The organism is Roseateles sp. GW821-FHT09G09, from assembly GCF_059415965.1.
Window position 1 is genome coordinate 906,089 of the sequence record NZ_JBWKOG010000001.1, and the last position, 56,456, is coordinate 962,544.

General features: G+C 68.7%; 48 protein-coding genes and 1 tRNA gene (2 of these 49 running past the window's edge). 19 read left to right on the plus strand and 30 right to left on the minus strand.

Features of this window, described 5'->3' with window-relative positions; translation table 11 throughout:
• Nucleotides 1-975: the 5' portion of an aminoglycoside phosphotransferase family protein gene (locus tag AC07O8_RS03945; RefSeq protein ID WP_495046788.1), read on the minus strand. Its footprint begins 183 nt before the window's first position; 975 of the gene's 1,158 nt are visible here — the first part of the coding sequence; the start codon lies at nt 973-975; its stop codon lies off the left edge, out of view.
• Between the two features lie 169 nt (nt 976-1,144).
• On the opposite strand from AC07O8_RS03945, the gene AC07O8_RS03950 reads away from it, so the two are divergent.
• The 3 genes from AC07O8_RS03950 to rsmA are packed head-to-tail and all read left to right on the plus strand — an operon-like array spanning nt 1,145 to nt 5,762.
• Nucleotides 1,145-3,559 (plus strand): LPS-assembly protein LptD, encoded by a 2,415-nt coding sequence (locus tag AC07O8_RS03950; protein WP_495046789.1) that lies wholly within the window; start codon nt 1,145-1,147, stop codon nt 3,557-3,559.
• 10 nt (nt 3,560-3,569) lie between these two features.
• A complete protein-coding gene (locus AC07O8_RS03955; protein ID WP_495046790.1) occupies nt 3,570-4,970 on the plus strand; it encodes a peptidylprolyl isomerase in 1,401 nt (466 codons plus the stop codon).
• Between the two features lie 18 nt (nt 4,971-4,988).
• Nucleotides 4,989-5,762 (plus strand): 16S rRNA (adenine(1518)-N(6)/adenine(1519)-N(6))-dimethyltransferase RsmA, encoded by a 774-nt coding sequence (gene rsmA / locus AC07O8_RS03960; protein WP_495046791.1) that lies wholly within the window; start codon nt 4,989-4,991, stop codon nt 5,760-5,762.
• A gap of 104 nt (nt 5,763-5,866) precedes the next feature.
• Here the strand turns inward: rsmA and AC07O8_RS03965 are convergent, their stop codons facing one another.
• From AC07O8_RS03965 to AC07O8_RS03975, 3 genes are all read right to left on the minus strand, one after another.
• A complete protein-coding gene (locus AC07O8_RS03965; protein WP_377159398.1) occupies nt 5,867-5,989 on the minus strand; it encodes a hypothetical protein in 123 nt (40 codons plus the stop codon).
• A 41-nt stretch (nt 5,990-6,030) separates the two neighbouring features.
• On the minus strand, nt 6,031-6,492 hold the full coding sequence (locus AC07O8_RS03970) for a barstar family protein (RefSeq protein ID WP_495046792.1): 462 nt from the start codon (nt 6,490-6,492) through the stop codon (nt 6,031-6,033).
• Nucleotides 6,493-6,824: 332 nt separating this feature from the next.
• Complete coding sequence (locus tag AC07O8_RS03975; RefSeq protein WP_495046793.1) at nt 6,825-9,122, minus strand: NADP-dependent malic enzyme; 2,298 nt, start codon at nt 9,120-9,122, stop codon at nt 6,825-6,827.
• Between the two features lie 366 nt (nt 9,123-9,488).
• Between AC07O8_RS03975 and AC07O8_RS03980 the strand changes: the two genes are divergently transcribed.
• The 5 genes from AC07O8_RS03980 to AC07O8_RS04000 all read left to right on the plus strand — a co-directional run bounded on the left by AC07O8_RS03980 (nt 9,489) and on the right by AC07O8_RS04000 (nt 14,452).
• A complete protein-coding gene (locus tag AC07O8_RS03980; protein WP_495046794.1) occupies nt 9,489-11,591 on the plus strand; it encodes a two-component system sensor histidine kinase NtrB in 2,103 nt (700 codons plus the stop codon).
• A complete protein-coding gene (locus AC07O8_RS03985; protein WP_495046795.1) occupies nt 11,588-12,244 on the plus strand; it encodes a response regulator transcription factor in 657 nt (218 codons plus the stop codon). The genes AC07O8_RS03980 and AC07O8_RS03985 overlap by 4 nt, the downstream gene beginning before the upstream one ends.
• 139 nt (nt 12,245-12,383) lie before the next feature.
• Nucleotides 12,384-13,358 carry a thiamine-phosphate kinase gene (gene thiL / locus AC07O8_RS03990; protein WP_495046971.1) on the plus strand — a complete coding sequence of 325 codons (975 nt, stop codon included), beginning with the start codon at nt 12,384-12,386 and terminating at the stop codon, nt 13,356-13,358.
• Nucleotides 13,355-13,876: a phosphatidylglycerophosphatase A family protein gene (locus AC07O8_RS03995; protein ID WP_495046796.1), complete on the plus strand. Its 522-nt coding sequence runs from the start codon at nt 13,355-13,357 to the stop codon at nt 13,874-13,876. The genes thiL and AC07O8_RS03995 overlap by 4 nt, the downstream gene beginning before the upstream one ends.
• 75 nt (nt 13,877-13,951) lie before the next feature.
• Nucleotides 13,952-14,452, plus strand: a complete 501-nt coding sequence (locus tag AC07O8_RS04000) for a CinA family protein (RefSeq protein ID WP_067281115.1) — start codon at nt 13,952-13,954, stop codon at nt 14,450-14,452.
• 132 nt (nt 14,453-14,584) lie between these two features.
• Here AC07O8_RS04000 and AC07O8_RS04005 read toward each other — a convergent pair whose 3' ends face one another.
• From AC07O8_RS04005 to AC07O8_RS04045, 9 genes are all read right to left on the minus strand, one after another.
• Nucleotides 14,585-16,999, minus strand: a complete 2,415-nt coding sequence (locus AC07O8_RS04005; RefSeq protein ID WP_495046797.1) for a putative bifunctional diguanylate cyclase/phosphodiesterase — start codon at nt 16,997-16,999, stop codon at nt 14,585-14,587.
• Nucleotides 17,000-17,006: 7 nt separating this feature from the next.
• Nucleotides 17,007-17,621 (minus strand): methylamine utilization protein, encoded by a 615-nt coding sequence (locus tag AC07O8_RS04010; RefSeq protein WP_495046798.1) that lies wholly within the window; start codon nt 17,619-17,621, stop codon nt 17,007-17,009.
• Nucleotides 17,622-17,647: 26 nt separating this feature from the next.
• Nucleotides 17,648-18,715, minus strand: a complete 1,068-nt coding sequence (gene holA, locus AC07O8_RS04015; protein ID WP_495046799.1) for a DNA polymerase III subunit delta — start codon at nt 18,713-18,715, stop codon at nt 17,648-17,650.
• A gap of 18 nt (nt 18,716-18,733) precedes the next feature.
• Nucleotides 18,734-19,252: an LPS-assembly lipoprotein LptE gene (locus AC07O8_RS04020; RefSeq protein WP_495046800.1), complete on the minus strand. Its 519-nt coding sequence runs from the start codon at nt 19,250-19,252 to the stop codon at nt 18,734-18,736.
• Between the two features lie 2 nt (nt 19,253-19,254).
• Nucleotides 19,255-21,888 (minus strand): leucine--tRNA ligase, encoded by a 2,634-nt coding sequence (leuS, locus tag AC07O8_RS04025; protein ID WP_495046801.1) that lies wholly within the window; start codon nt 21,886-21,888, stop codon nt 19,255-19,257.
• Between the two features lie 89 nt (nt 21,889-21,977).
• Entirely contained in the window at nt 21,978-22,436 is a 459-nt protein-coding gene (locus AC07O8_RS04030; protein WP_495046802.1) for an ExbD/TolR family protein, read from the minus strand.
• 40 nt (nt 22,437-22,476) lie between these two features.
• Nucleotides 22,477-23,121: a MotA/TolQ/ExbB proton channel family protein gene (locus tag AC07O8_RS04035; RefSeq protein ID WP_495046803.1), complete on the minus strand. Its 645-nt coding sequence runs from the start codon at nt 23,119-23,121 to the stop codon at nt 22,477-22,479.
• Nucleotides 23,122-23,161: 40 nt separating this feature from the next.
• Complete coding sequence (gene dapB / locus AC07O8_RS04040; protein WP_495046804.1) at nt 23,162-23,968, minus strand: 4-hydroxy-tetrahydrodipicolinate reductase; 807 nt, start codon at nt 23,966-23,968, stop codon at nt 23,162-23,164.
• Nucleotides 23,965-24,558, minus strand: a complete 594-nt coding sequence (locus AC07O8_RS04045; RefSeq protein WP_495046805.1) for an outer membrane protein assembly factor BamE — start codon at nt 24,556-24,558, stop codon at nt 23,965-23,967. The genes dapB and AC07O8_RS04045 overlap by 4 nt, the downstream gene beginning before the upstream one ends.
• An 83-nt stretch (nt 24,559-24,641) precedes the next feature.
• Here AC07O8_RS04045 and fur point away from each other — a divergent pair, with 83 nt between their 5' ends.
• The gene (gene fur / locus AC07O8_RS04050) at nt 24,642-25,073 is read left to right on the plus strand and encodes a ferric iron uptake transcriptional regulator (RefSeq protein ID WP_297523900.1); all 432 of its coding nucleotides are present in this window, start codon (nt 24,642-24,644) and stop codon (nt 25,071-25,073) included.
• A 13-nt stretch (nt 25,074-25,086) separates the two neighbouring features.
• Here fur and hprK read toward each other — a convergent pair whose 3' ends face one another.
• The 3 genes from hprK to hpf form a co-directional block, all read right to left on the minus strand.
• Nucleotides 25,087-26,049 (minus strand): HPr(Ser) kinase/phosphatase, encoded by a 963-nt coding sequence (gene hprK, locus AC07O8_RS04055; RefSeq protein WP_297523899.1) that lies wholly within the window; start codon nt 26,047-26,049, stop codon nt 25,087-25,089.
• Between the two features lie 52 nt (nt 26,050-26,101).
• Nucleotides 26,102-26,572, minus strand: a complete 471-nt coding sequence (ptsN, locus tag AC07O8_RS04060; RefSeq protein ID WP_067281138.1) for a PTS IIA-like nitrogen regulatory protein PtsN — start codon at nt 26,570-26,572, stop codon at nt 26,102-26,104.
• A gap of 286 nt (nt 26,573-26,858) precedes the next feature.
• Entirely contained in the window at nt 26,859-27,200 is a 342-nt protein-coding gene (gene hpf / locus AC07O8_RS04065) for a ribosome hibernation-promoting factor, HPF/YfiA family (protein WP_067281141.1), read from the minus strand.
• A gap of 749 nt (nt 27,201-27,949) precedes the next feature.
• Here hpf and corA point away from each other — a divergent pair.
• The gene (gene corA, locus AC07O8_RS04070) at nt 27,950-28,939 is read left to right on the plus strand and encodes a magnesium/cobalt transporter CorA (RefSeq protein ID WP_297523897.1); all 990 of its coding nucleotides are present in this window, start codon (nt 27,950-27,952) and stop codon (nt 28,937-28,939) included.
• 537 nt (nt 28,940-29,476) lie between these two features.
• Here corA and AC07O8_RS04075 read toward each other — a convergent pair.
• The gene (locus AC07O8_RS04075; protein ID WP_495046806.1) at nt 29,477-30,094 is read right to left on the minus strand and encodes a glutathione peroxidase; all 618 of its coding nucleotides are present in this window, start codon (nt 30,092-30,094) and stop codon (nt 29,477-29,479) included.
• A 180-nt stretch (nt 30,095-30,274) separates the two neighbouring features.
• Between AC07O8_RS04075 and AC07O8_RS04080 the strand changes: the two genes are divergently transcribed.
• From AC07O8_RS04080 to AC07O8_RS04100, 5 genes are all read left to right on the plus strand, one after another.
• Nucleotides 30,275-31,156 (plus strand): ferritin family protein, encoded by an 882-nt coding sequence (locus AC07O8_RS04080; RefSeq protein ID WP_495046807.1) that lies wholly within the window; start codon nt 30,275-30,277, stop codon nt 31,154-31,156.
• 170 nt (nt 31,157-31,326) lie between these two features.
• On the plus strand, nt 31,327-31,746 hold the full coding sequence (locus AC07O8_RS04085) for a VOC family protein (protein ID WP_297523894.1): 420 nt from the start codon (nt 31,327-31,329) through the stop codon (nt 31,744-31,746).
• Nucleotides 31,746-32,630, plus strand: coding sequence for a DUF3034 family protein (locus tag AC07O8_RS04090; protein WP_495046808.1), 885 nt, complete (start codon nt 31,746-31,748; stop codon nt 32,628-32,630). Before AC07O8_RS04085 ends, AC07O8_RS04090 begins: the two co-directional genes overlap by 1 nt.
• Before the next feature lie 85 nt (nt 32,631-32,715).
• A complete protein-coding gene (locus AC07O8_RS04095) occupies nt 32,716-33,156 on the plus strand; it encodes a group I truncated hemoglobin (protein ID WP_495046809.1) in 441 nt (146 codons plus the stop codon).
• 225 nt (nt 33,157-33,381) lie between these two features.
• The gene (locus tag AC07O8_RS04100) at nt 33,382-33,996 is read left to right on the plus strand and encodes a hypothetical protein (RefSeq protein WP_495046810.1); all 615 of its coding nucleotides are present in this window, start codon (nt 33,382-33,384) and stop codon (nt 33,994-33,996) included.
• A gap of 33 nt (nt 33,997-34,029) precedes the next feature.
• On the opposite strand, the gene AC07O8_RS04105 is transcribed toward AC07O8_RS04100, so the two are convergent.
• The 5 genes from AC07O8_RS04105 to rsmB form a co-directional block, all read right to left on the minus strand.
• Nucleotides 34,030-34,105 (minus strand) — tRNA-Phe (locus tag AC07O8_RS04105).
• A gap of 82 nt (nt 34,106-34,187) precedes the next feature.
• Entirely contained in the window at nt 34,188-34,916 is a 729-nt protein-coding gene (locus AC07O8_RS04110) for a response regulator (protein WP_495046811.1), read from the minus strand.
• 6 nt (nt 34,917-34,922) lie between these two features.
• On the minus strand, nt 34,923-37,175 hold the full coding sequence (locus AC07O8_RS04115) for a sensor histidine kinase (protein WP_495046812.1): 2,253 nt from the start codon (nt 37,173-37,175) through the stop codon (nt 34,923-34,925).
• A 151-nt stretch (nt 37,176-37,326) separates the two neighbouring features.
• On the minus strand, nt 37,327-37,941 hold the full coding sequence (locus AC07O8_RS04120; protein ID WP_297523889.1) for a DUF4390 domain-containing protein: 615 nt from the start codon (nt 37,939-37,941) through the stop codon (nt 37,327-37,329).
• Between the two features lie 31 nt (nt 37,942-37,972).
• A complete protein-coding gene (rsmB, locus tag AC07O8_RS04125) occupies nt 37,973-39,367 on the minus strand; it encodes a 16S rRNA (cytosine(967)-C(5))-methyltransferase RsmB (RefSeq protein ID WP_495046813.1) in 1,395 nt (464 codons plus the stop codon).
• 58 nt (nt 39,368-39,425) lie between these two features.
• Here rsmB and folE point away from each other — a divergent pair, with 58 nt between their 5' ends.
• Entirely contained in the window at nt 39,426-40,145 is a 720-nt protein-coding gene (folE, locus tag AC07O8_RS04130) for a GTP cyclohydrolase I (RefSeq protein WP_495046814.1), read from the plus strand.
• A 21-nt stretch (nt 40,146-40,166) separates the two neighbouring features.
• On the opposite strand, the gene AC07O8_RS04135 is transcribed toward folE, so the two are convergent.
• The 3 genes from AC07O8_RS04135 to AC07O8_RS04145 form a co-directional block, all read right to left on the minus strand.
• On the minus strand, nt 40,167-40,727 hold the full coding sequence (locus tag AC07O8_RS04135) for a LemA family protein (protein ID WP_495046815.1): 561 nt from the start codon (nt 40,725-40,727) through the stop codon (nt 40,167-40,169).
• Between the two features lie 23 nt (nt 40,728-40,750).
• Nucleotides 40,751-41,515: a 7-cyano-7-deazaguanine synthase QueC gene (queC, locus tag AC07O8_RS04140; RefSeq protein WP_495046972.1), complete on the minus strand. Its 765-nt coding sequence runs from the start codon at nt 41,513-41,515 to the stop codon at nt 40,751-40,753.
• Between the two features lie 262 nt (nt 41,516-41,777).
• Nucleotides 41,778-43,052: a glutamate-5-semialdehyde dehydrogenase gene (locus AC07O8_RS04145; RefSeq protein ID WP_495046816.1), complete on the minus strand. Its 1,275-nt coding sequence runs from the start codon at nt 43,050-43,052 to the stop codon at nt 41,778-41,780.
• Nucleotides 43,053-43,306: 254 nt separating this feature from the next.
• On the opposite strand from AC07O8_RS04145, the gene AC07O8_RS04150 reads away from it, so the two are divergent.
• Together AC07O8_RS04150 and AC07O8_RS04155 are read left to right on the plus strand one after the other, a co-directional pair.
• A complete protein-coding gene (locus tag AC07O8_RS04150) occupies nt 43,307-43,717 on the plus strand; it encodes a BlaI/MecI/CopY family transcriptional regulator (RefSeq protein ID WP_495046817.1) in 411 nt (136 codons plus the stop codon).
• Nucleotides 43,710-46,088: a M56 family metallopeptidase gene (locus AC07O8_RS04155; RefSeq protein ID WP_495046818.1), complete on the plus strand. Its 2,379-nt coding sequence runs from the start codon at nt 43,710-43,712 to the stop codon at nt 46,086-46,088. The genes AC07O8_RS04150 and AC07O8_RS04155 overlap by 8 nt, the downstream gene beginning before the upstream one ends.
• Before the next feature lie 146 nt (nt 46,089-46,234).
• Here the strand turns inward: AC07O8_RS04155 and AC07O8_RS04160 are convergent, their stop codons facing one another.
• The 5 genes from AC07O8_RS04160 to AC07O8_RS04180 form a co-directional block, all read right to left on the minus strand.
• Complete coding sequence (locus AC07O8_RS04160) at nt 46,235-49,123, minus strand: M16 family metallopeptidase (protein ID WP_495046819.1); 2,889 nt, start codon at nt 49,121-49,123, stop codon at nt 46,235-46,237.
• Nucleotides 49,124-49,307: 184 nt separating this feature from the next.
• A complete protein-coding gene (locus tag AC07O8_RS04165) occupies nt 49,308-50,159 on the minus strand; it encodes a GNAT family N-acetyltransferase (RefSeq protein WP_495046820.1) in 852 nt (283 codons plus the stop codon).
• Between the two features lie 109 nt (nt 50,160-50,268).
• Complete coding sequence (locus tag AC07O8_RS04170; RefSeq protein ID WP_495046821.1) at nt 50,269-51,240, minus strand: AEC family transporter; 972 nt, start codon at nt 51,238-51,240, stop codon at nt 50,269-50,271.
• A 177-nt stretch (nt 51,241-51,417) separates the two neighbouring features.
• Nucleotides 51,418-53,247: an ATP-binding protein gene (locus AC07O8_RS04175; protein WP_495046822.1), complete on the minus strand. Its 1,830-nt coding sequence runs from the start codon at nt 53,245-53,247 to the stop codon at nt 51,418-51,420.
• Between the two features lie 165 nt (nt 53,248-53,412).
• Nucleotides 53,413-56,097, minus strand: coding sequence for a DNA topoisomerase III (locus AC07O8_RS04180; RefSeq protein WP_495046823.1), 2,685 nt, complete (start codon nt 56,095-56,097; stop codon nt 53,413-53,415).
• A 140-nt stretch (nt 56,098-56,237) separates the two neighbouring features.
• Here AC07O8_RS04180 and AC07O8_RS04185 point away from each other — a divergent pair, with 140 nt between their 5' ends.
• On the plus strand, nt 56,238-56,456 hold the 5' portion of the coding sequence (locus tag AC07O8_RS04185) for an SET domain-containing protein (RefSeq protein WP_495046824.1). It continues 327 nt past the right edge of the window; only the first 219 of its 546 coding nucleotides appear in the window; its start codon is at nt 56,238-56,240; its stop codon lies off the right edge, out of view.

Consider the following 56,456-nt stretch of genomic DNA (forward strand, 5'->3'; position numbering starts at 1 on the left):
TTTCAGCTGCCGCTGCAGCACGGTCCATTCGAGCCGGCGCCAGAACAGGCCGAAGTCCAGCGCCATCTCGTGCGGGTCTTCGCCGTTCGGGTCTAGGCCGAACAGGCCGGCGCGCCGGGCGCCTTCCCAGTAGCGCACCGCCCAGTCGAGCTCCTCGGCCTCTTCCCAGGAAATGAACGCGTCGCGCATCAGCGAGGCGATGTCGTAGGTGACGGGGCCCAGCACCGCGTCCTGGAAGTCGAGGATGCCGGGCGTGGCGAAGGCCGTAGCATCGGCGCCGCCGGTCCCGGCCGGGCAGACCATCAGGTTGCGCGGCATGTAGTCGCGGTGCATCGGCACGCGCGGCTGCGCCAGGACGTTGGCCGACAGCAGCGCCACCGTCCGGTCCCAGTAGCCGCGCTGCTTGTCGTTCCAGGTCTTGCCGTGGTGGGCCTGGACGCACCAGTCGACGAAGATCTGCAGCTCGCGTCGAACGAAGGCCTCGTCGAACAGCGGCAGCGCGCCCTCGACGCGGGCGGCCTCGCTGGTCTGCCAGCGCAGCAGCGCGGTCGTGGCATCGCGCATCAGCGCGCGGGGCACCGCCGTGTCGCCCGCGCGCTGCGCGGCGAGCAACGCGTCCAGGTAGGAGGCGGTGCCGAGGTCTTCCATCAACGCGAAGCCGAGCCCGGCATCGTGCGCGAGCAGCTTCGGCACATGCAGGCCGCGTTCCGCCATCAGCGCGCCGACCTGGACGAAGCTCGCCACCTGGTTGGGCGAGGCCGGATCGTCCATCACGATCAGCATGCCGCCGTGGACGGTGGCGATGCGCAGGTAGCGGCGGAAGCCCGCATCGCTGCTGGCCGCGGCGAGCGTCTCCTCGCGCAGGCCGTGCGTCGTCACCAGCGGCGCCAGCCAGCGATGGAATCGGGCGGCGCGGTCGGCGTCGGGCCAGAGCGGTGACGCTGCGGGCGGGGCGTGCGGGGAGGAAGGGGTCATCGGCGGGGATGCGGAAGGGCCGCTGCGCGAGCGGCCCCGGGGTCGGTGACAAGGCGCTCCGGCGGTCCTGCCGGCTCGCGAGCCTCGTGGATAATGATTCTACAAACCCCGGGCAGCGCGGCGCGATCGACGCGCGGCCGCCTGACCTCTGCAAGACGCTGCCCGCCTGATGCGCCCACCGGTTTCCCGTCCCCGCCCGATCTCGCTGGCGGCCGCCTTGGCGGTCGCCCTGCCTGGCTTCTCTGCCTTCTCCGCGCAAGCGCAGGAGTCCGCCGGCCAGCCGCTGACCCTCAAGTCGGTCAAGCAGTTGCACCAGACCAAGCGCAAGGACGCCCGTCCCGCGCTGGCGCTGAGCGCCGACCGCATCACCAGCGAGATGGACCAGACCTCCACCGCCGAGGGCGACGTCCAGCTGCGTTACGGCGGCATGCTGCTGAAGTCGAAGACCCTGCGCTACGACTACCCGCAGGACCTGGCCACGGCCGAAGGCGACGTCGAGCTGAGCCAGAACGGCGCCGTGCTGCGCGGCCCCAGGCTGGAGCTCTTCGTCGACAAGTTCGAAGGCCAGCTCCAGAGCCCGACCTACTTCTTCGCCGCGACCGGCGGCAGCGGCAGTGCCAAGGCGATCCACTTCCTCGGCGACCAGCGCATGCGCGCCGACGAGGCGACGTACTCGACCTGCCCGGTGTCGGAGAAGGGCGAGCAGGACGCCGCCGATGCCGCCAACGGTCGCAAGGGCAAGCGCGACTGGGAACTGGTCACCAGCAGCCTGAACCTGGACTTCGACGCCGGCGAGGGGGTCGCGAAGGACGCCGTGGTCCGTTTCCTCGGCGTGCCCATCCTGGCCGCGCCGTCGCTGAGCTTCCCGCTCGGCGACCAGCCCAAGTCCGGCCTGCTGCCGCCCAACGTCAACATCGACAACCGCAGCGGCGTCGAGTACAGCCAGCCCTTCTACTGGAGCATCGCGCCCAACCGCGACGCGACGATCACGCCCTTCGTGATGACGCGCCGCGGTCCCGGGGTCGACACGCAGTTCCGCTACCTGGAGCCGGGCCACCGCGGCCAGATCGACTACGCGCTGCTGCCGCACGACCGGGTCACCGGCATCTCGCGCTGGGACCTGCGGCTGAACGCCGACGGCGACGTGACGCCGAACTGGACCTACAACGTCCATACCGAGCGCGTCTCCGACGACGACTACTGGAAGGACCTGCGCAGCCGCATGCTGACGCAGACGCCGCGCCTGCTGTCGACGGACCTGCGCACGCAGCGCGAGTTCAGCTTCAACTGGGGCGAGATGCAGACCTACGCGCGGATCCAGAAATGGCAGCCGCTGCAGGTCGCGCAGATCGAGGACAAGTTCGCCTCGCCGTACCAGCGTTCGCCGCAGATCGGCGTGCGGCTGCAGACCGGCGCCGATGAATCGGTGCTGGCCGGCTACCTCCCGACCGGTCGCCGCGCGCGCCTGGAAGGCGGCCTCGAGGTGGAGTACAACCGCTTCGACCTGCCCGGCGGCGCGCTGGACTCCCAGACGCAGACCGGTGAGCGGATCCACCTGCTCGGCCACCTGAGCCTGCCGTTCAGCGGCGCGGCCTGGTGGCTGATCCCGAAGATGTCGATCAACGCGGCGAGCTACAACCTCGACCAGCCGATCGACGCGGCCGGCCGGCGTTCGATCGGACGCACCATCCCGACCTTCAGCGTCGACCATGGCTGGATCCTGGAACGCAACACCTCGCTGTTCGGCCAGGCGATGCGCCAGACGCTCGAGCCGCGCCTGCTGTACGTCAACACGCCGTACCGCGACCAGAGCGCGATCCCCAACTTCGACGCGGCGCCGCGGGACTACAACTTCGATTCGGTCTTCGCCGAGAACCAGTTCTCCGGCGTGGACCGCGTCAACGACGCCAACATGCTGGCCTTCGGCGCGACCACGCGCTGGATCGAGGACGAGCGCGGCGAAGAGCAGTTGCGCCTGGGCATGGTCCAGCGCTACCTGTTCCGCAACCAGCAGATCACCCCCGACGGCTCGCCGCAGACGCACCGCCTGTCCGACGTGGTGCTGCTGGCTTCGGCGCACTTGAACCAGGCCTGGTGGACCGACAGCACGCTGCAGCTGAATTCCGCCGACGGCAAGGTCGAGCGGACCGTGCTGCGGCTGCGTTATTCGCCAGGACCGTTCCGGACCGTCAGCGCGTCCTACCGCCTCGCCCGCGGGCAGAGCGAGCAGGTCGAGCTGGCATGGCAATGGCCGCTGTTCGGGCCAGACCGCAAGTCGGTCGCCGGCGGACCCGGTTGCGCCGGTGCCTGGTACGGCGCGGGCCGCCTGCAATACAGCATGCGCGACAAGCGCTTCACCGATTCCGTGATCGGCGCGGAGTACGACTCCGGCTGCTGGATCCTGCGCGTCGGCGCGGAACGCCAGGCCACCGGCCGCGCGGAAACCAACACCCGACTGATCCTCCAGCTGGAGCTGGTCGGCCTCTCGCCGCTGGGCTCCAATGCGCTGAAAGTGTTGAGAGACAATATCCCGGGTTACCGTTCGCTGAGCTCCGAGCGCTCGGCTTTTGGCACATATGACTGAACTGCGTTCGATGCGATATCTCCAGCCGGTGGCGGCCACCCTCCTGTCCCTGAGCGCCGCCCTGGCCGGCTCGGCCTCTTCGGCGCAGACGACGCCCGCTCCGGCCCGTGCAGCCTCCGCCCCCGCGCCTGCAGCGGCGGCATCGGCGCCGGCCAATCGTCCGGTCGTCGAGCAGCGGCAGCTCAAGCCGGGCGACTACATCGCGGTGATCGTCAACACCGACATCGTGGCGGCGTCGGAAGTGATCCAGCGCACCGAGCGCGCGCGCGACGAAGCCCGTCAGCGCGGCCAGACCGTCACCAACGAGCTGCTGCACAAGCAGGCCTTGGACAGCCTGGTCGACGAGCGCGTGATCGTGACCTACGCCCGAGAGAACGGCCCGCGCGTGGACGAGCCGGAGCTGGATCGCGTCGTCGCCAACGTCGCGACGCAGAACAAGCTGACGATGCCCGAGCTGCGCCAGCGTCTGGCCGCCGAGGGCATCGACTTCAAGCGTTTCCGCGAGAACCTGCGCGACCAGATGCTGAGCGAGCGCGTCCGCGAGCGCGAGGTGCAGGGCCGCATCCGCATCACCGACGGCGACATCGACAAGTACCTGGAGGAGCGCCAGGCGGCGCTGCAAGGGCGCGCGCAGCTGAACATCGCGCAGATCCTGGTGCCGGTGCCCGAAGGCTCGAGCGTCGCGGTGGTCGCCGAGCGCAAGGCGCGCGCCGACGCCGCGCTCGCCCGCATCAAGGCCGGCGAGGATTTCGCCAAGGTCGCCCGCGAAGTGTCGGAAGACGCGAACAAGGGCCGCGGCGGCGAGATCGGCCTGCGCGCCGCCGACAAGCTGCCCGATGTCTTCGTCGACGCGGTCAAGGGCCTGAAGGACGGTGAAGTGCGGCCCGAACCGCTGCGCTCCGAAGCCGGCTTCCACGTGCTGAAACTGATCGAGCGCCAGACCGGCAAGGCATCGATCAACGTGGTCGTGCAGACCCACGCACGCCACATCCTGCTGCGTCCGTCCGAGCAACTGAGCCCCGAGCAGGCGACCCGCCGGCTGGTGGAGTTCAAGCGCGCGATCGAGTCCAAGCGCGCAACGTTCGAGCAGCTGGCCCGCGCCAACTCGGAAGACGGCAGCGCGCAGGAAGGCGGCGACCTGGGCTGGGTCTCGCCGGGCGGCTTCGTGCCCGAGTTCGAGCAGGCCATGGACACGCTGCCGATCAATGGCATCTCGGATCCGGTGCCGTCGCGTTTCGGCATCCACCTGATCCAGGTGATGGAACGCCGCGACGTGGTCCTCGACACCAAGCAACTGCGCGAGCAGGCCCGCAATGCGCTGCGCGAGCGCAAGTACGACGACGCCTACAACGACTGGATGAAGGAAATACGCGCCCGCGCCTTCATCGAGACGCGCGAGTGGCTGGACTGACCGGCCGGGACTGAGTTCATGGGACATGTCGCGCGCAAGCGCTTCGGCCAGCACTTCCTGACCGACCGGGCCATCATCGACGGCATCGTCGACGCGATCGCCCCGGGCGAGGATCAGGCCATGGTCGAGATCGGCCCGGGCCTGGGCGCGTTGACGTTGCCGCTGCTGCAGCGGCTGCCGGCGTCCAGCCGGCCGCTGACCGTCATCGAGCTGGACCGCGACCTCGCCGCCCGCATGCGCAAGCGCGGCGATGTGACGGTCATCGAGGCCGACGTGCTGAAGGTCGACTTCGCCGCCCTGGCCACCGAACGCGGCCGCAAGCTGAAGGTCGTCGGCAATCTGCCGTACAACATCTCGTCGCCGATCCTCTTCCACCTGCTGGGCGTCGTGGACCACGTGGTCGACCAGACCTTCATGCTGCAGAAGGAGGTCGTCGACCGCATGGCCGCCAAGCCCGGCGGCAAGGACTTCGGTCGGCTGAGCGTCATGCTGCAGTGGCGGTACGACGTCGAGGCGCTGTTCGACGTGCCGCCGGAAGCCTTCGATCCGCCGCCGCGGGTCGATTCGGCGATCGTGCGCATGGTGCCGCTGTCGGCGCCGGCGAAGCTCGACGAGGCGCTGCTGAGCGAGCTGGTCGCGTCGGCCTTCTCGCAGCGTCGCAAGCTGCTGCGGCATTCGCTCGGAAAGTGGCTCGAGGCCCGCGGTTTCCAGGGTGAGTTCGACCTGCAGCGCCGCGCCGAGGAAGTGCCGGTGGACGAGTTCGTCGCGCTGGCGCTCGCGGTCCAGGGCTGAGCCAAACAAAAAGGCCTTCCGTCGCCGGAAGGCCTTCTGCATCGGACCCGAGGGTCCCGCGTGCTTCAACCGCGTGTGCTATCGCCGATCGCGTTGGCTACCGGTCATGCGGCGCTGAGCCACATGGACGTGTCGAACGCGCTGCACATCATCGGCATGTTCATGCCGAAGTTCGGATTCGGATTCGCCTTGGTGCTCTTGAGCACCGGCTTCGCTTCTGGGGCCACCTCAGTCGCCCGCTCCCATGACCCTTGTTCTTGGGAGCGGGCTACTGAAAAGAATAGAAGCACCGGAATGAGACCTTCCGCTCGGCCCAGAAATCGGCCGCCTCGCGGAAGACGTCGAGCAACTGCTCGCGCGCCTCACGATCGAACTTCGCATGGTCCGGCAACTGGTCCAGCACCACGACGAAACCTGGTTGCGTGCCCGACTTGTGGACCAGATTGGTCATGCAGTCGTACAGCGCTTCCATGTTCTTGCCGAAGTGCGCCGGAAACAGGAAATTGCTGGCAATCAATTCCAGCACGTCCTGTTTGGTCTCCGCTGGAGACAGGTCGGCGTACAGGAAGTGTTGGCCGGCGTCCTGCGCGGCCTGCATCAAGTCCTCGACCCGGTAGGCTCTGATCGCCTGCACGATGTTGGGACGGACTGTCTGCAAAAGCATTGTCGCGTTCCTCCTAGATGGGGTTCCGAGTTCATGTCCAACCCGTGCCGTGGCCCCCGACTGCAAGCTGCTGGGAGTCTGCGATCGTCGGTGGCGTGGGCGGGGTCAGAGAGGGTTAACCCTGAACTCTGAAACCGAGATGGTACAGAAACGGGCCCGAATGCTCAAGCCGGGGGCTACCAGAATGCCCTAAAAAGCGGCAACGTTAGCGTGTGCACACATTCGCGATGTGCCTAGCAGCGCGTAGCAGTCATCCAGGAGAAATCGACTGGTGAGCCGCTACAAACTTTTTCTATAGGCCGGGCCGCAGGTCGGGTTTAAAGGCCCTGGGGCAGCCCTTTGGCGGGGCGCCGAAGGGCTTGGGACCGACCATTGTTTGGTCCCGATCCGCCCCGCGCTCAGCGTGCGGCGTTCGCATCCGCGACGGTAAGGGCCGTCATGTTCACGATGCGGCGCACGGTGGCCGACGGGGTCAGCACATGCACCGGCTTGGCCGCGCCGAGCAGCACCGGACCGATCGCGATGCCGCCGCCGGCTGCCGTCTTCAGCAGGTTGTAGCTGATGTTGGCGGCGTCGATGTTGGGCATGACCAGCAGGTTGGCTTCGCCGGTCAGCGTGCTGTTGGAGACCAGCTGTTCGCGGTAGTGCGGGTCGAGCGCGGCGTCGCCGTGCATCTCGCCGTCGACTTCCAGCCAGGGCGCCTGCTCCTTGATCAAGGCCAGCGCGTCGCGCATCTTGACGGCGGAGGGGCAGTTGCTCGACCCGAAATTGCTGTGCGACAGCAGCGCCGCCTTCGGGCGCAGGCCGAAGCGCATCATTTCCTCGGCCGCCATCTGCGTGATCTCGGCGAGCTGCTCGGCGGTCGGGTCGTAGTTGACATGCGTGTCGACCAGCATGACCTGGCGGCCCGGCAGGATGAGGCCGTTCATGCAGGCGAAGGTCTTCACGCCGGGGCGCTTGCCGATGACCTGGTCGATGTACTGCAGGTGCATCGCGGTGTTGCTCCAGGTGCCGCAGAGCATCCCGTCGACTTCCCCCTTGTGCAGCATCATGGCGCCGATCAGCGTCAGGCGGCGGCGCATCTCGATCTTGGCGAGCTGCTGGGTCACGCCCTTGCGCTCGGTCATCGCGAGGTAGGTCTGCCAGTAGTCGCGGTAGCGGTGGTCGAACTCGGTGTTCACCACGTCGTAGTCGCGACCCTCCTGCAGGCGCAGGCCGAAGCGCTCGCAGCGCTGCGCGATGACTTCGGGACGGCCGATCAGCGTCGGGCGGGCGATGCCCTCGTCGATGACGATCTGCACCGCGCGCAGCACCCGTTCCTCTTCGCCTTCCGCGTAGGCCACGCGCTTGTGCTTGGCCTTCTTCGCGATCTGGAAGATCGGCTTCATCGTCGTGCCGGACGCGTAGACGAAGCTCTGCAGCTTCTCCAGGTAGGCCGGCATGTCGGCGATCGGACGCAGCGCGACGCCCGAGGCCTCCGCCGCCAGCGCGACCGCCGGGGCGATCTTCATCATCAGGCGCGGGTCGAAGGGCTTCGGGATCAGGTACTCGGGCCCGAAGCTCAGGTTCGCGCCGGCGTAGGCCGCGGCGACGACCTCGCTCTGCTCCGCCTGCGCGAGCTCGGCGATCGCGAGGACGGCGGCGATCTCCATCTCGTCGTTGATCGTCGTCGCGCCGCAGTCCAGGGCACCGCGGAAGATGTACGGGAAGCACAGGACGTTGTTGACCTGGTTGGGATAGTCCGTCCGGCCGGTGGCCATCAGCGCGTCGCCGCGGATCGCGTGGACGTCCTCCGGCTGGATCTCCGGGTTCGGATTGGCCAGCGCGAAGATGATCGGCCGCGCCGCCATCGAGGCGACCATGTCCTGCTTGAGCACGCCGCCCGCCGACAGGCCCAGGAAGATGTCCGCGCCGGCGATCACGTCGCGCAGGCTGCGCTGCTCGGTGGGCTGGGCGTAGACGGCCTTGTCCGGGTCCATCAGTTCGGTGCGGCCTTCGTAGACCACGCCGGCCAGGTCGGTCACCCAGATGTTCTCGCGCGGCAGGCCCAGCTTGACCAGCAGGTTCAGGCAGGCGAGGGCGGCGGCGCCGGCGCCCGAGGTCACCAGCTTCACCGACTTGATGTCCTTGCCGGCGACCTTCAGGCCGTTGAGCAGGCCGGCCGCGACCACGATGGCGGTGCCGTGCTGGTCGTCGTGGAAGACGGGGATCTTCATCCGCTTGCGCAGCTCGCGCTCGACGTAGAAGCAGTCCGGCGCCTTGATGTCCTCGAGGTTGATGCCGCCGAAGGTGGGTTCCAGCGCGGCGATCACGTCGACCAGCTTGTCGAGGTCGTGCTTCTCGTCGATCTCGAGGTCGAAGACGTCGATGCCGGCGAATTTCTTGAACAGGACGCCCTTGCCCTCCATCACCGGCTTGGAAGCCAGCGGGCCGATGTCGCCCAGGCCCAGCACGGCGGTGCCGTTGGAGATCACCGCGACCAGGTTGCCGCGCGAGGTGTAGCGGAACGCGTTGGCGGGGTCGGCGACGATCTCCTCGCACGCGGCCGCCACGCCCGGCGAGTACGCCAGGGCCAGGTCACGCTGGTTGATCAGCTGCTTGGTGGCCGCGATGGCGATCTTCCCGGGGGTCGGGAACTCGTGGTATTCGAGAGCGGCCTGGCGCAACTGCGCACGTTTTTCTTCGGACGTGGACATGGGGGACTCTTCTGGTTGAAACCGGTCCGCCGTCGTGGGCCGGGTCGGCGATTGTAGGAGTCCGCCCCGACGGCGGCAGTGCGGACTATGCGTATGCTGCATGTCGGCAGGGCCGCAGGCACATACGCGAAACTGCGCATCGCCACGGGCTTTGCGCGCGCCATACTGCCTGCCCCGCACGCGCGCGACCCGCTCGCCACGGCGAGTGCGGGCGATCCTTTCAAGCGCCTTTCACGGCGCGTTCACACGCGCATCGACACGCCGCATTCACAGCTCCATTCACACGCTGCATCCACACGCCGCATCCACGTTCCACGTTCAAAGTTCCGACCTTCCGTCGACCTCCGCTTGCCTGCTCCGACCCTCATGCGACCCGCCGCCCCCTTCCCCCCGATGGCACCGGGCGCCCGCCCCCGGCGCTGGCGGCGTGCGCTGTTGTGGGGAACGCTGGTCGCGCTGCTGCTGATCGCGCAGTCGCTGCTGTTGTCGCTGACCCTGAGCCATGAAGCGGCCCGCGCGCAGGAAGCGTCGGACCTGGCCGCCGCCGAGGTGACCGCGCGCGCCAAGCAGCTGATCGGCCGCGACCTGCAGGGGCTGCAGGGCCTGATGTGGGCGGAGGACGACGACTGGCGCGGCAACGCCGCGGCACAGCTGCGCCAGACGCGCGTGCTGCTGCGCATCGAGCTGCGCGATTCGGAACGCCAGGTGCGCCGTGCCGTCGACACGCCGTATGCGCCGCCGCTGTTCTCGATCCTGGCGCGCGAGCAGCTCCAGATCGAGACCGAACTCGCCTGCATCGCCGCGCTGCGGCAAGGCACGCCGCTGTTCTCACGCTCGTACTTCGTGCCCGGTCCCGGCGGCGACGGCATGGAAGTCGCCGATCTCTGCCTGCCACGGGTGCGTGCCGGCGAGCCGCGCTCCTACGTCGTCGCGACGATGGGGCTGCGGCCGCTGCTGGAGGAATCGGTCTCGCAGGACCAGGCCCGTCGCTTCGAGATGTCCTTCGTCGAGGGGGACGGCACGCGCCTGGCGCGCACCGGGCTGACGCGCGGCACCGGCTTCTACCTGTCGGAGCGCCTGCTCGACCTGCCGGGCCTCAGCCTGCAGCTGCGGGTGGACAACGCCACCGGGCGGCCACAGCTGATCCCCAACCTGGCGACGGCGCTGGTGCTCGGCCTCTCGATGGCGCTGTTCGCGCTGGTCATCATCCTGGCGCGCGACACCCGCAAGCGCGCGCAGGCGGAGCACGCGCTGGCGGAGTCGCTGGCGTTCCGGCAGGCGATGGAGAACTCGCTGATCACCGGGCTGCGCGCGCGCGACCTGGACGGCAACATCAGCTATGTGAATCCGGCGTTCTGCGCGATGGTCGGCTACCCGGCGGAGGAGGTGGTCGGCACCGGCCGTCCGCCGCATGCGCCGCCGTACTGGCCGCCCGAGTTCACCGACGAATACTGGCGCCGCCACCACGACCGCGAGGCGCGCTGGGAGGCCGGGCTGCCGCCGCGCGAAGGCTTCGAGACCGTCTTCGCGCGCAGCACCGGCGAGCGCTTCCCGGTGATGATCTACGAGGCGCCGCTGCTGAACGCCGAGGGCCAGCAGACCGGCTGGATGAGCGCGGTGCTGGACCTGAGCGCGCAGCGCAAGGTCGAGGAGCTGTCGCGCCAGCAGTCGGACCGGCTGCAGGCGACGGCGCGGCTGGCGACGGTGGGCGAGATGGCTTCCTTGCTGAGCCACGAACTGAACCAGCCGTTGGCGGCGATCGCGAGCTACGCGACGGCGTCGATCAACCTGATGGTGCGCGAGGCCGACGATCCGCAGACGCCGGCCATGGTGCGCCAGGCCGTGACGCGCATCGCCGAGCAGGCGGAGCGCGCCGGCCGCGTGATCAAGAGCGTGCACGACTTCGTCCGGCGTCGCGAGGCGGCGCGGGAGTGGGTGAATGTCGAGCAGCTGCTGGAGGCGGTGCTGCCGCTGATCCGGTTGCAGGCGCGCAAGAGCGGCGCGCGCATCGAGATGGACCTGGCGAAAGGTCTTCCGCGCGTGCGCTGCGACCGGACGATGGTCGAGCAGGTGCTGCTGAACCTGACCCGCAATGCCATCCAGGCGATGGACGGCCCGACGCCGCTGGCCGACCGGGCGCTGATCATCCAGGTGAAGCGGCTGCAGCCGCGCTGGCTGAGCTTTGCGGTGATCGACCGCGGACCGGGCATTCCGCAGGAAGTCGCGCGCCAGCTGTTCACGCCCTTCTTCACGACCCGCACCGAGGGCATGGGCCTGGGCCTGAGCCTGTGCCGCACGGTCGTGGAGCAGCACGGCGGCGCGATGGATTTCGAAAGTCGCGTGGCGCCCGCGTCGCCGACCGGGACCGAGTTCCGATTCAGCCTGCCGTGCGAGGATGCGCCTGGGTCGGCCTCGATGCCCGGGACCGACCGTTTCCCCGTCATTGGATCTGGAGAGTCGTCCGCATGAAGCCGCAGTCCCTGCCGATGGTCTACCTCGTTGACGACGAGGAAGTGGTGCGCGACGCGCTCGCCTGGCTGCTGCGCTCGCGGCGCCTCCTGTCCGAGGGCTTCGGCAGCGCCGAGGCGTTCGAGTCGATGCTGGACGGTCTGCCGCGCAGCGGGCGCGACTGGCCGTCGGCGCCGAGCTGCCTGCTGCTGGACGTGCGCATGCCCGGGATGAGCGGCCTGGCGCTGTTCGAGCGGCTCATCGAGCGCGGCCTGCTGGAGACCTTGCCGGTGATCTTCCTGACCGGTCACGGCGACGTGCCGACGGCGGTGGCGGCGGTGAAGCAGGGCGCCTACGACTTCGTCGAGAAGCCGTTCTCGGACAACGCGCTGGTGGACCGCGTCGAGCATGCGTTGGCGCAGAGCGCCAAGGCGATCTCGGCGCGCGACGCGAAGTCGGCGCTGGGCCATCGCGTCGGCGATCTGACCGAGCGCGAGCGCGAGGTGATGCAGCTCGTCGTCCAGGGCCTGCCCAACAAGCTGATCGCCGACCAGCTCAACATCAGCGTGCGCACGGTGGAAGTCCACCGGGCGCGGGTCTTCGAGAAGATGGACGTGAAGTCCGCGGTCGAGCTGTCCAACCTGCTGCGCGGCGACAATGCCGCCCATGGGTGATTCTTCTGACGCATCCGGCGTGTCCGCCGGTGCATCTACCGGCGCATCTACCGGCGCATCTACCGGTGCATCTGCCGGCGCATCTACCGGTGCCTCTGCCGGTCCATCCGGCGCGGGCGATCGACGGGACGCACGTCCGCTGGGCGAGTTCGACCTGATCGACCGCTTCTTCGGCCGCGCGGGGCGCGCAGGCCGGACCGAGGGCGGCGCGGTCACGCTGGGCATCGGCGACGACTGCGCGGTGCTGACACCATCGGCCGGCCACCAGTGGCTGGTGACGGCGGACATGCTGGTCGAGGGCCGGCACTTCCTGTCGACGGTGTCGCCGCGGCGGCTCGGCCACAAGGCGCTGGCGGTGAACCTCAGCGACCTCGCCGCCTGCGGCGCGACCCCCAAGGCCTTCTTCCTGTCGCTGGCGCTGCCGCGCGTCGACGAGGCCTTCCTGGCGGGGTTCGCGCAAGGGCTGTTCGAGCTCGCGGACGCGCATCACATCGTGCTCGCCGGCGGCGACACGACGGCGGGTCCGCTCAACATCAACATCACGGCGATGGGCGAAGTGCCCGCTGGCCAGGCGCTGCTGCGCTCGGGCGCGAAGCCGGGCGACGAGGTCTGGGTCAGCGGCACGCTCGGTGATGCGCGGTTGGCGCTGGAGGTGTTCCGCGGCACGCTGTCGCTGAGCGCGTCGCAGTTCGACGAGGCCCGCCTGCGGATGGAAATGCCGGAGCCGCGCGTCGCGCTCGGACGCGCGCTGCGCGGCATCGCGACGAGCGCCGTGGACGTGTCGGACGGCCTGGCCGGCGACATCGGTCATGTGCTGAAGCGTTCCCAAGTCGGCGCGACCTTGCGGCTGGCGGATCTGCCGCGCTCGGGCGTGCTCGGCGCGATGCCGGAGGACGTCCAGCAGCTGTGCCTGCTGACCGGTGGCGACGACTACGAACTCGTTTTCACGGCGCCTGCCGACGCACGAGAGCGTGTGCTCGAGGCCGGGCGCGCCTCCGGCACGCCGGTGTACCGCGTCGGACGCATCGATGAAGAACCCGGCCTGCGCGTCGTCGACGGCGTGGGGCGTCCGCTGCAGCATCGACTGCAGAGCTTCGACCACTTCAAATCATGAGCGCGGTGCGTCCGACTTTCGGTTTCATGGCCAGGCACCCCGCGCACTGGATCGCGATGGGTTTCGGCAGCGGGCTGGCGCCGAAGGCGCCGGGCACCGTGGGCACGCTGTGGGGCTGGGCCGCGTTCGCGATCCTGAACCTGTGGCTGACGCCGGTGATGTGGGGCGTGGTGATCGCCGCGAGCATCCCGATCGGCTGGTGGGCTTCGACGGTCACGGCGCGGAACCTGCGGACCTGCGACCCGGGGTCGGTCGTGTGGGACGAGATCGTCGCGATCTGGCTCGTGCTATGGCTGATCATGCCGGCGGGGTTCTGGTGGCAACTGGCGGCGTTCGGCGTGTTCCGCTTCTTCGATGCGGCCAAACCGGGGCCGGTGCGCTGGGCCGATGCGCTCTTCAAGATCGAGCCCGGCCAGCCGGTGACGGTGTGGCAAGGCTTCGGCATCCTGTTCGACGATCTGGTCGCGGCTGCATGTACGCTCGTGGTGCTGGCCGGCGCGAAGGCCTTGCTGCACTGAAGCGCCCAAGCACCGACGACCGGTCGTATTCACCCACGGATCCGATCATCCAGATCCATCGACGAGGAGATCCCCATGCTGTTTCCCGACGAATCCGAATTGATCGAACGCATCGCCCTGGCACTGATCCAGCGCAAGGAACGCATGGGCACCGCGGAGTCCTGCACCGGCGGGCTGATCGCAGCGGCGTGCACGAGCCTGGCGGGTTCGAGCCAGTGGTTCGAGCGCGGCGTGGTGAGCTACACCAACCAGGCGAAGACGGAGCTGCTCGGCGTGCCGGCGGCCTTGATCACCCTGCACGGCGCGGTGAGCGGCGAGGTGGCCGAGCAGATGGCACGCGGCCTGGTGGCGCATGCGCCGATCGACTGGGCGATCGCCGTGACCGGCGTGGCGGGGCCGGGCGGCGGCACCGAGAACAAGCCGGTCGGGACGGTGTGGCTGGCGCTGATGCACGGCCGGCAGCGCGTGCGGGTGTGGAAGGAGCACTTCACCGGCGACCGGCATGCCGTGCGCGCGCAGACCGTGCGCGCCGGGCTTGAAGCCTTGTGTGATGCGCTTGAAGACCGAGACTCTTGAGTCGTCAGGATCAGGAACGCGATGGGTCTTTTGCGTCCGCCAGTGCCTGGCACTTGGCGATCATGAGGGAATGACTCGCACGAGTGAGTGGGTCAACCTCGACCGTCGTTCAAGCCAGGCAAGACCTGTCCCTCATAGTCCGGCCAGGATCGTGTTCGCCTGCGCGTCGTCGAGGTCCGGCGGCTGCCAGCCGCGGAGCCAGTCGCTGAACTTCTCCGCCGGCATCGGCCGCGACAGGAAGTAGCCCTGGCCCTGGTCGCAGCCCAGCGTCTGCAGCAGCGTCCATTGCTTGGCGGTTTCCAGCCCCTCGGCGACCACGGTCAGCCCCAGGTTGTGCGCGAGCTCGATCGTCGAGCGCACGATCTTCGCGTCGTCAATGTCGCGCTCCATGTTCATCACGAAGCTGCGATCGATCTTCAGCTCGTCCACCGACAGCTGCTTCAGGTAGGCCAGCGACGAATAACCCGTGCCGAAATCGTCGATCGACAGCTTGAACCCGAGCGCGTGCAACTGCTCCAAGGTCTGCAGCGCGCGCTGCGGGTCGTCCATGATCGCGGACTCGGTGATCTCCAGGCACAGCGCCGGCGGCGGCACGCCCGCCACCAGGTCCGCCACCTTGATCGGCAGGTCCTGGTCCATCAGGTCCCGCGTCGACAGGTTGACGCTGATCGGCAGCGCCAGTCCGTCCCGCTGCAAGCCCATCCACGCCTGCGCCGACGCATGCAGCACCCACGCGGTGATCTGGCGGATGAACCCCGTCTGCTCGGCGAAGGGGATGAACTCCATCGGCGGCACCAGCCCGCGCGTCGGATGCTGCCACCGTACCAGCGCCTCGGCGCCGCAGATCTTCTGGCCGTGCAGGTCGACCTTCGGCTGCAGGAAGAGCCGCAGCTCGCCGGCGTCGATCGCATGCCGCAACTCGCTCAACAGCGACAGCGATTCCTGGCTGGCCGCATCCATGCTCGGCGCGTAGACCTCGCAGCCGCTCTGGCCGCGCTTGGCCGCGTGCATCGCCAGCTCCGCCCGCGCCAGCAGCAGCATGGGGTCGCGCCCATGCTGCGGGTACAAGGCCACGCCCATGCCCGCCGACAGGTCCACGGTCTGGTCGTCGATGCTCAACGCCCGTTCGAAGTCGCGCTGGATGCGCTTGCAGATCGCCTCGGCCCGCGTCGCCCCGGCGCCGTCGATCATCAGCAGGAACTCGTCGCCGCCCACGCGCGCGATCAGGCTGACCTCGTCCTTCAGCAGGTGCTGCAGCCGGTCCGCCACCGCGCGCAGCAGCCGGTCGCCGAACGGGCGTCCGAGCACGTCGTTGACATGCTTGAAGCGATCCAGGTTCAGCATCAGCAGCGAGAAGCGCACATCGCTCTCCGCCATCCGTCTGGCGAGCGCCTGGTGGAACTGCTCCCGGTTCGGCAGGTCCGTCAGCGGATCCCAGAACGCGAGACGGTTCACCTCTTCCTCGCGTGCCCGGATGCCCTGGCGCATTGCCTCGAAGGCTTCGGCCAGATCGCCGATCTCGTCGCGCGAGGGCCGCTCGACGGGCTGCGCATAGTCGCCCTGGCCGAGCCGGTGCGCCGCACTCGCCAAGGCCTTGACCGGTCCGCTGATGCGCCGTGCCGTCAGCACCGCGCCGATTGCGAACAGCAGCACGCCCACGCCGCTCAAGCCCAGCAGCATCCATTGCAGCCGGCGGTAGGGGGCCAGCGCCTCGTCCACCGAGCGCAGCAGCAGCACGGCCACCGACTTGTCGGTATCGCCGCCGTGCGCCAGCGGTTGCAGGCGGGCCTGGAACAGCTCGTCGTCCAGTGGGATGTGGAAGGTCCGGACCTCGCGGTCCGAGGCGCCCAGCGTCGGCAGCGATTGCACCACGCGCGCCGTCGCGGCGGGGTCCAGCACCGACGCGAGGACCTGCCACTGCCCCGTCGCCGATTGCGCCAGCAGCACGCCCTGGATGCGCACGATGCGCTTGAGCTCCTGCAGCTGGTCGCTCTTCATCTCGAAGCCGGTGAAGATCCAGCCGCCCAACCCGGCGGCCCGCATGCGCGCGACCACGACCTGGTAGGCCTTGCCGTCCAGCAGCAGCAGCTGGCTCTGCGTGCGGCCCTGCTGCTCGCGGGTGACGCCGCGCAGCAGCGGCGTCACCTTCGCGGCGATCGCATCGGTCGCCGTCACCAGCTTGAAGGCGTCGTCCGCGTAGCCGATGAACGCGGCGTCGCCCCGTTCGCTCAGGTTGGTGAAGACGTCCTGCAGCATGGCGCGCAGTTCTTCGCCCTGGATGCCGGCCGAGACCAGCTGGCGCAGGCCGTAGTCCGACTGCAGCAGGTCGGCCACCAGGCCACGCTGCTGGTTGTCCTCGTCGATGAGCTGGACCAGGATGCGCTCACCGGCCTCCAGTTCCTCGGTCACCTGGGCCCGGGCGTTGCGCCCGATGCCCTGGTCGATCAGCGCGAGGTTGAGCAGCTGGACGACCAGCAGCAGCGCCAGGAACAACGCGACGATGCGCCCTTCCAGCCGCCGCAGGTTGAGGAAGTCCGGCCAGCGCATCGCGGCGTCAGTCCTTCAGCTCGACTTTCAGCACACCCGTCGCTGCCGCGCCTACCGTCAACGGCTGCGCGGTCGGCGCGGCATTGCCCAGGCGCGAGGCCCACAGCCGCAGGCGGTGATCGCCGGGGGGCAGGTTCAGCTTGACCTCGCCCTTGGCATCCGTGATGCCGAACACCGGTGTGTCGACGACCACGATGTGTGCGCTCATCCGGTCGTGGATGTTGCAGCCGAGCTGCGCCACGCCTGGCTTGTCGAAGACCACGGGTTCCGACGGCGTGCCGGAATACAGCTTGAGCTCGAACTTCTTCGTCGCCGAGAACGAATAGACGTGGTGCCGGACGGTGTCGAAATTGGGGAAGTTCACCGCGGTGCCGGTCTGCACCACCAGCAGCTGAGGCTGGAACTGGCGGTCGCGCTGCGACATCTCGGCGGTGGCACCCGCGGCCGGTTTGGCCGGCTGGCCTTTCAGTTCGACGGCCACGGCCGCATTCGGCACCGGCGCGCCGCCGGCGTCACGGACCTGGATCGTCCAGTCCGCCGCGTGGGCGGCCGAGGCGCTCATCAGCGCCCCCGCCCAGGTCACGGCGGCAATCAGGAAAGGAGCGGAACGGGAGGAGCTCATCAGCGACGCCAGATGGACGACAGGCGTCAACCATAGCGGGTTTTCTGGCCTGGCGGGCGCAGGGCTTGCTCCAACAGGAGGGCCAATCGCCCCAGCGCTTCCCAGGGATCGGTGGGCCATTCCGGGTGGCGCAGACCCTTGACGATGCCGTCGCAGATCTGCGCCGCCACGACCAGCCGTGTCAGCGCGGCGCCGTGCAACTGCGGCACGATGCGCTCGAAGAGGCGCTCCTTCGGCCCCCAGATGCGGGACTCCCGCAAGGCCATCGGCAGCGGCTTGCCCGCGGCCACCGCATCGTGGACGCGCTTGAGGCCGCGGATGTCCTCGGCCATCGTCCAGTGCACCAGCACGGCGGCTTCGCCCTCGGCCTTGAGGCCGTCGAGCATGCGCAGCACCCGGCCCACCTTGCCGCTCAGCAGCGCCTCGCTGAGCTTGAAGACGTCGAAACGCGCCACGTCGAGCACGGCCGCCTCGATCTGCTGCAGGCTGAGCTCTCCCGCCGGGTGCAGCAGCGCGAGCTTCTGCAGCTCCTGGTGCGCGGCGAGCAGGTTGCCCTCGACGCGGTCGGCGAAGAACTCCAGCGCCCGCTGGCCGTCGGGTCCCGCCGCGACCGGCTGCCCCTGCTGCTGCAGCCGCCGGGCGATCCAGGCGGGCAGCTCGCGCCGCTCGACCGGGTCGACCTTCACCGACACGCCGGCACTGTCCAGCGCGGTGAACCAGGCGCTGCTCATCTGGGTCTTGTCCAGGCGGGGCAGCGTCACCAGCGTCAGCACGTCCGGCGGCAGCCCGTCGACGTAGCGCTGCAGCGCGTCCGAACCGTCCTTGCCCGGCTTGCCGCCGGGGATGCGGATCTCGATCAACTGCTTGTCGGCGAACAGGCTCATCGCCTGCGACGACGCGATCACCGACGCCCAATCGAAGTGCGCGCCGCTGACGATGAAGACCTGGCGCTCGGTGTAGCCCTGCTTGCGCGCCTCGGCGCGCAAGGTGTCGGCGGCCTCCTGGGCGAGCAGGGGCTCGTCGCCGTGCACCACGTACACCGGCTTGAGCCCCTTCGCCAGGTGGCCGGCGAGCGCCTCGCCCTTGATCTGCATGCGCGTGGTCCGTCCGGGTCAGGTGGGCAGGTGAACCGCCGCCAGGCGGCGCAGCAGCAGGCCGACGGCCTCCACCTGCATGGCCTTCTGCAGCGAGGCTTCTTCCTGCTCCTTGGCCAGCGCGGCGCTTTCGCTGTAGTTCATGTCGCGCGTGAGCCGCAACTCGGTGCGCGGCAACAGGATGTCCCCGCCTGCCGTGCGCAGCGAGTAGTCCAGCGACAAGCGCAATTGCCATTCCGTGATCTGCCCGGCCGCGGTCGTCGCCACCGAGGTCTTGTCGCGGATCTCGCGCTCGGCCTCGATGATGACGTCCGCGCGGTTCGGGTCCTCGACCAGGCGCACCGTGCTGCGCTGCACCTGGCGGCGCAGTTCCTGCGCCAGCGGCGAGTGCGGGATGAAGCCGGTCAGCGCCAGCGTCTTGAAGTGATAGACCGGTTCCTTGCGCAACTCGAAGCCGCAGGCCGACAGCAGGCCGCCGGCGCCAACGGCACCCAGTGCGCCCAAGGAAGCGAACGACAGCAGATCACGGCGCTTCATGCTCATACCACCACGTTGACGAGACGACCCGGCACGATGACGACCTTCTTCGGTGGCTTGCCCTCGGCGAACTTCTCGAAGTCCGGGCTGGCCAGCGCGATCGCTTCGATCGTGGCCTTGTCGGCCGAGGCCGCCACCTTGATCGCGCCACGCAGCTTGCCGTTGACCTGCAGCATCAGCTCGACCTGGTCCTGCACCAGCGCCGACTCGTCGACCTGGGGCCAGGCCGCGTCCAGCAGCTCGCCCAGCTCGGCGGCGAAGCCGAGTTCGGTCCACAGCGCGTGCGCGATGTGCGGGCAGGCCGGGTAGATCACGCGCAGCAGCACCGAGAAGCCTTCCCGGACCGCGGCGGACTGGCCCTCGGCCTTGAAGGCTTCCAGCGCGTTCAGCAGCTTCATCGCGCCCGAGACCACGGTGTTGTACTGCATGCGCTCGTAGTCGTACGAGACCTGCTTCAGCACGAGGTGGACCTCGCGGCGCAGCGCCTTGCCGTCGTCGCTCAGCGCGCCGAAGTCGATGCCGCCGGTCTTGATCGCGTCGGCATGTTTGGTGCCGAAGCCCCACACGCGCTTCAGGAAGCGGTGCGCGCCTTCGACGCCGGCGTCGTTCCACTCGAGCGTCTGCTCCGGCGGCGACGCGAACATCACGAACAGTCGGGCCGTGTCGGCGCCGTACTCGTCGATCAGCGCCTGCGGGTCGACGCCGTTGTTCTTCGACTTCGACATCGTCGTCATCTCGTACTCGAGCGGCAGGCCGTCGGCCTTCAGCGCGCCGCCGGTCGGCACGCCGTGCTCATTGCGGATGACGTCGACCTCGTGTTCCCAGTAGTAGTGCTTGCCGGCGTCTTCCGGCTTGCGGAAGAAGGCGCCCTTCAGCACCATGCCCTGCGTGAGCAGGTTGGTGAACGGCTCGCTGAACTTGATCAGCTTGAGGTCACGCATGACCTTGGTCCAGAAGCGCGCGTACAGCAGGTGCAGGATTGCGTGTTCGATGCCACCGATGTACTGGTCCATCGGCATCCAGTAATCGGTGCCCTCGGCGACCATCCTGTCCGGGTGGGTCGCGTCGCAATAACGCATGAAGTACCACGAGCTGTCCACGAAGGTGTCCATCGTGTCCGTCTCGCGCTTGGCCGCGGCGCCGCACTTCGGGCAGCTGCAGTCCAGGAAGTCGGCGCGCTTGTTCAGCGGATTGCCGCTGCCGTCGGGGATGCAGTCCTCGGGCAGCACCACGGGCAGGTCCTTCTCCGGGACCGGCACCGCGCCGCAGCTGTCGCAATGGATGATCGGGATCGGCGTGCCCCAGTAGCGCTGGCGGCTGACGCCCCAGTCGCGCAGGCGCCAGGTCGTCTTCTTCTCGCCCAGGCCCTTGGTGCCGAGCAGCTCGGCCACCTTGTCCACCGCCTGCTTGTGCGTCAGGCCGTCCAGCGCGCCGGAATTGATGCACAGGCCGCGCTGCTTGTCGCCGTACCACTCGGCCCAGGCGTCGGTCGAGTAGGCCTCGTCGCCCACCGCCACGACCTGCTTGATCGCGATGCCGTACTTCTTCGCGAAGGCGAAGTCGCGCTCGTCATGCGCCGGCACGCCCATCACGGCGCCGTCGCCGTAGCTCATCAGCACGTAGTTGCCGACCCAGACCTCGACCTGCTCGCCGGTGAGCGGGTGCGTCACGAAGAGGCCGGTCGCCAGGCCCTTCTTGTCCTGCGTGGCCAGCTCGGCCTCGGTGGTGCCGCCTTGCTGGCATTCCTCGATGAACGCGGCCAGCGCGGGGTTGGTCTTCGCGGCGTGCGCGGCCAGCGGGTGCTCCGGCGCGACGGCGCAGAAGGTCACGCCCATGATGGTGTCGGCGCGCGTCGTGAAGACGTAGAGCAGCCCCCCCTGGATGGGCTGGCCGTCCTCGCCGGCGATCGCGTGCGGGAAGGCGAAGCGCACCCCCTCGCTCTTGCCGATCCAGTTCTCCTGCATCAGGCGCACGCGCTCGGGCCAGCCCGACAGGTAGTTCGGGTCCGAAGGATCGGCCACCGCGGCCAGCAGTTCCTCGGCGTAGTCGGTGATCTTCAGGTAGTAGCCGGGGATCTCGCGCTTCTCGATCGTCGCGCCCGAGCGCCAGCCCTTGCCGTCGATGACCTGCTCGTTGGCCAGCACGGTCTGGTCGATCGGATCCCAGTTCACGACCTGCGTGCGGCGCTCGGCGATGCCGGCTTCCAGCATCTTCAGGAACAGCCACTGGTTCCAGCGGTAGTAGTCGGGCTTGCAGGTGGCGATCTCGCGCGACCAGTCGATCGCCAGGCCCATCGCCTGCATCTGCGACTTCATGTAGGCGATGTTGTCGTAGGTCCACGCGGCCGGCGGCACCTTGTTCTTCATCGCCGCGTTCTCCGCGGGCAGGCCGAAGGCGTCCCAGCCCATCGGCATCAGCACGTTGTAGCCCTTCATGCGCAGCTGACGCGTCAACATGTCGTTGATCGTGTAGTTGCGGACATGGCCCATGTGCAGCTTGCCGCTCGGGTAGGGCAGCATGGAGCAGGCGTAGAACTTCGGCTTGGACGCGTCCTCGACGACGCGGTAGGCGTCGCGGGCGTTCCAGTGATCGCGGGCGGCCTGTTCGACCTCGGAGGGGGCGTATTTCTCGTTCATGGTGGCTCGGGCAACGTAGCCGTCGATTGTAGGAGGCCGCGCGCGGCCGCCCCATCCTCTGTGGGAGGGCCACCTTGCGGGGGGAACGATCAGCGCTTCGGGGGAGGCGCGCCGGGGTCGGCGCTGTCGGCCGCTTCCCCGTGCTCCGCGACGAAGGCGATCCGGTTCAGTCCCGCCTTCTGCGCCCAGCCGATCAGCTGCGCCACCTTGCCGTAGGGCACGGACTGGTCGGCGCTCAGGCGCAGTTCGGCATCGGGCTGGCGCTGCGCCAGTTGCGTGAGCCGCTCGCGCAAGGCCTTGGCGTCGAGCTTGTCTTCACCCAGCAGGTACTCGCCCTCGGGGGTGACGGCCAGCGCGATGAAGCTCGCGCCCGGCGCGGGCGACGCGGCATCGCTCTTGGGCAGATCCAGCTTGAGCGCGCTGCCCATCAAGGGCGCCGCGATGATGAAGATCACCAGCAGCACCAGCATGACGTCGATCAACGGCGTCATGTTGATCTCGCCCAACGGTTTGGGGGCTTCGCGGCGTTCGAGGCGGCCGAACTTCATCGCGTGCAGGTCCGGTGGAGGGGGCGGTCGGGCAGGGCGCTCAGGCGCCGCCGATGAGTTCGCGCAGGTCGTGCGCGAAGCCTTCGAGCTCGGCCTCGCAGGCGGCGACCCACTTGCCGAACAGGTTGTAGGCCAGCACCGCCGGGATCGCCACGGCCAGGCCGGCGGCGGTCATGATCAGCGCCTCGCCGACCGGACCGGCGACCTTGTCCAGGCTGAAGTTGCCCGTCGACGAGATGCTCAGCAGCGCGTGGTAGATGCCCCAGACCGTGCCGAACAGGCCGACGAAGGGGGCGGTGGCCCCGATCGTCGCCAGCACGACCTGTCCCCGGCTCAGGCCGTTCAGCACGGCGTGCAGCGCGTCGCGCAGGCGGCGCGTGAGCTGCGAGGCCTTCTGCGCGGACGCCGCCAGCGTGCCCGGCGCGCTGTCCTGCAGGGCGGCCTCGATCAGCGGGAGCATCAGCGCGCCGCGGTCGAGCGTCCTCAACTGGTCCCGGCCCTGTCCGACATCGGGCGCCGCCCAGAACACCGGCAGTCCGCGGCCGAGATCGGTGCGCGCCCGCGCCAGCGTCCAGCTGCGCCAGAAGATCAGCACCCAGCTGCACACCGACATCGCCAGCAGCAGCAGGGAAACGAAACGGGCGACTCCGTCGCCCGCTTGCCAGAGGTGGATCAGTTCGGTCATCGCGTCGTGAGTCGGGCGCCGATCAGGGGACGTCGCAGGCTCAGGCGATGCCGAGCACGTCGTTCATGTCGAACAGCCCGGTCCTGCGCTCGCCCAGGAAGCGCGCGGCGCGCAGGCTGCCCTGCGCGAAGGTGGCGCGGCTGGAGGCCTTGTGGCTGATCTCGATGCGCTCGCCGATGCCCAGGTACATCACGGTGTGGTCGCCGATCACGTCGCCGCCGCGCACGGTCGCGAAGCCGATCGTCGACGGATCGCGCTCGCCGGTGACGCCTTCGCGGCCGTAGACCGCGCAGGTCTTCAGGTCGCGGCCGAGCGCCTCGGCCACGACTTCGCCCATCTTCAGCGCGGTGCCGCTGGGCGCGTCGACCTTGTGGCGGTGATGGGCCTCGACGATCTCGATGTCGTAGCCCTGCGAGAGCGCCTTCGACGCCTGCTGCAGCAGCTTGAGCACGACGTTCACGCCCACGCTCATGTTGGGCGCCATCATGACGGCGGCGCGTTGCGCGAATTCGCCGATCTTCGCCTTCTCGTCGGGGCTGAAGCCGGTGGTGCCGACGACGGTCCGCACGCCCAGCCCGGCGCACAGCGCCAGGTGCGCCATCGTGCCTTCGGGTCGGGTGAAATCGATCAGCACGTCGGCCTTCGACAGGCCGGCGTGGAGGTCGTCGGTGATGGCGACGCCGGTCGTCTGCCCGAGGAACGCGCCGGCGTCCTGACCGAGCGCGGGGCTGCCGACGCGATCCAGCGCGGCGGCCAGTTCAAGATCCTCCGCTGCCAGCACCGCCTCGACCAGCATGCGGCCCATGCGGCCGGACGCGCCGGTGATCGCGATCCGCAGTCGGCTCATCGGCGGGGCTCCAGCGGCGGGTAGTCGCGCGTCGGGCCGATCGGCTCCGGCGTCGCGGTCGCGGCCGTGCGCACCGGCGGCGGCAGCGCCTTGCGCTCCTCTTCCGTCAACTCGAGCTTGGGTTCCTTGCCGGACACCTTCAGCGTGTTGATCGACGCGATGAATTCCTTCTCGGTCGGCAGATCGTCCGGGGCGTCGATCTTGGACAGCTGGTCGCCGTCGAAGGTCAGCAGGATGTGGCGGTTCTGCGGCGCGGCGCCCTGGCGGCGGATCGTGAAGACGTAGTCCCAGCGGGCCTCATGGAAGACGTCGGCCAGCAGCGGCGAGCCGAGGACGTCGCGCACCTGGGCGCGCGTCATGCCGGGCTTGACCGCGGCGACCTGCTCCTTGGTGACGACGTTGCCCTGCACGATCTCGACGCGATACGGCGTGACCAGGCCCAGCACCTTGTCGCCGCTCACGGAGAGGGCGTCGAACTTGGGCATCTGCGAGCAACCGCCCAGCGCCAGGAGACCAACAACCAGACCTGCCACGGCGACACCGGAGGCGTTCGGACGTGCGATGCGGGCGATACGGGAATTCAATGACATGGCACGTCTCGGCCGAGGCGCAAAGGCTATGATCGTCGGATTCTAGCGGCTCGCACCCACGCTCTTCCGCAGGCGCAAACCCCATGAACCGGTCAGACGAAATCAAGAACAGCGGGCTGAAGGCCACCTTGCCCCGCATCAAGATCCTCGAGATCTTCCAGACGACCCAGCAGCGGCACATGACCGCCGAGGACGTTTACAAAGCTTTGCTCGATGAACGCGCGGACATCGGTCTCGCGACGGTCTATCGCGTCCTCACGCAGTTCGAGCAGGCGGGCCTGCTGTCGCGCAATCACTTCGAGTCCGGCAAGGCCGTGTTCGAGCTCAACGAGGGGCATCATCACGACCACCTCGTGTGCCTGACCTGCGGCTTCGTCGAGGAGTTCTACGATCCGCAGATCGAGGAACGCCAGCACGCCATCGCGATGGATCGCGGCTTCCAGTTGCAGGAGCACTCGCTCGCGCTGTATGCGAACTGCGTGAAGAAGGATTGTCCGAACAAGATGGGCCGCTGAGCGGCCCCGATCTTCAGTTCGTGTCGTTGAGGCCTTGCTCGATCGCGCGCTGGTGGCGCTCGACGAACTCGCGGTAAGTGTCGATGCCGCGGAGCTGCAGGATGGTGTTGCGCACCGCGGCCTCGACCAGCACGGCCAGGTTGCGGCCCGCGTCCACCGCGATCACGACCTTGCGCACCGGCATGCCGAGCACGTCCTCGTACAAGGGCTCGTAGGGCAGGCGTTCGAAATCCCGCTCCATCGTTTCCTTGCGGACGAGGTGCACGATCAGCTTGAGCCGCATCTTCCGGCGCACCGCTGTCTCGCCGAAGATCGCCTTGATGTCCAGCAGGCCGATGCCGCGGACTTCCAGGAGGTTCATCAGGAGTTCGGGGCAGCGGCCTTCGATCGCCGTCTGCGCGATGCGGAAGAAGTCCACCGCGTCGTCCGCGACCAGGCCGTGGCCGCGACTGATCAGTTCCAGGCCCAGTTCGCTCTTGCCGAGGCCGGACTCGCCCGTCAGCAGCACGCCCAGGCCGAGGATGTCCATGAACACGCCGTGCCGCGTCGTGCGGTTGGCGCAGACATGCGCGAGGTAGGCCCGCACCAGGTCGATGACATGGCCGGCGCTCTCGGCCGTGGTGAACAGCGGGATCTCGGCGCGGTCGCACATCGCGACCAGCCGGTCCGGCGCCACCTGGTCGTCGGCGACGATGATCACCGGCGGTTCCAGCGTGACGATGCGTGCGATGCGACGGTCCAGCACGTCGCCCGAGGCCTGGCTCAGGTAACCCACCTCGCGCCGGCCCACGATCTGCACGCGGTACGGATGGATGTAGTTCAGGTAGCCGACCAGGTCGGCGGCCGATTGCGCGTCGCGCAGCGCGGCTTCGTCGAACCGTCGCTCCGGGTGCGCGTGTCCGGCGATCCACTCCCAACGCAAGGCCTCGCGGTGTTCCTCGAACAACCGGTCCGCGCTGATGGAGGTGGCTTTCAAGTTCGGTGGGCCGCGGTCGTGGGGGTGGAGGATCCGGAAGCTGCGTCGTCGTTCAGGCGACCGACTTCAGCGGCTCCCAGTCGGCGATCAGGCGATGCACCGTCGCGGCCTCAGGCTCGGTCTTGAGGCGCTCGCGCAGTTCGCGATCGGACAGCATCTCGGCGATCTCGGAGAGGATCTCGAGGTGTCTCTGCGTTGCCGCTTCGGGCACCAGCAGGAAGATCAGCAGCGTGACCGGCTCGTCGTCCGGCGCATCGAAGCCGATCGGCTGCTGCACGCGCAGCACGGCGGCCAGCGGATTCTTCAGGCCCTTGATGCGGCCGTGCGGGATCGCGACGCCGTGACCCAGGCCGGTGGAGCCCAGGCGCTCACGGGCGAACAGGTTGTCCGTGACCGCGGCGCGTGAAATCGAATGGTTGTTCTCGAAAAGCAGCCCCGCGTGTTCAAAGACCCGCTTTTTGCTGGAAGCGTCCACATCGACCAGCACGTTGCTGGCGGGAAGGATGGCGGCGAGACGGTTCATCGGGCATTTGCCGGTCATGGAAACCGGCGGGCTGGGGGAGCAGCACTGCGCACCATCGGGGCGCAGATTCGAGGGTTGAGGGACAGGATTATAGGAATCCCGCTACCGACAGGGGGTGTGACGGATGCGACGCTCCGGTGAAAACGTCGCCCTTGGTGTTGCATTGCAACAATTCTCGGCAAAAAGGCGGCCCGATGGGCCGCCTTGCGGAGGAACCTCCGGGAAATCCCCGAGGTCCGGGAGGGGCTCTCACCCGGCGCGTGGCGCGCCGGAGCCCCGGTGCCGGTCACCCGGCGCTCAGGTCCATGCGCTTCGCCGACTCGTGGTGGTGGTTCTGCACCCGGTCCTTGTGGCGGCAGACCTGCCGATCCAGCTTGTCCATCAGCTCATCGATGGCCGCGTAGAGGTCCTCGTGCGAGTGCTCGCAGAAGATTTCCCTGCCCTTCACATGCAACGTGACTTCCGCGCGTTGGCGTCGATCCTTCTCCTTCTGCTTCTCCACGGTCAGCAGGACGTTGATGTCCACAACCTGGTCAAAGTGCCGGATCACCCGGCTCAACTTGTTCAGCACGTACTCACGCAGAGCCTGTGTCACTTCGAGATGGTGGCCGCTGATGGTCAGGTTCATAAAGCCTCCTTTCACAAGGGCTTGGTCGGAAACGGTGTCGAGTCGGCGGCGGATGCCGCGGGAAAAGAGCGATTCAGGGTCTTGGGGGAAGTCTCGGGGTCGTGTGGGCTTGAGGGGTGGGGAAATCGATGTGGGTGGAAGGACACGCCGCCGACCTGGAGCCGGAAGCGTTCGGGGATCTGGTGGAGGATTCGGAAGACGACGTGCGGAGGGACGGTCCGCGAGGGACCCGGAAGGCCGCGAGGGCCGATGGCATGCGGGTTCTGGGGCGATGTCGATGAAGAAGACGAGGCCAGTCTGCTCCCGATCCGGGGCTCGGGCAAGTGATCAAAAGCAAGCTTTGGGGGTGAATATTCCCGCCTTGCGGCATGGCGAGGTCCGTGCTCGAATGCTGGGTGTTGTGCGGCGGACGCTCCGGAGCGTCCTTCCTTGCCGCTCCCGAGGACGCGATGTGATAATTCCGTGTCCCGATTACTGGAGTTCCCCTTGGACAGCGACCACCCTCGGTGGCCATCCACTCCAGCGTCAATCCGCCGCAGCCCCTGAGCGTTCAGCGTCACCGCACCAACGCCGCCGCGACGCTTGTCCGGAGTGAGACGGGCCACCTTCGACCTGCATCCCGCGCGTGCCCCATTCCGGCGCCGCCCGCTCCCTGACAAATCCTGCGCCGCGACGATCCCGAGGGTCCGTCAACGCGCACTCCGGCTTGCGCGTTCGCCAGAGCGCGTCACCGCCGACGAAGGACCTGCATGCTGAATGTTTTCACGCTGGACAACGGCCGCCTCAAGGGGGGCATGGTCCAGGAGGAGATCGCGACCGCCGCCGAACTGCTCGCGCGCACGGACAACGACCGCGATCCCGTCTGGGTCGACCTGGAGTCGCCCACGCCCGAGGAGAAGGACTGGATCCGCGAGCGCTTCGGCCTCGTGATCCCGGAGGACATCGTCGACGAGGATCTGGAGGAGTCCGCCCGCTTCTACGAGGAGGACAACGGCGAACTGCACATCCGCTCCGACTTCCTGATCGACGACATGGAGGCGCCGCGCAACGTGCGCGTGGCCTTCATCCTGTACAACAACGTGCTGTTCTCGGTCCACAACGAGGACCTGCCGGTGTTCCGCCTGCTGCGCCTGCGCGCGCGTCGCATCCCGGCGCTGATCGAGGACGCCAAGGACGTGCTGCTCAAGCTCTACGACGCCGATGCGGAGTACTCGGCGGACGTGCTCGAGGGCATCTACGACAACCTCGAGAAGGTCAGCGCCCGCGTGCTGAAGAAGGACGTCAACGACACCGAGGCCGGCGAGGTGCTCGCGGCCATCGCGCGCGAGGAGGACTTGAACGGCCGCATCCGCCGCAACGTCATGGACACCCGCCGCGCGGTCAGCTTCATGATGCGCAGCCGCATGCTCAACGCCGAGCAGTTCGAGGAGTCCCGGCAGATCCTGCGCGACATCGACTCGCTCGACTCGCACACGGCCTTCCTCTTCGACAAGATCAACTTCCTGATGGATGCCACGGTCGGCTTCATCAACATCAACCAGAACAAGATCATCAAGATCTTCTCGGTCGCGAGCGTCGCGCTGCTGCCCCCGACGCTGATCGCCAGCGTCTACGGCATGAACTTCGAAGCGATGCCCGAGCTGCACTGGAAGTACGGCTACTTCTTCGCGATCGGACTGATGGTGGCGTCGGTCACCGCGCCCTTCATCTACTTCCGCCGCAAGGGCTGGCTGGCCTGAGCGCTCGCGAGGCACAAATACAAAGGGCCTCCGCGATGCGGAAGCCCTGGGTATAAAAGTAGCCTGCAAGACGCCCCTGGCCAACGAGGGAGGGAGGGAGGAGGAGGAGAAAGGCCTCGGGATTGCAGCTTCACGAGGAAGCAGGTCTTGCGGCTGAAAGTGGATGCGTTGACTGTACTCCCATCGCTGCCGGGACTGGTGGAAACCCGGAATGCCCTCCTGAACCGCTGCGCCTTCCGGCCTGCTTAAGCGTCCTCAAAGGGAGCGCTGCTACCGGCTGTCGACGCTGCGTCTGTCGTCAGCGATGTGTTGATCGAGCCGTCATGGTGCAGCGCATCGCGGTCGATGTCATCCCATCGATGAACGAATAAGTGAGCAACTGTCACCGCTGTCCCACCTAGCCGGGACAGTTTTCAAGGTGATGACGACCGCTCGCTACAGGCGCACCGATTGCCAGAACCCGCCCCTTTTTTTCAGCTTTTTCAAACGAAAAAGCGTTGGGAATCAGGTTTTTCAGTTGTCCGAGCGAACAGGTGCTCATTGCGATTGCGAGACCAGCTTGTCGACCGCCTGGGTGAACTGGGTACTGTCCGGGCTCACGCCGGACGCGAAGCTCATGACCTGCTTGCCGTCGCGCGAGATCAGGTACTTGTGGAAGTTCCACTTCGGCGACTGGCCCGTGCGCTTGGCCAGATCGGCGAAGAGCGGGTTCAGGTCGGCCTTTCCGGCCGCGACGTTGCTCTTGCTGAACATCGGGAACTTCACGTTGAACGTGTTCTCGCAGAACTCGGCGATTTCCTTGTTGCTGCCGTACTCCTGGTTGCCGAAGTCACCCGACGGAAAACCGAGCACCACAAGGCCCTTGTCCGCATAGCGCGCGGAGAGGGCTTCCAACGCCTTGTACTGCGGCGTGTAGCCGCAGAAGCTGGCCGTGTTGACCACGAGGACGACCTTGCCCGCATACTGGCAGAGCGCCTGGGGTTTCTCGTCCTGCAGTCGAGGCATTTGACGATTGAGCAATTCGGGGCAGGATGCCGTGGACGCGGCGGTTTCTGCCGCGGGCGCGGCGTGGACCGAGGTCGCGGCCAAGGGCGCCACCAGTGCCGCCAGCAGGAGCGCGGTTCGCCTGAGGAAAGGGCCGAAAGACTGGGTCATGTCGTTGTCTCCTGGAATCGGTAAATCCGGGGCCGAAGGCCGCGCCGCTGCGCAAGAAGCGAATGCGGCATCAGGTTGGTTGGAAGCCTGATTAGGCCAGATCGCCCCACAGGCCAATGGCGTAAGGGATTGTCATGGTGCGACCGGTAGAATCCGGCGCGCTCAACAGGACGCAGACAGATGCTTTATCCCGAACTCTTCAAGCAACTCGAGGCCGTGCGCTGGAACATGGACACGGATATCCCGTGGGACAAGTTCGACGCGTCCAAGCTGACCGACGATCAGGCGCGCACGATCAAGATGAACGCGATCACCGAGTGGTCCGCGCTGCCCGCCACCGAGATGTTCCTGCGCGACAACAAGGACGACAGCGACTTCTCGGCCTTCATGAGCGTCTGGTTCTTCGAGGAGCAGAAGCACTCGCTGGTGCTGATGGAGTACCTGCGCCGCTTCCGTCCGGACATGGTGCCGACCGAGGCCGAGCTGCACGAGGTGCGTTTCGAATTCGATCCCGCGCCGGCGCTGGAAACGCTGATGCTGCACTTCTGCGGCGAGATCCGCCTGAACCACTGGTACCGTCGCGCCGCCGAATGGCACACCGAGCCCGTCATCAAGGCGATCTACGAAACCCTGTCGCGCGACGAGGCGCGTCACGGCGGCGCCTACCTGCGCTACATGAAGCGCGCGATGACCAAGTTCGGCGACGAGGCCAAGGCTGCGTTCGCGAAGGTCGGCGTGCTGATGGCCAGCGCGCGTCGCACCGCGCAGGCGCTGCACCCGACCAACCTGCATGTGAACGCCAAGCTGTTCCCGCGCGACACGATCCAGAGCCGTCTGCCCGATCCGGAGTGGCTGGAACGCTGGCTCGACAAGCAGATCCAGTTCGATACCGTCTGGGAAAACAAGGTCGTCGAACGCATCCTGCACAACATGAGCCTGCTGATGGAGCGCAGCTTCGCCAGCGTCCAGGAGTTGAACCGCTTCCGCAAGGAACTGACGCAACGCCTGGCACAGGCGGCGCCGCAGGCGCAGGGCGACGACGCCGCGCCCCAGGCGACCTGACCCCGGGAGCGCTCCGCTCGCACAAAGGCCCGCAGACGCGGGCCTTTTCATTTGGCGCGGCCGCATCGAGCCGGTCTTCGCACATGGCCTTGGCGCATGCGCATCGGGCCGGTCGCGGCCACAATGCATCATTCCGTTTCCCTTCTTCCAACGCCATCCGCCGACCGCTCATGAAGTATCTGCACACCATGGTCCGCGTGACCGATCTCGAGGCCTCCCTGAACTTCTACCGTGACGCGCTCGGCCTGCAGGAGGTGCGCCGCACCGAGCACGAGGCGGGCCGCTTCACGCTGGTCTACCTCGCCGCGCCCGGCGATGAGGAGGCCCAGATCGAACTCACGTACAACTGGGACCCCGAGGTCTACACCGGCGGTCGCAATTTCGGCCACGTCGCCTACGCGGTGCCGGACATCTACGCGGCCTGCCAGCGCCTGATGGACGCTGGCGTGACGATCAACCGTCCCCCGCGCGACGGCCGCATGGCTTTCGTGCGCTCGCCCGACAACATCTCCGTCGAACTGCTGCAGGACGGCCCGGCGCTGCCGCCGGCGGAGCCCTGGATCTCGATGGCCAACACCGGCGCCTGGTGATGATTCGAACGCTTGCCCCCCTGTTGCTGGCCGTGCCGCTGGCTTGTGCCGCACAGGCACAAGGCAAGCTGCTGCTGACCGGCGGTGTGAGCAGCATCGATGGCGCCGCCGGGGGCGGCCTGACCCCTTGGGCGCTGACGGGCAGCTATGCCACCAGCGGCCAGGTCGGCGCCACGGCCTACTTCACGCGCCTGCCGGTACAGGACTACAGCCTCTCCGGCTACGGCGCGTCCGTGGCGTTCGGCGAGCGCGCCGAGCTGTCGCTCGCGAAGCAGGACTTCAGCGCTGGCGGCACGGGCGCCGCGCTCGGTCTGCCGGGGCTCAGGTTGAAGCAGACGATCCTCGGCGCGAAGCTGCGGCTGATCGGCGATGCGGTGCTCGACGCGGACACGTGGATGCCGCAGATCGCTCTGGGGGTCGAATACAAGCACCTGGACGCCGGCGGCCTGGCGCCGACGCTGAGCGCCCTCGGCGCGAAGCGCAACGGCGTCGATGTCTACCTGAGCGCCACCAAGCTGTTGCTCGCGCAGAGCACGCTGGTGAACGTGACGCTGCGCGCGACGCGCGCCAACCAGAACGGTCTGCTGGGCTTTGGCGGAACGGCAAGCAGCCGTTATTCGTTGATGCCCGAGGTGTCGGTCGCGTACCTGATCAACAAGCAGTGGGCGATCGGCGCCGAGTACCGCATGAAGCCTGACAAGCTCAACCCATCGGTCCTGGGTGACGCGCTGCGCGAGGACGATTGGAAGGATGTGTTCGTTGCCTGGGCGCCGAACAAGCATCTCTCGCTGACGGCGGCCTACGTGGACCTGGGGCGTGTGGTGCCCGGCATCCAGCCGCGGCGCCAGCGCGGGGTCTACGGGTCGATCCAGTTCGCGTACTGATCCTTGGCGTGACGCGCCCATAAGCCGAAGAAGCCCAAGAATCCCCAAGCGGCCACCACGACGAATCGACGAGGAGACCCTGACGATGCGATCTGCTCGAAGCAAGTGGACGGCTGGTGTGCTGGCGTTGCTGATCGGCGTCGGCGTCAGCGTGCATGCGAATGCCGCGGACGACGCGCTGTACCGCGGGCTGGGCGGCGAGGAAGGCATTGCCCGCATCGTCGACGGCATGGTCGATCGCGCCTACGCGGACGATCGCATCAAGAAGAAGTTCGACGGCGTCAATCCGAAGGCGCTGAAGGAATCGATCCGCAAACAGTTCTGCCAGCTCAGCGGCGGGCCCTGTGTCTACGACGGCGAGACGATGGCGAAGTCCCACGCCCACCTGGCGTTGGACAAGGCTGACTTCAATGCGCTAGTCGAGGACCTGCAGTTCGCCATGGATGACCAGAAGGTGCCGTTCACGGTGCAGAACCGACTACTGGCGCTGCTGGCGCCTATGCACCGGGACATCATCACGCGATAAGTTGCGAGAACCTGTCGGCTCGTCGAGGGGACTCGACGATCTGGACGCTGCGATTCCCGCGGTGCCAGGTCGGCGCCGCAAGGCGTCAAGGAGTCGTGCTATGAACCCTCTGCCTCTCACATCACCCTCCCCGATGGTGGGCGCATCCGCGCCGACGACGACAGTGTCGTCGTGCGGGAGCATCGACGCGGACAGGGTGGCCGCACTGAAGTCAGAAATCCAGAAATGGAATGCCCGAAAGCTGCCGCCTGTCGAGATGGCCGTGGGGCGCTGGAGTTTCTCGCCACGGGCAGCGTTGAAGGATTCGAGCGTGCGCAGGATGCGCCGCCGCCATTGGAGCGCGGAGAGGGGCGCAGGTCGGTCGCGTTCGGGCGGTCGGTGCCCGAGATGGTCGAGTCCGCGCTCAAGCGCGGCGCATCGCTCCACTACACATTGGGCATGGATCCTGGGCTCATCGCGCTCGGCAACCAGATGTCGCGAGGGTGGCATCGGCTGCCCGAATCGCGCAGGGTGCTGAAGGCGCAGGTCTTGTCATCGTCGCCGGCTGGCGCGCAGCGACGCCCGGGGGCGTACACGCCGCCCGCGCCGTTCTTCAAGAAGCTGGTCGATGAATTGAAGCACGGCGAATGCGTCATGCTCAAGTTGCCTTCGAACGACTTGCTGACCATGGCCCGTGCCGCGGGCGGGCAGTTGATCGCGGTCGCGGCCAACGAACGTGCAAGCCGTTCACCCGGCGTGTGTCCATCCGAGGTCTATGAAGGCGCGCGGGCGCAAGAGCGCTTTGATCGCGCGTACTACATGCCTGGCCATGAGGCTTGGGCGGTGCTGAGGCCGCAATGAGAAAAGCCCGGCAGAGCCGGGCTTTCTTGAATCTGGTGGCCAAGGGCGGAATCGAACCACCGACACGCGGATTTTCAATCCGCTGCTCTACCAACTGAGCTACTTGGCCGTGAGACTGGGTCTCGCTCCGCTGTTCCAGTCATCCCAGGTCTTGCGTCCTGGGCTGAACAACGAAGACAGCGACTATAGCACTAAATTCCGCTGCCGCGCTTGTTTCTCGACAGATCAACGCCCAGTTGCTTGAGCTTGCGGTAGAGGTGCGTGCGTTCCAGGCCGGTCTTCTCGGCCACGCGGGTCATCGAGCCGTTCTCCTTGGCGAGGTGGAACTCGAAGTAGCTCTTCTCGAACGCATCGCGCGCCTCGCGCAGCGGGCGGTCCAGTTCGAAGACCTGCTCGGAGGCCAAGCCCTGGTGCGGCAACGGCGTCACCGGCGCGAGACCGGCCGTCTGCACCGGCAGCGTGCCGGCCGCGATGGGCTGCATCGTCTCCGGGCGCGGATAGCTGTTGCCGATCACGGCGCCGATCACCGGCGCCGCCGGCGGCGCCGGCCGGGGCGTGGTCTTCACCAGCGCCTGTTCGACCGCGCGCAGCAGCTTCTGCAGCGTGATCGGCTTCTCCAGGAAGGCCATCGCGCCGAACTTGGTCGCCTCCACCGCCGTGTCGATCGTGCCGTGGCCGCTCATCATGATGACCGGCATCGTCAGCTGGCCCGTGCTGCCCCATTCCTTGAGCAGCGTGATGCCGTCGACGTCCGGCATCCAGATGTCCAGCAGCACCAGGTCCGGGCGCGAGCGCTCGCGGCTGGCCCTCGCCTGCTGGGCGTTCTGCGCGAGTTCGATGGTGTGCCCCTCGTCGGAGAGGATTTCAGACAACAGGGCCCGGATGCCCAGTTCGTCGTCAACAACAAGTATGGTTGCCATGTATGCCTACTGTTCACGCGGCCGAGGCGCGTCCTGCGCAGGGCTCGGTGCAGTCGCGAGTTTTGAAAATGATAACGAAACTTGTGCGCCGCTCGGCGGCTGATCGGCGCCGCTGGCTGCTGGTAGATTCACCAAGCGGATGCGCGCGCCGTGCTCGTCGGCGATTTTCTTCACCACCGCGAGTCCCAGCCCCGTGCCCTTGGTCTTGGTCGTGACGTAAGGCTCGAAGGCGCGCTTGAGCACGTTCTCCGCGAAACCGGGCCCGTTGTCGACGATCACCAGGCGCAGCGCCCGCAGCTCGCCGGCTTCGGTCAAGGCCTTCTGGGTTTTCACCGTCACATGGCCGTCCGGGCGATGGCTGACCGCGTCCAGCGCGTTCTGCACGAGGTTGTGGATCACCTGCCGCAGTTGCGGCGCGTCGCCCAGCATCAGCGGCGGGTCGGTCGCCAGCTCCGCCGTCAATTGACCCGCCTCCTGCGCCTCGGCGTACAAGGTCAGCACTTCAGCCACCAGTCCGTTCAAGTCCAGCGGCGCGAGCTTGGCCGCGGGCAGCCGAGCATAGTCCCGGAATTCGTTGACCAGCTGCTTCATCGCCTGGACCTGGTTGACGATGGTGCCGACCGATCGCACCAGCATCGCCTGGTCGTTGCCCTCGAGCTTGGCCTCAAGCTTGAACTGCAGCCGCTCCGCCGAGAGCTGGATCGGCGTCAGCGGGTTCTTGATCTCGTGCGCCAGCCGGCGCGCCACCTCGCTCCAGGCCGCCGAGCGCTGCGCCGACACCACCTCACTGATGTCGTCGAACACCAGCAGCCGCGCATCCTGCGGCAGCAGCGCGCCGCGCACCAGCAGCGTCAGCGCGGTCTTCTCGTCGAGCTGCAGTTCGAATGAATCCTGCCAGTGCTCGCGCTCGCCGGCCTCGGGACTGCTCTGCAGCTCGAAGCGCTGCCAGATGTCCTTGCCGAAGGCCGCCAGCACCGGCAGGTCCTCCAGCGGCCGGCCCACGTAAGCCGACAACGGCATTTTCAGGATGCGCGTCGCACCGGGGTTGACGGTCTCGATGCGGCGGTCGGCGTCGAACACGATCACGCCGGCCGTCAGGTTGTCCAGGATGGTCTGCACATGCGTGCGGGCGCGCTCCAGCTGCGTCACGCTGAGCTCGACCAGCGCGCGCGCGTCGGCCAACTGCTGTGTCATGTCCGCGAACGAGCGCGTCAGCCCGCCGAGCTCGTCGCCGGAGCGGAACACCGGCTTGGCCTTCAGGTCGCCGGTCGCGACCTCGCGCATGCCCTCGGCCAGCAGCAGCAGCGGCTGCACCAGCTGGTTGGACAGCGCCACCGCCAGCAGCAGCGCCGCGAACACGGCCAGGATCAGCACCAGCGTCAACGTGCCGAGGTACATCCGCCGCAGGCCGTCGCGCAGCAGCGAGCGCTGCTGGTACTCCTGGTTCGCCGCCGACACGTTCAGCGCGTTGCTGATCACCTTGCCGGAAATCTGCTTGACGACCATCAGGTAGCGGTCGCTGTTGGTCAGCTGCAGCGCGCTGCTGGGCAGCAGGGCCAGCGAGCGGATGCGCGCCTCGCCCTGCATCGCCAGCTGCTCGTCCTCCAGCCCTTCCAGGCGCGAGGCGATGCCGTTGCTGCGCGCCTGCGACATCAGCGTCGCGCTGGGGCGCGCGGGGATCTCGCTGGACTCGCCGCCGGCGGACAGCACCACCTGGCCGTTGCCGGCAATCAGCGCCACGCTGCGCGCGCCCAGCTGGTCGCGCAGCCGCTCCAGCGCCAGCGGCGCCAGCGCGCCGTCCTCCCAGCGCTCGGCGGCGGCCCGGGTCCGGACGGTCTGTTCGGCGCGCAGGTTCTCCAGCGTGTCCTGGCCCAGCGTGAGGCCGGCTTCCAGCGCGCTGGCCAGGCGCTGGTCGAACAGGCTCTCGATGCTGCGGTTCACGAACTGGTAGGAGACCGTGTAGATCAGCAGGCCCGGCACCACGCCGACGATGGCGAAGATCCCGGCGAGCTTGAGCAGCAGCCGGCTGCCGAAGCGGCCGCGCTTCACGCGCAGCGCGAGCCGCGTGCCGGCCACGCCGATCACGATGATCAGCGCGGTGGCGACCGCGACGTTGACCCAGAACAGCCAGACGTAGTGGCGCTCCAGGAAACCGCGTTGCGCGGTCGTGCTGATGGACAGCAGGAACGCCAGCATGCCGCTGGCGCCCGCGATCGCGGTCACAGAGATCAACCACGCCAGGCGCGCCGACTTGGTCACGGGTCAGGGTCCTTGCTGAATCAGGGGGATCGGAGGAGCGGCGAACAAGCGACGGACAAGCGAACGGACAAGCGAACGATGAAGCGAACGAACAAGCGGCGGATGCAAAGGGACGTCGGCCAGGCAGGTCAAGGAGGCGGGTTCCGCGTGCTCAAGGCTGCGGCCGGTTCGGCGGCGGCGTGGACGGCGCCTCCAGCGTCAGTGTGAGGTTGCGGTCCACGCTCAGCGCCCAGCCCTGGCTGCCGCCCAGCCCGATCTGCATCGGCCGCGGCAACTGCGCGGTGTCCAGCTTGTAGCTGAACTCCAGGTAATAGCGGCCGTCGTCCTCGATGTCCTTGGTCTCGGCGACGCGCCATCCGGACACGCCGCGCAGGGAGGCGATCGCCTCGCCCAGCGTGTCGAAACTCTGGTGCAGGCCGCCGGTGCTCACGCGGTACTGGCGGGTGAGCGGCTGCCAGGTCAGTCTCCAGGTCCGGCTGGCCTGCGCGACGCGGGCGTCGCGCCAGTACCAGCGGTTGCGCAAGACCTGGATCTCGGCGACGAAGTAGATCGCCACACCCTTGAGCAGGGCGTCCTCGACCTGCCGCGGCAGCTCGAAGCGCGTGCTGAAGCTGACGGCCAGGCCATCCTCGACCCGTTCCGCATTCAGCACCTGCAGCGCCACGCCCTGGGCCAGCGCCCAGCCGTGCAGCGCCAGCAGCGCGCCGACCAGGGTCAGGCGCTGCCACCAGGAACGCAGCGAAACGGGACGGGACGGCGGAGGCACGCGGACGGATTCAGGGGGGGAAGTTCTCGGGTCAGGTCTTCTGCAGCAGCGCGTAATAGAAGCCGTCGGTGACGGCCGCCGCGCCGGATGCGGAGTCCTGCGGACCATTGTCTGCGAGCGGCAGCAGATGCCCGGCCCCCTGGTCGAACTGACGCGACCGCGCATCGCCATGGCGTTGCAAAAACGCGTCGATCTGGTCCTGGCCTTCCGCCTTGAAGACCGAGCAGGTCGCGTAGAGCAGTCGGCCGCCGGGCTTGAGCAGCGGCCACAGGGCCTCGAGCAGTTCGGCCTGGATGCGAGCGAGCGACGGAATGTCGTCGGGCCGGCGCAGCCAGCGCACGTCGGGATGCCGGCGCACGATGCCGGAGGCGCTGCACGGCGCGTCCAGCAGGATGGCGTCGAACGGGCGGCCGTCCCACCAGGCGGCGGTGTCGCGGGCGTCGGCGGCGCGCACCGCGCCGGCCAGCTGCAGGCGCTGCAGGTTCTGGCTCACACGCTCCAGCCGCTTGGCGTCCGCGTCCAAAGCCAGCAGATCGAGGCGGTTGCCGGCGAGTTCCTGCAAGTGGGCGGTCTTGCCGCCCGGCGCGGCGCAGGCGTCCAGCACCCGCGCGCCGGTGCCGAGTTCCGGCCAGTCCTCGCTCGGGGACAGGTCTTGCGGCCGGTGCCGGCCCAGCAGCAAGGGGGCGGCGAGCTGGGCCGACGCGTCCTGGACCGAGGCATGGCCCCTGTCGAAGCCGGGCAGGGCATGGACCGGTCGCGGCTCGTCGAGCACGATGGCCTGCGGGAACAGCGTGCCGGCGTGATGCGCCGGGATGCCGGCCTCCCGCAGACGGGCGAGGTAGCCGTCCAGGTCGTCATGCGCCGGATTGACCCGCAGCGTCATCGGCGGCTTCTGCTGGTTGGCCTGCAGCAGTCCTTGCCATTGGGCGGGCCAGTCTGCATGCAGGCGCTCCTGCCACCAGCGCGGATGGTTGAAGCGGGCGACCGGATCCGCCTCGGCGGCGGCGACCAGCGCCTCACGCTCGCGCAGGAAGCGGCGCAGCACCGCGTTGACGAAGCCCGCGCTGTTGGGCGCGCGCTGGCGGACCGCATGCACGGCCTGGTCGACCAGCGTGTGATCGGTGTAGGCCGTCTCGCCGGGCCAGAGCAAGGCGAGTGCGGTCACCAGCAGGGCGTCCACGCGCGGCGGCGGATTTTTCGGAGCGAGCGCGGCGCGCACGACCTGCGCGGCGCCGAGACGGCGCAGCACGGTGAAGCTCAGCGCCTGCACGCCGGGGCGGAGGTCGGCGGGGCATCGCGCGAGCCACTCGGTCAGCGACTGGCCCTCGCGCACGGCCTGGACCGCGTCGGCGGCGCTGGCCAGCAGCCGATGGAGCGGCGGCGCGCCGCCGACGGAGGGATTCTTTGGGGAAGAGGGGGCAGACACCGGTGGAGTTTAGTGGCGATGGCAGCGAGCGCTTGCGGGCCTGCGACAATCCTGGCCCATGACGAGCACCTTGATCCTGAGCCCCGACGAACTGGCCGCGCTGCCGACCTCCGAGCGCATCCGCTACCGGCTCGTGAAGGCTGGAAAGCGCCACCATGCCAACGACAACATCGCCGCCTTCATCGAGGCGGGCGAACTCGACCAGCTGCAGGCCGAGGTGCAGACGCGGATGCAGGAGGTGCTGCAGTCGCTGGTGATCGACACCGACAGCGACCACAACACGCAGGAGACGGCCAAGCGGGTGGCGAAGATGTTCGTGAAGGAGGTCTTCGCGGGCCGCTACGCGCCGCCGCCGACGGTGACCGAGTTCCCCAACGCCGAGCGTCTGAACGAACTGATGATCGTCGGCCCGATCACCGTGCGCAGCGCCTGCTCGCACCACCTGTGCCCCATCATCGGCAAGGTCTGGATCGGCCTGCTGCCGAGCGAGCACTCGAACCTCATCGGCCTGTCCAAGTACGTGCGCCTGACCGAGTGGATCATGAGCCGCCCGCAGATCCAGGAAGAAGCCGTCGTGATGCTGGCCGACGAGCTCCAGGACCGCGTCAAGCCGGACGGCCTCGCGATCGTCATGGACGCGGACCACTTCTGCATGCACTGGCGCGGCGTCAAGGACATGGACTCGACGATGACCAACAGCGTCATGCGCGGCTCGTTCCTGAAGGATGCGACGCTGCGCGCGGAGTTCCTCGCCCTGATGAAGAACAAGAAGGGCTGATCCGCCCCACGTCGCTGCCGCTCAGAGGCTGCGCGCCTCGCTGAAGCCGACGAAGCTCGCCAGCACCCGGGTCGGGAACTGCCGGATCGCCGCGTTGTACGCGTCGACCGCCTGGTTGAAGACCTGCCGCGAGAACGCCCGCTGGCGGTCGATCATCTTGAGTTCGTCGACGGCGCCGCCGAGGTCCGGATCGGCGCTCAGTTCCGCATGGTGCTCGACCAGCGACACCATCCGCGTCATCGCGGCGCCGTGCACCGCCGCGGCCACCGCGAGGTGCGCCACCGGGTCCGCCGCGTAGGGCCGGGCGCGCACCGCCTGCGCGGCGGCCTTGGCCTCGACCTGCGCCGCGGCCAGCGCGTCGAGGCTGGCCTGCTCGCTGGGCAGCCGCTCCCGCAGCCGTTCCAGCAGCAGGTCGCCATGGGCGAAGCGGCGCGTCAGCGCGTCGTCCAGCTGCGCGTAGGCCTTGCCGATCTCATTGCGCAGCAGCATCACGCGGTTGTAGGCGCCGATGCCCCAGAACGCCAGCACCGCGGCCAGGCCCCACAACCACCAGTTCCAATGCACCCCGGTCACGTCGTTCATGGCGTCGTCGGCGATCGCGCTGCTCAGGGCGCGGCGGCCGGGCCGGCCGCCTTCGAACCCTGGAACTCGTGCCAGCCCTTGGCGCGCAGCTCGCAGGCGGGGCAGTGGCCGCAGCCCCAGCCCCAAGCGTGCCGGGTCTTGCGCTCGCCGAGGTAGCAGGTGTGGGTGTGCTCGATGATCAGGTCGTTGAAGGCCGCGCCGCCGAGCGACGCCGTCAGCGCCCAGGTCTGCGCCTTGGTCAGGAACATCAGCGGCGTGTCCAGCGTCATCGGCGTGTCCAGCCCCAGGCTCAGCGCCACCTGCAGCGCCTTGAGCGTGTTGTCGCGGCAGTCGGGGTAGCCGGAGAAGTCCGTCTCGCACATGCCGCCGACCAGCACCGATGCGCCGCGGCGGTAGGCCAGCGTCGCGGCGAAGGTCAGGAACAGCAGGTTGCGGCCCGGCACGAAGGTATTCGGCAGGCCGTTGGCCTGCAGCTCGATCGCGCGTTCCTGCGTCAACGCGGTGTCGGAGATCTGGCCGAGCAGGCCGAGGTCGAGCAGGTGGTCCTCGCCGAGCTTGGCGGCCCACTGCGGGAACTGCGCGACGATCTGCGCGCGCACCGTCTGGCGGCAGTCGAGCTCGATGCGGTGCCGCTGGCCGTAGTCGAAGCCCAGCGTTTCCACCTCGGCGAAGCGGTCCAGCGCCCAGGCCAGGCAGGCGGTGGAATCCTGGCCGCCGGAGAAGAGCACCAGCGCCTTGCGGCGCGAGGCGTGGACGGCGGGAATCGGAGCGGTGGCGGCGTCGGACATGGGGAAATGGTGGGCGGAGGACCAGCGGTTGTCGGGGAAAGCGGCAGGCCGGAAGTGTGCCAGCACCGCAATAGCGTGGCCGTCCAGGAGGGAACGCATGCAACGACTGCTCACGTTTGCGCTGGCCGCCACGGCCGCCATCTCAACGGCATTGTCATCGGCGCAGGCCGCTGAACCCACGGCCGACACCGCCGCCATCGCCCAAGTGCTGTTGTAACCGGGGGGCGCCGAGGTCGACCGCACGGTGCGCGTCGGGGCGGGATCAGCTCCTGATCTCGCCCTGGCCGAGCACCACCCACTTCATCGACGTCAGCCCCTCCAGGCCCACCGGGCCGCGGGCGTGGAACTTGTCGGTGGAGATGCCGATCTCGGCGCCCAGGCCGTACTCGAAGCCGTCGGCGAAGCGCGTGCTGGCGTTGACCATCACGCTGGCCGAATCGACCTCGCGCAGGAAGCGCATCGCGCTGACGTGGTTGGTCGTCAGGATCGCGTCGGTGTGGTGCGAGCCATGCCGGTTGACATGCGCGATCGCCTCGTCGAGCGAGTCCACGACCTTGATGCTGATGATGGGCGCGAGGTATTCGGTGTCCCAGTCCTCGGCCGTCGCGGGCTTGAGCAGGTCGCGCGGCACCGCTTCCAGCAGCGCCAGCGTGCGCGCGCAGCCGCGCATCTCCACGCCCTTGGCCGCGAACACCATGCCGATGCGGGGCAGGAAGTCCGCCGCCTGCTTCGCGTGGACCAGCAGCGATTCGGTCGCGTTGCAGGGGCTGTACTTCTGCGTCTTCGCGTTGTCGACGACGGTCACCGCCAGGTCCAGGTCGACCTCGGCGTCGACGTAGCTGTGGCAGTTCCCGTCCAGGTGCTTGATCACCGGCACGCGGGCCTCGCGGCTGATGCGCTCGATCAGGCCCTTGCCGCCGCGCGGGATGATGACGTCGACGTAGGCGGGCATCGCGATCAGCAGGCCCACCGCCGCGCGGTCGGTCGTGTTGACCAGCTGCACCGCGTCGCGCGGCAGGCCGGCTTCCTCCAGGCTGTCCGCCACCAGCGCCGCGAGCGCCAGGTTGCTGTGCAGCGCCTCGGAACCGCCGCGCAGGATGCAGGCGTTGCCGCTCTTGATCGCCAGCGAGGCGGCCTCGATGGTCACGTTGGGACGGCTCTCGTAGATCATGCCGAACACGCCCAGCGGCACGCGCATCTGCCCGACGCTGATGCCGGTCGGCCGGCGCTTCATGCCGGTGATCTCGCCGATGGGGTCAGGCATTGCGGCGATCTGCTCGCAGCCCTCGGCGACGGTGGCCAGCACCTTCGCGGTCAGTCGCAGGCGGTCGACCATCGGGGCATCCAGGCCCGAGGCGGTGGCGGCGGCGAGGTCGCGTCCGTTCTCGGTCGCGAGCGCCGGGCCGGCCTCGCGCAGGCGGCGGGCCAGCGCCTGCAGGGCGAGGTTGCGGGCGGCGGTCGGGGCGGCGGCCATCAGCGTCGCGGCCGCGCGGGCCGCCTCGCCGACGCCGGTCATGTAGGCGCTGAGGTCGGTCATAGGTCTTGGATTCTGACCGATGCCCCGCCGGCGTCGCCGCGCCGGGGCCATCGAAAGCCGCAAGGAGAGCCTTCGCGGTGTCACCCATGTCCCGGCACACCCGGCATACCCGGCACGCCTGTCACCCAGGTCCCGGCACATCAGCCTGCGGGCGGGCAGGGTGAGGGTTTGTCCCAGGAACCCGGCACTTGCGGTGGCGACGTCCGATCTTCTACAGTTGTAGTACGACAGGTGTAGAGATACGGGATCCGACGATGGACGAGTCGATCAACGACGACGGCAAGGGCGATGTGTCGCTCAGCGAGCTGCAGCTGGCGCTGATGCGCGTGCTGTGGGCGCGCGGGCAGGCCAGCACCGCCGAGGTGGCGGAGGCGCTGCGCGACCAGCAGCGCCCGCTCGCGCACACGACCGTGGCGACGCTGCTGTCGCGACTGGAGAAGCGCGGCCTCATCGCCAGTGAGCGCGACGGCCGCGCGCTGGTCTACCGCGCCGCGGTGAGTGAGCCGGAGGTGCAGCGCTCGATGGTGTCGGGGCTGCTGAGCACGCTCTTCGGCGGCCGGCCCGAGGCGTTGCTGAGCCATCTGGTCGAGGAAGGCGGACTCGGTGACGACGACCTCGCCAAGATGCGCGCGCTGCTGAAGAGCAAGGGAGGCCGCCATGATTGAAGCCCTCACCAGCTGGTTGTTGAACTACCTGCTGCACAGCACCGTGCTGCTCGGCGGTGTCTGGGCGCTGGAGCGCGCCGGCTGGCTGAAGCACCCCGCGTGGCGCGAGGCGTTCTGGCGTGCGGCCTTCTTCGGCGCGGTGCTGACGGCGAGCGTGCAGCCGCTCACACAGGTCACGCGGGTCGCGTTGCCCGACCTCTGGGCGCCGACGGCGCAGCACGTCGGGAACGGCGATGCCGGTCCGGAGGACGCGCTGTCGTCGAGCGTCGAGCGCGGATCGACGCCGGCGCCGGCGCCGACACCCGCCCCATCGCCGAACCCTTCGCCGAGCCCATCGCTCATCGAGCGGCCGGCCGATCACCTGACGGTGGCCGCGGATCGCGTCGTCGACATCGGCGACATCGGCGATGGCGCGATGATCCGGCGCCGCGAACTCCTGCGCGACGGTCTTGCCGCGCTGTTGCTGTCCTGGCCGCTGGTCGCGCTGTCCGGCCTCGGGCTCACGCTGGTCCGTTGGCTGCGACTGCGCCGCCAGGTGCGCGCGCTGCCGGTCTGCGAGGACGCCGAACTCCACCAGGCCGCGGCCGACCTCGCCGGCATCGCCGGCGTTCGCGCGCCGACGCTGCGCGTGAGCCCGCACTGGCCCAGCCCGCTGGTCGCCCCCGGCGGACAGATCTGCCTGCCGCAACGCCTGATGCGCACGCTCGACGGCCAGCAGCGCGTGGCGGTCCTCGCGCATGAAGTGGCGCACCTCCGCCGGCATGACCTCGCCTGGCGCCTGGCCGCCCGGCTGGTGTCGCAGCTCGGCTGGCTGCAGCCGCTGAACCGGCTGGCGATGCGCCGGCTGGACCTGCTCGCCGAGCTGGCCTGCGACGCCTGGGCCGCCGCCGAGGCCGGTGCCATGCCGCTGGCCGAGGGCCTGTACGTCTGCGCGCGCGACCTGGCGGCCGCGACCGCGGCGCTCGACGGCCGGCGCGGCACGCGCGCGATGCCGGTGCTGGCCAGTGCGATGGCCGCGACCCGGTCCCCGTTGATGACGCGCATGGATGCGCTGCTGGAGAACTCCCCGATGGCTGCAACTTCCCCCGCACGTCGCCGCCTGGGCCGCGTGCTGATCGCCGGCGGCCTGTGCGCCGTGGCGCTGGCCGTGCCGATGCTGGTCATCGGCAAGGCGCCCCGGTTCAGCGTCGACCTGAGCGGCGTCAGCGGCGCGGTCTCGTCGGCGTTCAGCGGCATGAAGGTCACGCGGCAGGTCGTGATCGCCGACGGCGTCGAGCGGCGCGTGAACTACTCGGGGGATCTGGCGTTCAACGACGACGAGTCCGACCTCGTCTCGCTCGACGACAAGCTCACGATCATGGAACGGGCCGACGGCGTGACGCGCCGCCTCGAGATCGTCGCCGACGGGAAGGGCGGGCAGGTGCGTCGCTTCTGGCTCGACGGCGACACGAAGCCGATCGATGCGCAGGCGCGGGCCTGGATCGCCGGCCAGATCGGTCTCATCGCCGAGAGTGTCCAAGGCAGCGGCCCGCGGGTGCAACGCCTGCTCCGCCAGGGCGGCACCGAGGCGGCACTCGCGGACATCGGCAAGGCCGGGGACGCCATGGCGCGTCGCAGCCGCATCGAGGCGCTGCTCGAGAGCGGCCCGCAGAGCGACGAGACCGTGTCCCAACTGATCGCGCTGGCCGGCGGGATGACGGACGACTTCCAGCGCCGCACCGCGTTCATCGCGCTGATCCAGCATCGGACGCTGGCGCCGGGTCAGCAGCGCGCCTTGCTCGAGCAGGTGCCGACGCTCAGCGGCGACTTCGACCGCCGCGAGGTGCTGGTGGCGCTGTCCCCGCAACTGGCCAACGACGCGGCCGTGATGACCGCGTGGCAGCAGGCGGTGCGCGGCTTCGGCGGCGACTTCGACAAGCGCACGGCCATCGTCGCGCTCATCGACGAGGACCGCGAGGCCACGCCGGACCGCCTGCGCACGGCGATCGCCGCGAGCGACATGATCGGCGGCGACTTCGACCGGCGCACCGTGCTCGAGGCGGCGGCGCACCAGATGCACGGGGACGCGGGGCCGTATGCCGCGGCCTATGTCGACGCGGTGCGCGGCATCGCCGGCGACTTCGACCGCCGCTCGGCGCTGACCGCGTTGATGGACGAGACCCGGGTCGACCGCGAGGTCGCGCTGCAGGTGCTGCGCGCCGCGGTCGGCATGAGCGCCGGCTTCGATCGCGCCGAGCTGCTGATCACGCTGGCGGAGCACCTGCCGGCGGATCCGGAGGTGGTGACGCAGTACCGGCAGGCCGCGCGCGGGCTGAGCACGCACGACCGGGGCCGCGTGGAGGCGGCGATCGACCATCTGACGCCGTCCTGAGCGCCGTCCTGAGCGCCGTTTTGAGGGCCGTCTTGAGCGCCACGCTGCCGCTGATGCTGCCGCATTGATCCCAGGGACGACGCAATGAAGAACGGACGCCGAGGCGTCCGTTCTGCGTGGTCGTCAGGCCGTCACGGCCTGGCGGATCACGGCTTGGCGGCCGAGGCGGGCGCCGACGGCGCGGTCACGTCGACCGGCGCGCCCTGCAGGTCGCGGATCTCCAGCGGCTTGCGACCGAAAACCTCCAGCTGCGGCAGCACCTTCGCCTTGTCGCCGACGGCCACGACGATCAGCGCGGCCGGATCGACGTAGGTCTTGGTCGCCTTGTAGGCGCTGCCGGCGTTCACGGCACCGTACTTGCGCGGCAGCGACGTGATGCTGTCCGCCGGCGCGCCGACCGCCCATTCACTGGCGTAGCTCGAGGCCACGACGCGGTTGGTGTCGAACAGCCCCGGCAGCGCCAGCAGCTGCGCGTTGCGCACGCGGTTCAGCTCGTCGGCGCCCATCGGCTTGGCGCGCATGCCGTCGATCTCCTTGAACATGTCGGTCAGCGCCGGGCCGGTGACGTCGGTGCGCACGCTGCCGCGGATGCCGAACAGGCCGCTGTCGCGGTTCATCGTGTAGGCCGAGTAGATGCCGTAGGTGTAGCCCTTGACCTCGCGCAGCTGCGTGTTGATGCGCGACGTGAAGAGACCGCCCATCGCGGCGTTCATGACCTTGATGTCCTCGGCGTCGGGCGTGCCGGACTTCGGTCCGGGCGCGACGACGCTCAGCGCGGTCTGCGGCGCGTTCGGCTTGTCGACCAGGATCACGCGGGCGGCGACCGGCTGCGGCGCGGCGGCGTTGACCGCGGCGGCGGCCGCCGTCGGACGTTCCCAGCCGCCGAACAGGCGCTCGGCCAGCGACTTGAGCTCGTCGGCCGAGATGTCGCCGGCGACCACCAGCGCGGCCTGGTCGGGCCGGTAGTGCGTCGACCAGAACTGGCGCAGCGCGGCGGCGTCGGTGGCCTTGATCGAGGCCTCGTCGCCGATGGCGGCCTTGGCCAGCGGATGGCCTTCCCCGTAGATCACGCGGTTGGAGACCACCGACGCGACGGCCGGCGCCTGCTCGCGCTGCTGCTGCAGCGCAGCCAGGCGCTGGTTCTGCAGGCGCGCGATCTCGGCGGCATCGAAGGCCGGGTGCAGCGTCACGTCGGCGACCAGCGCCAGCGTCTGCGCAAAGTTGCGCTTCAGGCTGCTGGCCTCGATGCGGGCTTCGTCGCGGCCGGCGCCCGTGGTGATCGCCGCGCCCAGCGCGGCGGCCTCGTCGGCGATCTGCTGCGCGGTGCGCGTCTGCGTGCCTTGCTGCAGGATGCCGGCGGTGAAGCTCGACAGGCCCGGACGGTCCGCCGGGTTCGCGGTCTGGCCGGCGCGCACGACCAGCGTCGCGCTCACCAGCGGCAGGCCCGGATTCGGCACGTGGATCAGCGTCAAGCCGTTGGCCAGCGTCATCCGCTTGCCTTCCGGCAGCACCGGCGCCTTGGCCTTGCCGCCCTTGGGCTGCGTCTTGCGCCAGGCGACGTCGGCGTTCATCGACTCGCGCTCGCCCTTGGCGGCCTTGTCCGCCATCGGCGGGGTCGCGACTTCCGGCGCCAGCTTCTGCTCGCCGGGCGTCGCCAGCACGACGACGCGGGCGTTCTTCTTCAGCTGCTGCGCGACGACGTCGCGGATCTTCTCCGGCGTGATCGCCTGGTAGCGCGCCAGGTCCTTGCCGATGTAGTTCGGATCGCCGGCCTGCTGGTTGTAGTAGTTGATCTGGTCGGCCAGGGCCTGGACCTTCTCCAGGCGCGCCAGCGTGCCGGTCTCGATGGCGGCGCGGGCGCGGGCCATCTCCTCGGGCGTGGGCGGGTTGACGGACAGGTCCGCGACCGCGTCGTCGACGATCTTCTGGATCTCGTCCAGCGACTTGCCGGGACGCGCGATCACCTCGACCGAGAACACCGAGCCCAGCGACAGCGAGTACTGCTGCACCTGCACCGACTGCGCCAGCTGCTTGTCATAGACCAGCGTCTTGTAGAGGCGGCTGGACTTGCCGCCGCCCAGCACGTGCGAGGCGAGGTCCAGCTCGGCGTCGCCGGGCTGGAACACGGCGGGGGTGTGCCAGGCGATGTCCAGGCGCGGGAGCTCGATGCGGTCGGTGACCTCGACGCGCTTCTCCTCGGTCAGCTTCGGCTGCGGCACGTTGACCGGCGGCACCGGATCGCCAGCCTTCAGCGGGCCGAAATATTTCTGCACCAGTTGCCTGGCCTGCGCCGGATCGAAGTCGCCGGCCAGCACCAGGGTCGCGTTGTTCGGGCGGTAGTAGCTGCGGGCGAAGGCCTTGACGTCGTTCAGCTTGATCGACTGGATGTCGGCGTGCGAGCCGATCACCGTGGCGCGGTACGGATGGCCCTCGGGGAACAGCGCCTGGTACAGCGCTTCCTCGACGATGCCGTAGGGGCGGTTCTCGACGGACTGGCGGCGCTCGTTGCGCACCACGTCCTGCTGGTTGGCCAGCGACACCGAATCGACCTCGTCGATCATGTAGCCCAGCATGTCCGACTTCAGCCACAGGCCCAGTTCGAGCTGGTTGGACGGCAGCGTGAAGAAGTAGTTCGTCCGGTCGAAGTCGGTCGAGCCGTTGGAATCGGTGCCGCCGGCGGCGTCGATGATCTTGTCGGCCGTGCCGCGCGGGATGTGGCGGGTGCCGGCGAACATCAGGTGTTCGAACAGGTGGGCGAAGCCGGTCTGGCCTGGCGCCTCGTTGCGCGGTCCGGCGTGCACCCACAGGTTGAAGGCCACCAGCGGCAGTCTGTGGTCCTCGACCAGGATCACCTCGAAGCCGTTGGCCAGCTTCACCTTCTCCAGCTTCACGTTGAGCGTGCCGCCGACGGCGGAGACGGCGCTGGTGCCGGCCGCGGCCGGCGCGGCCAGGGCCGCGGAGGTGAGGGCGGTGCCGCCGAGGGCGGTCAGGACGGCCAGGGTGATGGCGGCGGGTGCCGCAGGCATGAATCGCATGGTGGGACGCTTCCCTTCTATGTTGGTGCGGGGCACGCTAACCAAAGCGGGCGCCCCTCACAAGTGCCGGAACTCCGAAATATCAAGGTTCGGCGAGTTGGAACCGATCGGCTGGCCGGTCCCACGTCAAGGCGCCGTCAACACGACGCCGGGTCAGGATGGCATCCGTGGCGGATTGAGCCGGTCAAAGCGGCCGCAGCATCAGCTGCTGGTGCAGCGGCTGGGCGACGGCCCCCAGCGCGCGCAGCGCGCCGCCGCCGAGGTCCTCGCGCTGCAACTGGGGCACGCGCAGGCGGCGCTCCGGGTACACGGCGGCGAGGGCCTGGATCAGCGCCCGGGCGTCGGCCTCGCGCGGCGCGATGAAGCTGTGGACCATCACGGTCTCGTCGGGAAGGCTGAAGACGATCTGGCCGTCCGCGGTCTGCCAGCCGTGATAGTCGACGCCATGCCGGATCGTGGCGGCCGTGACCTGCAGCGGCAGGTCGGGGATGCGGTGCTCGGCGGCGGCCAGCCAGCCCAGCAGATGCGGCATGTCGATCGCGTGGAGCGCCCCGCCGGTGGCCGGCGCGATCGTGCCGGGTTCGGCGACGTAGCCGAACAGGTCGTGCTGCCGGCGGAAGCCGCGGCCCTCATACAGACGGCGCGCGCGCTCGTTCTGCGCGAAGACCTCGAGCTCCACGGCCCGCAGTCCGGCCGAGGCCGCGCGGGCGATGAAGTCGTCGAGCAGCGCGGGCGCGGCCCCGGTGCCGCGCGCGGCGGGCAGCGCGCCCATGGTCGCGAGGCGCCAGCGATTCGACACCGGCCGCGGCGCCACGAACGCGAACGCCAGCGGCGCGCCGGTCGGGTCGAGCGCCACGCGCGACAGCGGCAGGTCCACGCCCTGCCGCGCGAGGAACATCGGCCACTGCGCGAACGGGATCTGGAACGGGCCGATCAGGTAATCGGCGAACGCCGCGGTGAACGCGGCGTGGAGGATCTCCGGCGCCACTTCGTCGGCGCGGACGAAGGAGAACGGGGAGGCTGCGTTCGAAGTCATCGTCGGTGCCGTCATGTCGTCCTGGTCGGTTATCCCGGTAGCTCGTGCTGGTAGCTCGTGCTGGTAGGTTGTGCTGGTGTCGCGAGGTGCAGACCGGCGGGCCGCCGGTTCAGGTGAGCCAGGCTGGAATCGCCAGCCAGATCGGTGCCGTGGCTGCGAACAGCAGCGTGCCCAGCACGATGGCGCCGGAGGCTTCCGCTTCCAGCGTCCGGTAGCGTTGCGCGAACATCATCGCGTTCGAGCCCGGCGGCAGCGCCGCCATCATCACGATGACGGCGAGCGGCATGCCCGACAGGCCGAAGCCCCAGTGCGCGATGCCCAGCACCAGCGCGGGCAGCACCAGCAGCTTGAGCGCGGCCAGGCCGAGCAGCGTGCGCATCGCGCCGCGCGGCAGGCCGTAGTAGGACAGCGACATCCCGATCAGCACCAGGCACAGCGGCACCACTGCGCTGCCCAGCATCTGCAGCACCTCGTCGAGCACCGCCGGTAGCGGGATGCCGGTGGCGTGCCAGGCGAAGCCGCACAGCACCGGCAGCACCACCGGGTGGATGACGGTGTTGCGCATCGTCGTGAGGATGGTCCGCTTCAGGCTCGCGCCGCCGCTTGTGTGGCGGGCGAGGTCCATCTCGACGAGCACGGTCGCCAGCGTCAGCAGCGTCAGCGCGTGCAGGCTGACCACGGTGATGTGGACGGCGAGGCCGCTCTCGCCGAACACCCCGGCCACCAGCGGCACGCCGACCTGCAGCGTGTTGCCGAAGCTCGCGGTGATGCTGCGCACGGCGGGTGCGGCGGGGTTGCCGGGATGGCGCTTGCGTTCATAGAGGTAGACGGCGACGAGCATCAGCACCACCGGCGCGAAGAACGCGGCCACGGTGAGCCACGGCAGTTCCGAGATCTCCACCCGCGCGGTGGTCCGGAACATCAACGCCGGAACGAACAGGTAGAACGCGATGTTCGAGAGGATGCGGGCCGGGTCGTTCTCGCCGCCGGCCTTGCCCAGCCAGCGCATGTGCCCGACGAACCAGCCCATGCCTGCGGCGATGAAGATTGCCAGCAGCTTGTAGAACAGGACGGCGGTCATGGCGAAGGAGTATGCCGCCCGGCGCACGATGCCCGCGCGCCGCCCGCACAGCAGCCTCCGTTCAACGTGCAGTCAGCGATTGCCACTGGGGCCGGAATGGTGCTGGGGGTTCCCGGAGGGATGCCCCCTGCACCGTGGAGTGCCCGCGCTTGGCGAGGCGAAGTTCGAAAGGCCGCGTCAGGACGCCAGCGGCAGCTCCAGCGCGAAGCTGAACCGGCTGCCTTCATCGGGCGAGGTCTCGACGGTGATTTCTCCGCCCATGAGCCGCACGAGCTGCTGGCTGATCGCGAGCCCGAGCCCGGTTCCGCCGGTGCGGCGCGACTGGTCGGCCACCTGCTCGAACGGTTGGAAGAGCCGCTCCATCTGATCCGGCGCCATGCCGATCCCGGTGTCCGAGACTGTGAAGCGCAGCATCAGGCTGCTGGGCCCTTGCGCCACCACGTCGACGGCGAGTCCGATGCGCCCGTGGTCGGTGAACTTCACCGCGTTGGACAGCAGGTTCAGCAGCACCTGCCGCAGACGCTGCCCGTCGGCCCGCACGCGAGAGGGCAGCTGCGGGTCCAACTGGACGGCGAAGGCCAGGCCCTTCTCGGCCGCGCGAGGCCGCATCGATTCGCTGCAGATCTCCAGCAGCGCCCGCAGGTCGATCGGGCTCAGCTGCAGCGTCAGCTTGCCGGCCTCGATGCTGGCCACGTCCAGCAGGTCGGTGATCAGCACCAGCAGATGTTCGCCCGATTCGCGCATCAGTCGGATGCGATGCTTCTGCGCGTCGTTGAGCGAGCTGTCCATCTGCAGCAGCTGCGCGAAGCCCAGGATCGCGTTCAACGGTGTGCGGAACTCGTGGCTCATCGTGGCCAGGAAGCGGCTCTTCGCCTGATTCGCGGCTTCCGCCCGCTGCTTGGACTGGGACAGCTCCACGGTGCGCTCGGTGACGAGTTCCTCCAGGTGGTCGCGATGCTGCGTCAGTTCCTGCTCCGCCAGCCGGCGCAGCGTGATGTCGCTGACCAGGCCCTCGATGCGCGGCGCCCCGTCGAGCACCAGGTGCAGGCTCAGCTCGACCCACAGGTCGCGGCCGTCGCGCGTCGTCACCAGCAGCGGCACCTGCTGCAGCAGGCGATGCCGCTCCAGCGCGCGCGCCAGACGGCGGTACTCGTCGCGCTCGATGCGCGCCATGCGCCGCAGGGTCACGCCTTGCGCGGCCTCGGGATGCCCCAGCCCCAGCATCTGCGCCAGCGCCTTGTTCACGCGCAGCAGCCGCCCATGGCCGTCGGCCTGGAAGATTCCCTCCGCCGCGTTCTCGAACAGGCTGCGGTAGCGCTGCTCGCTGCTGCGCAGGCCTTCCGCGAAGTCGCGCAGCTTGCCGCTCATCGCGTTGAGCTGCTCGGTCAGGTCGCCGATCTCGTCGGCGTGCTCGGGCTCGATGTGGGCGCCGAGTTCGCCGCTGGCGACGCGCTGCGCCAGGCTGCGCAGGCGCGAGACCGGACGCTCCACCAGCCGCCGCACCAGCACGTAGCTGGTCAGCGCGATCGCCAGCAGCACCGTCGCCAGCAGGCTGGCCACCAGACGGCGCGTCTCGCCCAGCGTCTGGTCGATGTAGCTGCGGGTGTAGACCAGCGTCGCACGGCCCAGCGCGCCCGCCGGCCCTTGTGCCCCGGCGCGGTGGCTCAGTTCGAATTCCAGCGTCAGCGGTCGCACCGCCGCCGTCTGGCGCGAGCGCTGCAGCGTTTCCAGGCCAGGGGCGGCCAGCGTGATCGACTGGACCTCCGGATCCGCCATCACGGCGTCCAGCAGCTCCGACAGCGCGGCGCTGTCCAGGTTCCAGACCGGTTCCGCGAAGCCGCGTGCCACCAGCTGCGCCATGCGCTGCTGGCGCTCGGTCAGCGCCTCGTTGAGTTCGTGCTCGTGGCGGTCGACCCAGTACAGGCCGATCAAGCCCACCAGCACCGTCGCGCTGAGGCTCAGCGCGGCGACCAGCCGCGTCTGGATGCTCAGCGTCGATCGACCCATGACCGCATGCCCTCTCCTGAATCGCAAGATTGTTTGCGGTCGAGTGTCGCGCAAATGCAAGGCGCGTCCGGGCTTTGAGGCACGAACCGACCCCCCAGGATTTCACGGGTTGCGATTTGGGGGCGCGCGAAAGCTGGTCTCGGGCGCCAGCGGCCCCGGAAGGCCTCAGCCCTTGGCGGTCGCCTTCTTCGCAGCGACCTTCCTGGCCGCGGGTGCCTTGGCCGCCGGCGCCTTGGCCGTGGACTTGGCGGCGGGTTTGGCGCCGGTCTTGGCCCCCGGCTTCGCGGCGCGCGGCTCGAACTCGAACATCACCTTGCCTTCCTTCTTGTCGTAGGCGAGGAAGGCCTTGAACTTGCGACGCGTCTTGTTGGAGACGAAGTTCTCCAGCAGGTCCGTCTTGCCGGTCGCCAGCAGCTTGGTCATCTGCTCGGCCTCGATCGGCTGCTGCAGGATGATCTTGCCGCTCTTGAAGTCGCAGGTGATCTTGTCGCCGACGGCGTGCTCGCAGACGTAATTGCTGCCGAAGTCGAAGACGCGGCCATTGCACTTCGGGCAGTGGCCCAGCGCGGTGTGGCCGCTGAAGTCGACCGGCTCGCCGTTCTCCTCGGCCTTCTTCGCGTCCTCGCCGAAGTCGAACTCCAGCTTCCAGTTGTCGATCTCGGCGTCGAACACCAGCGCCAGCTCGGCCGTGAAGGGCCAGCCCGCCTTGGAGCGGAAACCCTCCAGCGGGCCGACCTTCTTGTCGCGCAGGAAGGTCTCGACCTCGGCCAGCTCGAAGCTGCGGCCGCCCGGGATCTTGGGGATCGAGAAGCCGCACTCGTCGCCGTTGCCGACCTTGCCGGTGCAGGTGAAGCGGCGGTAGTTCTCCTTGACCACGCCGCCGCATTTCGGGCACGGCGTCTTCAGCGTCGCGTAGTCGCCCGGGATGGTGTCGCGGTCGTACTCCTTGGCCTTGCGCACGACCTTCTCGGTCATCGCGGCGATCTCGGCCATGAAGGCCTCGCGCTTGAGGCGGCCCTTCTCCATCTCGGACAGCTGGAACTCCCAGTTGCCGGTCAGCTCGGGTTTGGTCAGTTCCTCCACGCCGAGGCCGCGCAGCAGCGTCATCAGCTGGAAGGCCTTGGCGGTCGGGATCATCTCCCGGCCTTCGCGCAGCATGTACTTCTCGGCCAGCAGGCCTTCGATGATCGCGGCCCGCGTGGCCGGGGTGCCCAGGCCCTTCTCGGCCATGGCCTCGCGCAGCTCGTCGTCGTCGACCAGCTTGCCCGCGCCTTCCATCGCCGACAGCAGCGTCGCTTCCGTGTAGCGGGCCGGCGGCTTGGTCACCAGGGCCTTCACCTCGGTGCTTTCGGTGCGCACGACCTCGCCGGCCTTCACCGGCACCAACATCGCGCCGCTGGTGCCCGGCTCGGCGTTCTCGTCGGTGGCTTCCTTGCCGTAGACGGCCTGCCAACCCGGCTTCACCAGCACCTTGCCGTTGGTCTGGAAGGTGTACGACTTCGCCGGCGTCTTCACCGTCGAGATGCGCGTCGTGACCTGGAACTCGGCCGGCGGGAAGAACACCGCGAGGAAGCGCTTGACGACCATGTCGTAGAGCTTGGCCTCGGCCTCGGTCAGGCTGCTGGGCGCCTGCAGCGTCGGGATGATCGCGAAGTGATCCGACACCTTGGTGTTGTCGAACACCTTCTTCGTCGGCTTGATGTAGCCCTTGTCCAGCGCCGTGCGCGCGTGCTGCGCCAGCGGCTGCAACGGGCCGGGCATGTTCGCGCTGGCGATCATGCGCGCCGTGTCCTGGGCGACGATCAGGTAGTCCTCGGGCAGGTAGCGCGAGTCGGTCCGCGGGTAGGTCAGCACCTTGTGCTTCTCATACAGCGCCTGTGCCAGGCCCAGCGTCGTCTTGGCCGAGAAGCCGAAGCGCGAGTTCGCCTCCCGCTGCAGCGTGGTCAGGTCGTACAGGCCGGGGCTGGCCGTCGTGCTGGGCTTGGACTCCTCGGTCACCGTGGCGGGCTGGCCCAGCGCGGCGGCGGCGATCGCGTCGGCCTCGGCCTGCGTCCAGACGCGGTCGGCGCGCTGCTCGGGATCGTCGGCGTTCTTGTTGAACGCGGGATCGAACCACTTGCCCTCGTACTGGCCGGCCTCGGCGTCGAAGCTGCCGCGGATCTCCCAGTAGTCGCGGTAGACGTGCTTGCGGATCTTCTCCTCGCGCTCGACGACGATCGAGAGCGTCGGCGTCTGCACGCGGCCCACCGTGGTCAGGAAGAAACCGCCGTCGCGCGAGTTGAACGCGGTCATCGCCCGCGTGCCGTTGATGCCCACCAGCCAGTCGGCCTCCGAGCGGCAACGCGCCGCGTCGGCCAGCGGCAGCATCTGCTGGTCGGTGCGCAGCTGCTCGAAGCCGTCGCGGATCGCCTGCGGCGTCATCGACTGCAGCCACAGCCGGCTCACCGGCTTGGCCACCTGCGCCTTGGCGGTACCGGCGTACTGGACGATCAGGCGGAAGATCAGTTCCCCTTCGCGCCCCGCGTCGCAGGCGTTGATCAGCGAGGTCACGTCCTTGCGCTTGATCAGCTTGACCAGCGCGTTCAGCCGGCCCTTGCTCTTGTCGATCGGGTTCAGGTCGAAGTGCGGCGGGATCACCGGCAGGTGGGCGAAGCTCCACTTGCCGCGCTTGACGTCGAACTCCTCCGGCGCCTTGATCTCCACCAGATGGCCGACGGCCGAGCTGACGACGTACGCGTCGTTCTCGAAATACTCGTCATGCTTCTCGAACTTGCCCGACAGCGCGGTCAGCGCCTTGACGATGTCCTGGGCCACCGACGGCTTTTCCGCGATCACCAATGCCTTGCTCATGCGCTTGCTTCTTTCCTCTTCGTTCAGGTGTCCAGGATCTTCATGAACGCCTGCCTACAATCCGGCCTCGCGCGCTCACGCGCCTACGTACGTGTGTACACGCGCGCGCACCCATGAATTCAATGTACCGGACTCGCTCCATGTCGCAACCGCGCCCCGCTCCGAGTGTTCCCGCCCCCATCGATCCGCTCGCGGACGCGGACGCGGGCGCCCAGGCGCCTGCCGCCAAGCGGTCCACGCGGATCCAGGTCCGCGCCTCCGGCGTCCATGGACGCGGGGTGTACGCCCTGGTGCCGCTGCAGGCCGGCGAGAAGCTCATCGAATACAAGGGCGAGCGCATCGAATGGGACGAAGCCCTG

What these genes read in the sequence shown, in the direction of transcription:
- AC07O8_RS03950 (WP_495046789.1), top strand. Translation starts at nt 1,145, where the DNA reads ATGCGCCCACCGGTTTCCCGTCCCCGCCCGATCTCGCTGGCGGCCGCC.
- AC07O8_RS03955 (WP_495046790.1), top strand. Translation starts at nt 3,570, where the DNA reads ATGCGATATCTCCAGCCGGTGGCGGCCACCCTCCTGTCCCTGAGCGCC.
- rsmA (WP_495046791.1), top strand. Translation starts at nt 4,989, where the DNA reads ATGGGACATGTCGCGCGCAAGCGCTTCGGCCAGCACTTCCTGACCGAC.
- AC07O8_RS03975 (WP_495046793.1), bottom strand. Translation starts at nt 9,122, where the DNA reads ATGTCCACGTCCGAAGAAAAACGTGCGCAGTTGCGCCAGGCCGCTCTC.
- AC07O8_RS03980 (WP_495046794.1), top strand. Translation starts at nt 9,489, where the DNA reads ATGCGACCCGCCGCCCCCTTCCCCCCGATGGCACCGGGCGCCCGCCCC.
- AC07O8_RS03985 (WP_495046795.1), top strand. Translation starts at nt 11,588, where the DNA reads ATGAAGCCGCAGTCCCTGCCGATGGTCTACCTCGTTGACGACGAGGAA.
- AC07O8_RS03995 (WP_495046796.1), top strand. Translation starts at nt 13,355, where the DNA reads ATGAGCGCGGTGCGTCCGACTTTCGGTTTCATGGCCAGGCACCCCGCG.
- AC07O8_RS04000 (WP_067281115.1), top strand. Translation starts at nt 13,952, where the DNA reads ATGCTGTTTCCCGACGAATCCGAATTGATCGAACGCATCGCCCTGGCA.
- AC07O8_RS04005 (WP_495046797.1), bottom strand. Translation starts at nt 16,999, where the DNA reads ATGCGCTGGCCGGACTTCCTCAACCTGCGGCGGCTGGAAGGGCGCATC.
- AC07O8_RS04010 (WP_495046798.1), bottom strand. Translation starts at nt 17,621, where the DNA reads ATGAGCTCCTCCCGTTCCGCTCCTTTCCTGATTGCCGCCGTGACCTGG.
- holA (WP_495046799.1), bottom strand. Translation starts at nt 18,715, where the DNA reads ATGCAGATCAAGGGCGAGGCGCTCGCCGGCCACCTGGCGAAGGGGCTC.
- AC07O8_RS04020 (WP_495046800.1), bottom strand. Translation starts at nt 19,252, where the DNA reads ATGAAGCGCCGTGATCTGCTGTCGTTCGCTTCCTTGGGCGCACTGGGT.
- leuS (WP_495046801.1), bottom strand. Translation starts at nt 21,888, where the DNA reads ATGAACGAGAAATACGCCCCCTCCGAGGTCGAACAGGCCGCCCGCGAT.
- AC07O8_RS04030 (WP_495046802.1), bottom strand. Translation starts at nt 22,436, where the DNA reads ATGAAGTTCGGCCGCCTCGAACGCCGCGAAGCCCCCAAACCGTTGGGC.
- AC07O8_RS04035 (WP_495046803.1), bottom strand. Translation starts at nt 23,121, where the DNA reads ATGACCGAACTGATCCACCTCTGGCAAGCGGGCGACGGAGTCGCCCGT.
- dapB (WP_495046804.1), bottom strand. Translation starts at nt 23,968, where the DNA reads ATGAGCCGACTGCGGATCGCGATCACCGGCGCGTCCGGCCGCATGGGC.
- AC07O8_RS04045 (WP_495046805.1), bottom strand. Translation starts at nt 24,558, where the DNA reads ATGTCATTGAATTCCCGTATCGCCCGCATCGCACGTCCGAACGCCTCC.
- fur (WP_297523900.1), top strand. Translation starts at nt 24,642, where the DNA reads ATGAACCGGTCAGACGAAATCAAGAACAGCGGGCTGAAGGCCACCTTG.
- ptsN (WP_067281138.1), bottom strand. Translation starts at nt 26,572, where the DNA reads ATGAACCGTCTCGCCGCCATCCTTCCCGCCAGCAACGTGCTGGTCGAT.
- hpf (WP_067281141.1), bottom strand. Translation starts at nt 27,200, where the DNA reads ATGAACCTGACCATCAGCGGCCACCATCTCGAAGTGACACAGGCTCTG.
- corA (WP_297523897.1), top strand. Translation starts at nt 27,950, where the DNA reads ATGCTGAATGTTTTCACGCTGGACAACGGCCGCCTCAAGGGGGGCATG.
- AC07O8_RS04075 (WP_495046806.1), bottom strand. Translation starts at nt 30,094, where the DNA reads ATGACCCAGTCTTTCGGCCCTTTCCTCAGGCGAACCGCGCTCCTGCTG.
- AC07O8_RS04080 (WP_495046807.1), top strand. Translation starts at nt 30,275, where the DNA reads ATGCTTTATCCCGAACTCTTCAAGCAACTCGAGGCCGTGCGCTGGAAC.
- AC07O8_RS04085 (WP_297523894.1), top strand. Translation starts at nt 31,327, where the DNA reads ATGAAGTATCTGCACACCATGGTCCGCGTGACCGATCTCGAGGCCTCC.
- AC07O8_RS04090 (WP_495046808.1), top strand. Translation starts at nt 31,746, where the DNA reads ATGATTCGAACGCTTGCCCCCCTGTTGCTGGCCGTGCCGCTGGCTTGT.
- AC07O8_RS04095 (WP_495046809.1), top strand. Translation starts at nt 32,716, where the DNA reads ATGCGATCTGCTCGAAGCAAGTGGACGGCTGGTGTGCTGGCGTTGCTG.
- AC07O8_RS04100 (WP_495046810.1), top strand. Translation starts at nt 33,382, where the DNA reads ATGGAATGCCCGAAAGCTGCCGCCTGTCGAGATGGCCGTGGGGCGCTG.
- AC07O8_RS04110 (WP_495046811.1), bottom strand. Translation starts at nt 34,916, where the DNA reads ATGGCAACCATACTTGTTGTTGACGACGAACTGGGCATCCGGGCCCTG.
- folE (WP_495046814.1), top strand. Translation starts at nt 39,426, where the DNA reads ATGACGAGCACCTTGATCCTGAGCCCCGACGAACTGGCCGCGCTGCCG.
- AC07O8_RS04135 (WP_495046815.1), bottom strand. Translation starts at nt 40,727, where the DNA reads ATGAACGACGTGACCGGGGTGCATTGGAACTGGTGGTTGTGGGGCCTG.
- queC (WP_495046972.1), bottom strand. Translation starts at nt 41,515, where the DNA reads ATGTCCGACGCCGCCACCGCTCCGATTCCCGCCGTCCACGCCTCGCGC.
- AC07O8_RS04145 (WP_495046816.1), bottom strand. Translation starts at nt 43,052, where the DNA reads ATGACCGACCTCAGCGCCTACATGACCGGCGTCGGCGAGGCGGCCCGC.
- AC07O8_RS04150 (WP_495046817.1), top strand. Translation starts at nt 43,307, where the DNA reads ATGGACGAGTCGATCAACGACGACGGCAAGGGCGATGTGTCGCTCAGC.
- AC07O8_RS04155 (WP_495046818.1), top strand. Translation starts at nt 43,710, where the DNA reads ATGATTGAAGCCCTCACCAGCTGGTTGTTGAACTACCTGCTGCACAGC.
- AC07O8_RS04160 (WP_495046819.1), bottom strand. Translation starts at nt 49,123, where the DNA reads ATGCGATTCATGCCTGCGGCACCCGCCGCCATCACCCTGGCCGTCCTG.
- AC07O8_RS04165 (WP_495046820.1), bottom strand. Translation starts at nt 50,159, where the DNA reads ATGACTTCGAACGCAGCCTCCCCGTTCTCCTTCGTCCGCGCCGACGAA.
- AC07O8_RS04170 (WP_495046821.1), bottom strand. Translation starts at nt 51,240, where the DNA reads ATGACCGCCGTCCTGTTCTACAAGCTGCTGGCAATCTTCATCGCCGCA.
- AC07O8_RS04175 (WP_495046822.1), bottom strand. Translation starts at nt 53,247, where the DNA reads ATGGGTCGATCGACGCTGAGCATCCAGACGCGGCTGGTCGCCGCGCTG.
- AC07O8_RS04180 (WP_495046823.1), bottom strand. Translation starts at nt 56,097, where the DNA reads ATGAGCAAGGCATTGGTGATCGCGGAAAAGCCGTCGGTGGCCCAGGAC.